The sequence below is a fragment of the Tessaracoccus caeni genome, from assembly GCF_029211185.1.
Classification (GTDB): domain Bacteria; phylum Actinomycetota; class Actinomycetes; order Propionibacteriales; family Propionibacteriaceae; genus Arachnia; species Arachnia caeni.
This window is the reverse complement of sequence record NZ_JARGDO010000004.1, coordinates 1-56,801: the sequence shown is the minus strand read 5'-3', so window position 1 is coordinate 56,801 and position 56,801 is coordinate 1. Positions and strand designations below refer to the sequence as shown.

Here is a 56,801-nt window from a genome sequence, read left to right as displayed (position 1 = left end):
GATCTGGGCGAACCAGGAGATCAGGATGGTCGCCATGAACATGACGGCGCCGAGCGCCGCGCACACGCCCACGACGAGCATCGATCCCGCGCCGCGTTCCGATGCCCGGCTCATGGCACTTCTCCGGGCTCATAGGCGGCGAAGGCCTCGGCGGACACCGGTACCCGGCCGAAGCCGAGTACCCGGACCTCGGCCGACACCAGCACCCGCACGCCGTCCTTCTTCCGCGTCGTCTTCACCGAACCGCCCGGGGGCAGGCGATTCTCCGCGGCCTCGACGGCGGCTTGGTCACCCCGGGCCTCCTGCCGGGCGAGCTGTGCGCTCGACTCCGCACACGCGGCCTGGGTGACGCCGATCTGGCCCAGCGAGATCAGCACCGCAAGCAGCAGGGTGGCCGTCACGAAGCCGATGGCCAGTTCCACCGTCACCATGCCGCGCTGGCGGAGTCGAGCGCGGCCGTTCACAGCGTCGCCGCGACCTTGGTGAACGCATCCACCACCCACTCGAACAGCTCATTGAAGAACCGGTTGTCGTTGAACACCCGCAGCAGCACCAGGGCGGCCGCCGCGGCGGCGAGCAGGCCGATGGCGTACTCGACGGTGGTCAGCCCGCGCTCGGCGAGGCGGCGGACGGAGGAACGAGGCCGAACCTCGAGGGAATCAGACATGATGACGGTGACCTTTCTCCTGCCCGAACGCCTTTCGTCCGGGTCATCACCGTTATTGCGATCGGGGCCCCGTTTTTCCCACTCTCTTTCCTCGCTGTGGAAACCGGATCTCGTCGCGAACTCGCCCTGTGGAAAGTGAGAGATCACCCATCGAGCAGCAGGGTGAGCAGCATGGTCGCATCCGCCTTGTTCAGCACCTGGTTGGCATTGCCGCACTTGGGCGAGACCACGCACGCCGGGCAGCCCTCCTCGCAGCGGCATCGTTGCAGCACCTCGAGCGTCGCGAGCAGCCACTGTTCGACCACGTCGAAGCCGCGGCGAGCGAATCCCGCACCGCCGGCGAGTGCGTCGTGCACGAAGACGGTCGGCAGCCCGGTATCCGGATGGATCGGCGTCGACACTCCTCCGATGTCCCACCGGTCGCACGGGGCGAACACCGGCAGCAGGCCGATCGCCGCGTGCTCCATCGCATGCAGGGCGGCGCCGACGCGCAGGTCGGGCCAGCCGATTCGCGCGCTCACCTCCCAGGGCACGCTCCACCAGACCGCTTCGGTCGCCAGCCGCCGCTGAGGCATCTCGAGCGGCGTCGAGTCCCAGACCTCGTTGGTCACCTCGTCGCGCCGCAGGTAGCCCACCACCTGGGAGGTGAGCGTCACGTCGCCGCGGTGCACCATCGTCGCGCCGAAAGCGCGGCTGTCTCGCTCCCGGTCGACGGCGATCTCGAAGCTGCTCTGCGCCTGCGTGTAGTAACGGGGACGGCCGGGCACGACGAGCGCCTGATTCTCGGGATAAGAACACTCCTCCACCAGGTAGCTCTCCCCTTGATGCAGGTAGACCGCGCCCGGGTGCACGGTGCGGTCGGCGGCCTCGTGATCGATCACCCCGATCACCCGGCCGGTGTCGCGTTCGACGATGTCGAGGGGTTTCGGTCCCGGGGAGCGCAGCGAGATGTAATCGACGGCGCGATCGGGCCTGGTCCAGAAGTAGCGGCCCCCGCGGTCGCGCAGGACGCGTTGACGCGACAGCTCTGCCACCAGCGCCGGGAAGGTGGGGCCGAACCAGTACTCGTCGGCCGCCGACAGCGGCAGTTCCTGGGCGGCAGCGGCAAGGTGCGGGCCCAGTACGAAGTGATTGTCGGGGTGCACCACCGCATGCTCGACGGGCGCGTCGAAGATGAGTTCCGGATGCTCGAGGAGATACGCGTCCAACGGGTTCTCGCGGGCCAGCAGCACGGCCAGCGCCTCCTGCCCTCCTCGTCCGGCGCGCCCGAACTGCTGCCAGAGCGACGACAGCTTGCCCGGATAGCCGGCCACCAGCACGGCGTCGACGCCCGAGATGTCGACACCCAGTTCCAGCGCATTCGTGGTGGCCACCCCCAGCAGCCGTCGATCCTGCAGCTGGGCTTCGAGCGAGCGCCGGTCCAGAGCCAAGTAGCCAGCCCGATAGGAGGCGATCCGGGTGGGCTCGGCCGCACGGTCCTGGGCATGCGAAGAGACCAGCTCCGCGCCGATCCGGGAAGCGACGAAGGCGAGCGTCTGGGCGTCGTCGTCGGTGAGGCCGGCAAGGAGCACCGCAGCATCGGAGTTCAGCGAGTCGGTGGGCTGCCACAGCGCAACCGTGCGAGCCGGCGATGGCGCTGTGTTCTGCCCGACCACCTCGACGCTCGACTCGCCGATCAAGCGCCCCCCGAACTCCGAGGCGTTGGGCGCGGTGGCCGACGACAGCACGAAGGCGGGGTGGGCACCGTATTGGGCGGCGATGCGGCGCAGCCGCCGGATCACCTGAGCGACGTGGGCGCCGAAGATGCCTTGGTACCGGTGAGCCTCGTCGACGATCACGTAGCGCAGGCCGCCGAGGAACGACGCCCAGCGGCGGTGGTTGGGCAGCATCGAGTAGTGCAGCAGGTCTGGGTTGGTGAAGATCAGCGAGGCGTGGTCGCGGGCGAAGCGACGCTCCGCCGTATCGGAGTCGCCGTCCAGCGCCGTGATCCACCAGTTCCGAGGGCCCAGCGGACGCGCAGCCCGCACCTGGTCGTGTGCCAGGGCCTTGGTGGGCGACAGGTACAGCGCGGTGTGCCGCGAACCGACGGACCGGCGCTCGGCCGGATCCGCCTTTCCTCCCAGCCGCCCGTCGACGGTGGCCGCGAGCACCGGCATGAGATAAGCCAGCGACTTTCCCGACCCCGTCGGGGTGCAGATCGCCGCATGCCGACCGGCGTAGGCGTGCTCGGCGAGCTCCACCTGATGCCGCCACGGGGCGGGCACGCCGTCGGCTTGGATCCGCGCAACGGTCTCCTCCCCCAGCCACTCCGGCCACTCTGCACGCTGCCCCGGCGACGCCTCGACCCTGCGGGTCGCCACCACCTCGTCGCGCTCCAGCAGCCACTGCCAACGAGGGCTGGAGAAAGAGGACGACATGACCGAAATGGTATGGCCTCCCACCGACAGCTCCCTGGAGCCACGATCATCGAACGACGAAGAGAACCCGAACGGGCCATGACGGAGACTGTTCTTCGACCACTCGTCGACGCCAAGCGGTACTGCTCGGACAGGTTGAGCGGCTGTCACACTTTTGTCGCGCCGTCCGACGTCTCTGATGAAGGCCCGCCATATTCGAGCGGGCCGGAGGAGGACAGGATGACGCGAATCAACATCGGCAAGACCAACAAGCTCGGTTACGCCGCCGTGATAGGGATGGAGGGCTACGCCCGCACGTCCGTCGACAAAGAGCTCCTGGAGCTGCTCAAACTGCGGGCCTCCATCGTGAACGGCTGCGGCTTCTGCATCGACATGCACGCCACGGAGGGGGCCCGGTGCGGCATCTCGCAGCGGAAGCTGCACGCCGTCGCCGGATGGCAGCACGCCGGTGAACTGTTCGACGAGCGGGAACGAGCGGTGCTGGCGCTGACAGACGCCGTGACGCTGATCGGCCCAGACTCGGTGAACGACGAGGTCTGGGACGCCGCCGCCCAGCACTTCGACGACAGCGCCCTCGGCGCTCTGGTGCTGGCGATCGCGACCATCAACGTGTGGAACCGCATCGCGATCGCCACGGGTATGACTCCGCCCATCGATGAGAGGCACCCGGTTGCCTGATCGAGATCGACACCGGCCATGATCACCCGATCGGGGGACTACCGTGGGCAAGGTGACAGGATCAACTCCCGCAACCTCGGCCTGGCGTGCAGAACGCGACCGCCTCCTGGGCATCGCGTACCGAATGCTCGGCGACTTCGGTCATGCCGAGGATGTCGTCTCCGAAGTCGCGATCGAGGCCCTGCGCACGGAACGCGACGCCACCACCGACGTGCGTTCGTGGCCCGCCTGGCTGACGACGGTGTGCGTGCGCCGCTCGATCGACAGCGTGCGACAGCAGGCTGCCATACGGGAGGAGTATCCCGGCCCGTGGCTCCCCGAGCCGATCGCCACAGAGCAGCTCCCTGAGGACACCATCGCCAACCGCGAACTCCTGTCGCTAGCCTTTCTGCACATGGCCGAGCAGCTCGCGCCAGAAGCCCGCGCCGCGCTTGTCCTGTATCGCGCCTTCGGGATGTCGTCGGTGGAGATCGGCGAGGTTCTCGACAAATCGCCGGCGGCCGTCAGGCAGATGATCTCTCGCGCCCGCCGGCGCCTGCGACTGGCCCCGGACACCATGGCGGCACCGCGCACCGATCGTGGCGCACTCGAGAAACTCGTCGCTGCGATCGAGTCAGGCGACATCGACGCGGTTGTCGCGATGCTTCATCCCGACGCGATCCTCTGGTCCGATGGCGGAGGAAAGATGCGCAGCGCGCGCAACCCCCTCTTCGGCGCCGATACCATCGTCCGCTTCCTGGTGGGCATTCTCTCCGGAGCAGCGCGCAACTTCCCCGACCTGCCGCCGCGTCTCGAGATCATCAATATCAACGGCGGCTCCGCCGTCGCGTTCCACCTTCCCGGCCGCCTCGACGTCGTCTCCCTCGAGCTGGACTCCCAGGGCCTGGTCTGCGGCATCCGCCAAGTGGCCAACCCGGACAAGATCACCCGAGTGGACCGCTGACCGGGGCCCGACGGTTCGGCTCATCCGATGAGATCCTGCAGCAGTCCGACGATGATCGGGACGACGCCGATCAGCACGAAGGCCGGCAAGAAGCACACCATCAGCGGCAGCACCGACTTGACCCCGACGGTGCGGGCCGCCTTGATCGCATGGTCGCGCTCCGCCTGACGGGCGCGCTCCGCGTGCATTCGCAACGCCTCGACCAGCGCGGTACCCGACCGCGCGGAGCGCGCGACATCGCGAGCCACCCGACCCCACACCGAGTGCTCTGCCAGCGACGCCCACGACCCGCCCTCGTCTAGCCCGAGACTTGACGACGACGCCGTTTGCGTCAGCAGGGTCCGGGTGGGCTCCGGGCTGACTTCGGCAACGGTCCGCACCGCGACGCCGACCGGCGCGCCGGCCTCGAGCACGGCCGCCAGGAAGCCGAGTGCGTCCGGCAGCTGCGCCTTCAACCGATCGTCTTCCTTGGCCGCACGGCCCCACCACCCGCGCGTCACGCCTCGCAGCGGAACAGCTCGAACCGGCCGCAGCCGATCCAACTGCCGAGGCAGGAGGAACAGCCAGCAGGCCAGCCCGGCGAGCAGGGCCGCGAGCAGTGCGGTCATGTTCTCGTCCGTTCAGCTCCCGCGGCGAGGCGTTCGATCCACAGCACCCCGATGCTGGTGAGACTCACGGCGATCAGGATCGCCCAGGAGCCGCCGGGATCGTGCAGCAAGAAGCTCAGCGGATCGGCTCCGACGACCGCCCCCAGGCCCAGCCCGAGAAACGGCAGCGCCGCCATGATGTGGCCGCTGGCGCGCGCCGCCGCCAGCTCGGACTCGACCAGCGAGCCCAGGGCCTGACGGTGCCGAAGGTTCTCCGCGACGCCGGCCAATAGCTCGGCCGTCGGCGCACCGCTGCGACCACCCAACGTCCATGCGGCGGCCACGGCTGCCAGCTGAGACCGGCCAGGTTCGGTGGAGCTCTGGGCCAGAGCGTTGCCCACATCCCCTCCCAGCGCCGAGACCGCAGCCGCGAACTCCAACGCCTCGCAGTCGTGAGCAGCCTCCCGCAGCGCGATGGAGGGAACCTGGCCGGTCCTCAGCAGCGCCGCGAGCAGCGTCGCCCCCTCCGCCACATCCTCGACCGCACGGGCTGCCCGACGACGTCTCCGACGGGACCGGACGATCCATCCGATGGTGCCGCTCGCGACGAATACTGCCGCCAGTCCAGGCACCATCCAGGTGCCCACGACCGCTATGACGATCACAATCACAGTCAACGCCGACCGTCGCCCGCCGCCCCGTCGATGCGACGCGAGATCGGATGCGTCGAGCCGACGAAGCCGTTGCGGCCCGGACGGAGACAACCACAACAGCACGGCGAGCGCGGCCATCACCGCAGCGCCGATCATGCGCCCACCAGCCGTCGCAGCTCGTCGCCGGCCTCCCGGTAGCGCACGACCCCACCCGCGAGTTCGGCCGCCGGAACGATCTCGATCAGCGCGCTGGACCCCCTGCGGACCAGCCCGATCTCGTCGACGCGGCGGCGACCGGAGGCGTCCCTCGCCACGTGCACCACCAGCCTCAAGGCCGCTGCAATCTGGGCGTGACAGGCCTCCCGACCCAAGCCGCCGAGCGCGGCCAGCGCCTCCAGACGCGCGGGCACGTCTGCGACCGAGTTGGCATGAACCGTCGCGCATCCCCCCTCGTGCCCGGTGTTGAGGGCCGTGAGGAGGTCGATCAGTTCCGCCCCACGCACCTCACCCAGCACCACCCGGTCCGGCCGCATCCTCAGGGCCTGGCGCACCAGCGTCGTCAGGTCGATCCGTCCCACGCCCTCCGCGTTGGCGGGTCTGGCCTCCAGCCGGACGCAGTGGGGATGATCCGGGACCACCTCGCGTGCATCCTCGACCAGCACGATCCGTTCGCCACCCGGCACCAGCGCGAGCATCGCCGCGAGTAGCGTCGTCTTTCCGGCACCGGTGCCCCCGCTGATCAGGAAGGGCACCCGACGCTCCACCACCCGCGACAACAGCCTTGCCCCCTCGGTTGACAACGAGCCCACCGCGACGAGGTCGGCGAGGGAGAAGGATCGCCGCGCCGGCACCCGCAGCGACAGACAGGTGCCGGGTTCGGCCACTGGAGCGAGCACGGCGTGGAGCCGGGTGCCGTCGGCCAGCCGGCCGTCGACGAAAGGCTGGGCGTCGTCGAGACGCTTGCCCGTGGCCGTCGCCAAGCGAACCGCCAGTCGACGCACCTGCTCGTCGTCGATGAACCGGACATCGGACCGCACGAGGCCCGCTCCCTGGTCGACGAACACATCATGCGGCCCGTTCACCAGCACGTCGCTGACACCCGGACGCCGCAGCAGTTCCTCCAACGGCCCTGCCCCGACGCTGTGACGCCGCAGCCGCGCCAGCGCGTCGCGCACCCCTTCGTCGCTCACCACAAGGCCGAGGCTGCGCATGGACGCGGCTACGTCGGCCGGAGTGTAGGCGCGACCGAGGGAGGCGAGGAGGCGACGCAGCGCATCGAGTTGTTCATCGGTCATCGCGCAGCCCCTTCCACGCCGCCGCCACATCGCGTTTCAGTCGGCGGGCTCGACCGTTGCGGGGCGGCAGGCCCAGCTCGGCGAGCTTCGGCACGGCCGCGTCGTGACGCACCTCCGCCAGCAACGGGAGGCCGATCGCGTCGGCCACTGCGCCCGCCGGCACCCTCCGCCCCACGCCGCTGCGCACCATGACGACGGTGGGACTGACGCCCGACGTGGCCATGCGCATCCGGGCCGCCGACACGCCCCTCACATCCGCGCCGACGAGGAGGATCATCTCGTCGGCCTCGGCGCCGTGGTCGCGAGGCTCGCGCCCGCAGTCGAGGAAGACGTAGTCGTTGGTGCGGCGCAGAGATCCCAGCACGGCGGACACCGACGCCGGGGAAACCGCGACGTGGGTGCTGCGCTGCGCGGAGACCACGGCCACTCCGTCGACGCTGGGCAAGGACTCCCGCAGATCCTCAAGCTCTCCCGCGGCGTGCAGCAGATCCGGCCATCGGAAACCTCGCTGGGTCTCGGCCCCCAGCAGCAGATCGAGTCCGCCGCCGCATGGATCCAGTTCCACGAGGGCCACTCGCGAGCCCTGGTCCGCAGCAGTCAAGGACAGCGCGGCGGCCATGGTGCTCGTTCCAAGGCCTCCGGACGCGCCGACCAGGGCGACGACCTTCGCCTTCGACGTGCTCGTGCTGGTAGCGGATGCGATCACCTCGGCGAGCCGCGACCCGCCGTCGGGCAGCACCAGGACGGGCAGCTCGAGCACCGACGACGCACCCACCAGATCGGCGGCGACGCGCCCGACGAGATAGGCCGACCCAGGCAACGGCCCCAACCGGGACAGCCCCGTAGCCAACTCCGGCGAGATCAGTCTCACCGCGGAGTCCGACCAGCGAGCGGCGGCCTCCCCCGCCGACCCCGCCACCGTCAGTTCCACCCCCAGGGCGATCGCGGTGGTCTCGACCGCCTCGATCAGAGATTCGTCCCTGGCGCACAAGAGCACATGAGTCATGCCTTCTTGATAGAACGCACGGGCCCCCGCGTCCCATCGCATTTTCGGTTTGTGGAAAACTCATACCTGCGGAACCTCATGGCAACGGGGATAGGGTGTGGTTCTGAGAGCGAACACGGGAAAGGATGCGATGAGTCGAGCGACCATGCCCGATGAGGCACTGGACTGGCTGGCCGTATGGGGCAACGTCCGCGGCCTCGTCGTCGGCAACGACACGCATCTTCCCCGGCGGCTCGGCGAACGCGGCCACCGGGTCATCGCACTCACCGACGACGCCACGAAGGTGGAGCACCTGACCGGCCCCGGTCTGATGCCGCTGATCGGCAGCGCTTCCGCCCTCCCGTTCGACCCCTTCCAGTTCGAGGTGGTGTTCATCCACCAGGGCCTGCATCTGCTGGATCTCGAGGCCGCCCTGCCCCAGATCACCCGAGTGCTGATGGCCGGCGGCTGCCTGTCCGCGTCGTATGTGATCCGCGACGACTCCGTGCCCTGGGTGCGCCGGCTCCAGGCGCTGCTGCGCCGCTACGATCCGCTGGCGATGAGCGGCGACTACGGGCATTCCTCGCTCGAACAGCTCCGCGAGGCCAAGTACTTCGCGGAGATCGACCAGCGAGCCTTCCGCATCTGGCAAACGGTGAGCCGAGCGCAGATGGCCCAGCTCGTCCGAAATCAGTCCTTCGTGGCCAAGCTCAACTTCCAACAGCTGGACCGGCTCGTGGGCTCCGTGATGGACCTCTACGACTCCTCCGCGCGTCCCGGCGAGTCGCTCAAGCTGCCCTTCCAGCTGCTCTGCTGGCGCGCCTGGGTGGACCACACCGAGCTCACCGGCCCGGTCCACGTGCCCGACGGAGCCCTGCAGATCAATCTCTAGCCGAGGCGTAGAATCGGGCCCCATGACCGCAGCCGATGAGACCGACAGCAATAGCAATCGCCGCGACCCCTTCTCCGAGGAGTTCAAGGCGTTCATCGTCTCGGATTGGGCCCCGTACCCCGACGCTCTTCCCCCGGCGCTGCCCGCCACGAGCTACACCCCAGCTCGCCGCGAGCGCCTCGTCGCGCTGCATCCGGGCGCGACTCTCGTCATCCCGGCAGGCCCGTTCAAGGTGCGCTCCAACGACACCGACTACCGCTTCCGCCCCCATACCGCCTTCGCCTACCTGAGCGGCCTGGGCGAGGATCGCGAACCCGATTCGGTGCTCGTGGTCGCCCCTGACGCGTCGGCGACCCTGTACTTCAAGCCACGCGCGCCCCGCACCGACCGCGAGTTCTATGCCGACGCCCGCTACGGCGAGATGTGGGTGGGTACCCGCGACTCCGTCGAGGAGATGTCGGCCGCCACCCAGATCGCCTGCCGGCACTGGGACGAACTGCCGCAAGTCCTGGCCGACGCCGAGCACCTGCTGGTGATCCGCGACGCCGACCCCGCCGCCACCGCCAAGGTCGACGAGGCCCGCGGGCGCGTCGACGAGGACGGCGACGCGGAGTTGGCCCGCAACGTCTCCGAGCTGCGCTTCGTCAAGGACGAGTTCGAGATCGCCGAGTTGCAGCGCGCCTGCGACGCGACGGAGGTCGGCTTCAAGGCCGTCGCCCGCGAGCTGCCGGCAGCCGTGGGCAACGGGCGCGGCGAGCGCTGGGTCGAGGGCATCTTCAGCTTGCACGCGAGGCATCTGGGCAACGCCGTCGGCTACGACACCATCTCCGCCGGCGGCGACCACGCCAACACCCTGCACTGGATCCGCAACGACGGTGACCTGATCCCCGGCGACCTGCTCCTGCTGGATGCCGGCGTCGAAGTGAACACCCTCTACACCGCCGACGTCACGCGCACCCTGCCCGTGAACGGCACCTTCTCGCCCGCCCAGCGCCGCGTCTATGAGGCCGTGCTGGCCGCGCAGAACGCCGGCATCGAGGCCTGCCGTGCCGGCGGCAAGTTCGCCGACGTGCACGCGGCGGCCATCGCCGTGGTGGCGCGCTTCCTCGAGGAGATCGGCGTCCTGCCCTGCTCGGCCGAGGAGTCGCTGCAGCCCGACAAGCAGTACCACCGGCGCTGGATGGTGCACGGCACCTCGCACCACCTGGGCCTCGACGTGCACGACTGCGCGGCGGCGTCCATGGAGTCCTACCGCCTGGGCGATCTCAAGGCCGGCATGGTGATCACGGTGGAGCCGGGCATCTACTTCCGATCCACCGACCTGCTGGTGCCCGAGGAATATCGCGGCATCGGCATCCGGATCGAGGACGACGTCCTGATCACCGACGGCGACCCCGTCCTACTGTCCGGCGCTCTGCCCCGCCAGGCAGACGATGTCGAAGCCTGGCTGGCCCGCCTGCAGAGCTGAGTCTCACAAATAAAAGTGGCTGAGCGGGGGTGATCTGTACGCATTGCACAGATCACCCCCGCTCAGCCACTTTTATTCTGAGTAGTTGCCGAACGCCGCCCGTCAGTGGCCGGCCATGAGCTCCCGGAGGTGCCCGGCAACCGCAACAGGGGCGGCCAGCGGCACCTGATGGGCGACGCCGGGGACCACGACGAGCTGGGTGTCCGGTGCGCGATCGGCCACCAGGCGGACCTTCTCCAGCGGATTGGAGGCGTCCTCCTCGCCCGCGATGATCAGCAGCGGAACGGTCATCGACGGCAGGTCGTCGCGCACGTCGTGCACCGCGAGGGCACGGCAGAGCTGGGCGTAGGAATGGTCGTCGGTGTCGACGATGTCCTGGCGGATCCGCGCCACCACCGCCGGTTCCTTGGCCGCGAAGGCCGGAGTGAACCAGCGCTGGACAGTGGGCTCGGCCAGGGGTTCGGTTCCGCCCGCCTCCACCTGGGCGGCGCGTTCCAGCCAGGCGTCGGGCTCGCCGACCGTCGCAGCGGAGGCCACCACGGCGATGCCGGAGAAGACGTCGGCGTAGTCACGCGCCAGGTGCAGGCCCACCGCGCCAGAGACGGACAGGCCAGCGTAGGAGACGGGCAGGTCTCCCACCTGCGCGCGCACCTCAGCGGCGACGGCGACCATCCCCCCGGCCACCGCATCCAGCGTGGCCTCGTCGGCCTCATCCCAAGGCGCCACCGGCCCATGCCCGGGCAGGTAGACCAGCGCCACGAAGGCATCCGCGGCCAGCAGGCGCGCCACATCGCCCCATTGATGCTCCGCGTGCCCCGCGAGGCTGGGCGAGAGCAGGAGAATGCGATCGGCGTGCGCGTCGGGGTTGGTCAGTTGCCAGGTGAGTTTCATCGTGGTTCCTCCAGGATCGCGGGCGGTGAGGGGTGGGTTCGTGTCACTGGAAGTACTGGGCCCGGAAGCCGGGCATCTGATCCAGCAGTTCCTTGGCCTGGGCGGTCACCTTGTGTTCGCAGAGCACCTCGTAGCTGGTGGCGACGATCTGGCGCATCGACTCGAAGTCACGTTTGCCCTGGGTCATCGAGTACCCCAAGCCCGCCGAGATCACGCCCATCACCATGCCCAGCGCCAGGCCGGCGAGCAGCAGCAGTCCGGTCGGTGTGTTACCGCCGAGGAAGATCATCAGCATGAGCCCGACCAGCAGGCCGGTGGTGATCCCCGACGCCGCTCCCTTGCCGAGCACGGAACCCCAGGTGCGACGTCCCGTCACCCGCTCCAGCGACTTCAGCTGGGCCCCGACGATCATCAGGTTCTGCACGGGAAAGCCCTTGTCGGCCAGGTAGTCGACGGCCTTCTGGGCCTCCTCATAGGAACGAAACGACGCCAGCGACTGCGGAAAGCTGAGTTCGAAGCCCTTCTTGGGATTCATCATCGGGCTGGACATCCCGCCTCCTCACGCGTGGTTGCCCTCCACCCTACCCGCGGTTGCTTCCGGCGTTGGCTGCTTGATGCTTGAATGGGTGCCATGAGCGGCGATCGACAGGTGTTTATCTCACGCGTCATCGGCCTTCCCATCGTCGACGCCGCTGGCGATCAGGTGGGACGGGTCAAGGACGTGGTGTGCTTCCTGCGCGACGAGGGACGCGCCCCGCGGGTTAAGGGCCTGGTGGTGGAACTGTTCGCGCGCCAGCGGATCTTCGTCCCCATGGTGCGCGTGCACAACATCACCCCTTCTCAGGTGGCGATCCTCGGGCAGGTGGACACCCGTCGCTTCCAGCGCCGCAGCGGCGAGGTGCTGGTGGACGCCGACCTGTTCGACCGCCGCACCACCCACGACCAGCCCACCCGGATCCAGGACGTGGCCATGAAGCAGGTGCGCAACCGCGAATGGGAGCTCTTCTCCGTCGCGCTGCGCACCGTCTCGCCGCTCGGCCGCTTCGGTCTGGGCGGACGCACGACGCCGAACATCGTGCCGTGGAGCGACGTGCCGCTTCTGACGCTCACCCCGAAGAACACCACCGAGCAGATGGTGGCCGAGTTCAGCGAGATGAAGCCGGCCGATGTCGCGAAGGAGCTGCACGACCTGGAGCGCGACCAGCTCGTCGCCGTCGTCGAGGCCCTGGACGACGAGACCCTCGCCAACGCGATCGAGGAACTGCCCGAGGACGAGCAGGTGGAGCTGATCTCCGCGCTGGAGGTGGAGCGCGCCGCCGACGTGCTGGAGGAGATGGCCCCCGACGACGCCGCCGACCTGATCCGCGAGCTGCCCGTCGAGCTCGCCGAAGACCTGCTGCGCCGGATGGAGCCGGAGGAGGCCTCCGACGTGCGGCGCCTGATGGTCTACGAGGAGTTCACCGCGGGCGGCATGATGACGCCGGAGCCGATCATCCTCGACACCGACGCCACCGTCGCCCAGGCGCTGGCGCTCTGCCGGCAGGCGTCGCTGACCCCCGCGCTGGCGTCGATGGTGTTCGTCTGCCGGCCGCCCCTGGAGACCCCATCGGGCCGCTACATCGGCGCCGCCCACATCCAGCAGCTGCTGCGCGCCGCACCGACGCTGCTCGTCGCCACCATGCTCGACGAGAACCTCGAACCCCTGCATCCCGCCGACCCGCTGGCCAAGGTGAGCCGCTTCTTCGCCACCTACAACCTGGTGGTGGCCCCCGTCGTCGACGATCAGCGCCAGCTGGTGGGGGCGGTCACCGTCGACGATGTGCTCGACCACATGCTCCCCGACGATTGGCGCGGCGACCAGATGGACGGCGAACCGCCGGTGCGGGCAGCTCATGGCTGAGACACGAACGAACCCCGGGGTGCGCGTCCAGTGGTACGCAGTGGTGCAGTTCCTCGCCCACCTCGGCGTGCTCGCCATCGGCTGCTACTCGCTGTGGCAGATGGGCGGCGGTTGGTGGCTGGGCGCGCTGGCAGGTGCCGTGTTCGCCGTCGTCTACGGCTCAATCTGGGCGACGTGGCTGGTGGCCGGCAGCGCACGTCGCCAGTCGTACCGCGGTCGCCTGCTGACGGTGCTGCTGTCAGGAACGATGATCGTGGTGCTGGCGGGCTTCGCCGACGTATGGCTCCCCGCCGTGGTCGCGGTGAGCGTCATCGTGCTGTGCGACGCCCTCGGCGAGGGGCCGGGCGGTGGCGCTGCTGATGGCGTCGAGTAGCCGCTCCTCCATCGTGTCCAGGCGCTTGGTGACGAACTGACGCGACGACATCTCGCCCAGCTGGCGGCGCATGTCCATCAGCTCGCGCGCGACGAAGTCAGTGTCCGCACGACTCTGCTCCAGCTTGTGCCGGTCCTCGAGCGCCTGCGCCCGGTCGCGCTGCTCCTGGCTGTACTGAGCCAGCAGGATCAGCGGGGCGGCAAACGACGCCTGCACCGAGAGCACCAGCGTGAGGAACTGGAACGGGTACGGGTCGAAGCGAAGACCCACGGGCGCCATGGTGTTCCAGACGAACCAGGCGGCGACGAGCACGGCCATCCAGTAGATGAAGGCCGTGGTGCCCATGAAAGCGGCGATGGCTTCGGATATCGGGGTCTTGCCCTGCCGCGAGCCGCCTCTGCGGAAGAACGAACGCTCCCCCGGAACGGACAAATCGTTCTTGCTCATCTGTCGCCTCCTCACACACATCCGTGTCGTCTTGCCTCAGCGACAATACCCGCTGGCCGCAGCCCCGGCAGGTGACGGTGAGGCGAACTCTCCGTGGCCTGCCTTTGAACGAATTATTAGGTCACACTCACTTGCATATGAGTCCGGTTCGGCATAGGAAGGACAGGTGAGCGAGCATCCTCTTATGCCCCTAGTCCGCGCTGCCCTGCACGAGGTGGACGATCCCGAGATCCGCCGGCCGATCACCGACCTCGGCATGGTCGACGAGATCGCGATCGACGACGCCGGGCACGTGTACGTCAAGGTGCTGCTGACCGTGGCTGGATGCCCGATGAAGAGCGAGCTCACCACCCGCGTGACCAACGCCGTCGCCACGGTGAAGGGCGCCACCGGCGTGCGCGTGGAGCTGGGCGTGATGAACGACGAGCAGCGCTCCGCGATGCGGCAACTGCTGCGCGGCGGCCAGGTCGAGCGGGTGATCCCCTTCGCCCAGCCCGGCAACCTCACCAAGGTGATCGCCGTGGCCTCCGGCAAGGGCGGCGTCGGCAAGTCCTCGGTGACCGTCAACCTCGCCGTCGCCCTCGCCAAGATGGGGCGCAGCGTCGGCATCCTCGACGCCGACATCTATGGCCACTCCATTCCCGATCTGCTCGCCCTCGGGGACGCTCGCCCGACGCCGGTGGAGGACATGATCATGCCGGTGCCCGCCATCGAGAACCTGAAGGTGATCTCGGTGGGCATGCTCAAGCCCAGCCGCGACCAGGTGGTGGCCTGGCGCGGCCCCATCCTCGATCGCGCGCTCACCCAGCTGCTCGCCGACGTCTACTGGGGCGACATCGACTACCTGCTGGTCGACCTGCCTCCCGGCACCGGCGACGTGGCCATGTCGCTGGGCCAGAAGATCCCCTCCTCCGAGGTGATCGTCGTGACCACCCCGCAGTCCGCCGCCTCCGAGGTGGCCGAGCGCGCCGGAACCATGGCCCACATCATGGAGCAGCGCGTGATCGGTGTGGTCGAGAACATGTCCTGGCTGGAGACCACCTGCCCGCATTGCGACGAGCCGCACCGCCTCGAGCTCTGGGGTTCCGGCGGCGGCGCCCTGGTGGCCGAGGCGCTCACCGAGCGCGTCGTCTACGACGTGCCGCTGCTAGCCCAGATCCCCTTCGACGAGGCACTCCTGGCTGGCGGCGACCGAGGCCGACCCATCGTCGTGGATCATCCCGACCACCCGTCGGCCCAGGCCCTCACGTCCCTGGCCGAGACGATCGCTTCCCGCAAGCGCGGCCTCCTCGGCCAGCGCATCCCGCTGGGGGTCTAGGGAAGCACTGATCAATGGGGCACCTGCTGCGGCGCACCAGATCGGGCGACCTACGCCACCTATCTCTTGATACGTATTCCCGATACGCGTACAAGATCTAGGCGACGTAACTCATCCCGCCTGGCACGTCCTCGCTAGGCACCCCACTAATCAGCACTTCCCTAGAAAACTCAGGTGGCCTCGGGGTCGAACGGGGTGGGGGCCAGCGCCACGGCTGCGGCAACGGGAGACGGGGCAGCCTTGAGGGTGTTGGCGGCGGCGTCGGCCTCCTGGCCGGCCAGCTTGGTGGCGTCGCCCAAAGACTTGGTGGCCTCCATCACCTCGCGCTGCGCATCTTCCAGCGCGGCCACTTCATTGGCGAGGTGCTTGCGCACGAAGCTCTTGGGGTTGAGATCCTGCAGCTTCAGGTCGGCGAACTCGGGACCGAGTTCGGTGCGCAGCGTCGACTGCGCGTTGTTCGCGATGCCACGCAGGTAGATGAAGACTCGCGCTGCCTTGCGGGAGAACTCGGGAAGGCGTTCGGGACCGAACATGAGCACCGCGAGAACGATGATGATGAGGAGCTCGGTCCCCGAGATGCCAAACACGTCCCCGATCCTAGCTCACTACGCGGCGTCACCAGATACGGCTGAGGCCACGGCGCACCCAGTGCTGCCACGAATCCGGGTAGGGCGACTCTCCGGGCAGCTCGGAGGCGGCCTGTTCCAGCAGCTCCGAGCTTCCGTTGCTGGCGACGAGCACGACGGACTCCCCGGCCTGCCACGCCAGCACGCTGGCCTGCCCCTTCGCCAGCTGGAGACCCGACGGAGCGTCGTCGGCCAGGATGCCGTGCGACCAGGACACCGTCACCGTCTGGAATCCGTCCGAATACACCAGCAGCATCGAACTGGCGTCCTCCTCGTCGCCCGACGAGTAGGCGACCAGCGGCAGCCCTGCCAGGGTTCCGGCGCAGCTCGCCGCGCCTCGGCACCATCCCGTGACGCCGCTGGCTGAGGCCGGCATGAGGGCGATCAGCTGCTGGGCATCGTCGGGCAGCTGCGCGGACTCATATGAGATGGACTCGAAACCGACCATCAGGGCGGGGTCACCGTCGGAGTCGAAGCGCTCGGCACGCAGCAGGACGCCGGTCGGAACGTCCATCCACCAGCGCGCTGCGACATGATCCTCGACGCGCGCCTCCACCACCGTGGCTCCGCGCCCTGCGATCGTCGCGACCGTCGGGTACTGATAGAAGCTCCAGGAGCTCGGCGGGGCCATCCCCGTGTGGGAGAGCTCCGGATGGATCGTGGACACGAACCGATCGCCCGTGGCGTCCAGCACCACCATGCTGGTTCCCTCGCCCTCGACCTTGTCGAGCTGCACCTCGGCCGTCAGGAACTCGCCACCGCCGTGCGCGACCGCGACGCGCTGCCGGCCCGAATAGTTGAGACCCGGATCGAACGCGGCGGCGATCAGCTTGGCGGCATCGTCTGCCGAGATCCGCAGAGCCTGCTCCTGTACGACCTCGACCGCGCGCTCCGTCGAACTCTGGGCGAACTGCGCGCCGCGTTCATGCGCGAAGAGCACCGCTCCGATGCTCTCGGTGGATCCGATGGCCGCCAGCGCCAGATTGAATTGGTCGTGCGCCGTCTCCACCGGCTGGGAGACGACGGGGGGACTGGGGGCAATGGCCACCGCCAGCACCATCACCGCGACGACGATGGTCAGCACCGCCACGCCGGACTGCACGACCAGCCGCTGCCTCGCGCGACGAGGTGACGGCAGCGCCGCTCCCGCTGACGACGCGCCGGCGCTGAGGTACAACGGTTGTTCGGCGCTCTCCCCGGCGATGCTCTCCAGCCGTGAGGCCAGATCCGTGGGCGCGCCGGGGTCGGTCTTGCGGTGGCGCGACAGCACCGAGCACACCTCGGAAAGCTCGGTCATCTCGTCGCGGCATCTCTGGCATCCGGCGAGGTGGTAGCAGACCTGTTCCCAGCGCTTCCGCGGCAAAGTGCCGTCTATGAAGGCGGACAGGTCTGGGCGAATCTTCTGGCAGCGCCCATCGAGTGGGGCTGCTGCCACTATGAAACCCCTAGGTATCGAGAACGGTCGTTTTCAGGAGCCCGGTGCTTGAGGGCGTCACGCAGTTGGGCGCGCCCGCGGGCGATCCGGCTGCGCACGGTGCCGATCTTGACGTCCAGCACGGCGGCGATCTCCTCGTAGCTGAGGCCCTCCACGTCGCAGAGCACGACGGCGACCCGCTGCTCGGGGTTCAGCGCCGCGAGCGCCTCGGCGACATCGGGATCGAGCATCGCGTCGTCGTGCATCTGATCGGGGCCCGAGGCCTCGCCCCAGACATACTCGGGGGCGGTGCTGAGGGCATCCATCCGGATCCGCTGCTTGCGCCGCGCCTGATCGAGGAACAGGTTGGTGGTGATGCGGTGCAGCCAGCCGTCGAGGGTGCCGGGCTTGAACGTATGGATCGACTTGAACACCCGGACGAACACGTCCTGGGTGAGATCCTCGGCGTCGTGCGGGTTGCCCGTCAGCCGGTAGGCCAAGCGATAGACCTGGGCAGAATAGTCGCGCACCAGTTCTTGCCACGTCGGTGCCACCCACTCCTGGGCCTGCACCTCGGGCTTCGCCTTGCGGCTTAGGAACACGTTGCGCCTTTCCATAGTCATCAAGTGTGGCCCATCAACCTGTGAGGAAGCTATGAACCAACGGCCAGGCTTGCCCTGATCTGACCCTGAGATCCGGGAAATCCGGCGCGCCTCACCGCCTACAACGAACAAGTGCCCCGGATTGTTCCCGGCTCCGGCTCAGAGGTCGTCGTACTGCTCCAGCGTCGCGACATAGCGTGCCAGCGTCTCCTCGGCGACGGCTCCCATCGGCGGGCGGCAGGGGCCCACGTCGAGCCCGCGCGCGGCCAGCGCCGCCTTGACCATCATGCAGCCCTGGGTGGCGAACACGCCCGTCAGAGCTGGAAGCAGACGCTGATTGAGCCGGCACGCCTCCGCCACGTCGCCGGCGAGGAAGGCCTCGATCATCCGCTTCATCGGACGCGCCGTGAAGTGCGTGGACGTGCCGACGACGCCGACGCCGCCCACCGCGAGCAGCGGAAGGGTGAATGCATCGTCGCCGGAGTAGTAGTGCAGATCGGAGTTGGCGATCACCACCGACGACGACGAGATGTTGCCCTTCGCGTCCTTCACCGCCGTGATTCGCGGATGCTCCGAGAGCCGGATGAGCATGTCCTCGGGGATCGGCAGGCCGGCGCGATGAGGGATGTCGTAGAGCATCGCGGGCAGATCCGTCTCGTCGGCGACGGCACGGAAGTGCGCCTCCAACGCATCGGCCGGGGGCCGCGAGTAGTACGGGGTGACGATCAAGACGCCGTCGGAGCCCGCCTCGGCGGCCTCGCGGGCGAGCTTGCGGGAGTGCTCGGTGGAGAAGGTGCCGACCCCGGCCACCACGCTCGCACGGTCGCCCACGGTCTCGACGACGACGCGCAGCAGGTCGCGCTTCTCCTCATCCGACGTGGTGGGCGACTCGCCCGTGGTTCCGTTGATGATCAGCCCGTCGTGACCCAGATCGTCCACCAGGTGGCGCGCCAGCACGGCCGCCTTGTCCAGGTCGAGACGCAGATCCTGCGTGAACGGGGTGATCATGGCCGACGTGACGCGACCGAAGATCGGCCGCATGTCACCTGGTGTAGAACTCCGCATGCGGGCCATCCTAACGGTCTCGCCGCCGGAATGGGCGCGGTGCGTCACGTCCAAGACGGCACCGAGGCACGCGCTGACGGGGGAAGTCGGTAGGCTTGGCCCCGTGAACAGCACACCCCGTACTTCGAGCGCACCCACCCCGGCCACCTGGGCCTTCTGCGAGGAGCACGTGGCGCCGTCGCCCGCCGTCTCCGAGGCCATCGGTGAGGCGGCCGCCGCCGGCCACGCGCCGCTGAGCACCGGCACCCTCAGCCTGCTCGCCACCCTGACTCGCGCCATCAACGCCAAGGCCGTCGTGGAGATCGGAACCTACATGGGTTCCTCCGGCCTGGTCTTCCTGGGCTCGATGGCACCCGACGGCATCCTCACCAGCATCGACGCAGAGGCCGACAACCAGCACGCGGCCCGCGCCTTCTTCACCCGCGAGGGCTTCCCCAGCTCCCGATTCCGGCTGATCGCCGGCTCGCCGCTGGAGATCATGCCAAAGCTGCGTGACGCCGCCTACGACCTGGTGTTCATCAACGGCGACAAGACCTCCTATGTGGAGTATGTGATCAGCGCCGACCGGATGCTGCGCGCCGGCGGCATGCTGATCCTCGCTGACGCGCTATGGCACGGAGAGGTGGCCGACCAGAGCAACGAGTCCGACGAGGCCCTGATCATCCGCGAGGCCATCGACTCGATCGCGCAGAACGAGGCCTACACCTACTCGCTGCTGCCCGTCGGCAACGGCCTGCTGGTCGCCATCAAGAGCTGACCACAAGCCCTTCCGAACAAAAAAGACCACGCCCGCGATCCCGAAGGATCGCGGGCGTCGGTCTTTGCCCGGCTTGGTGATCAGTCGCGCCTGACCACCATGTCCTTGCCGACGACGGTGATGCCGCCGTCGGAGACGGTGAAGCCGCGAGCGCGGTCGTGCTCATGATCGACGCCCACCTGGGCGCCCGGCTCGACCACCACGTGCTTGTCGAGGATGGCCCGCTGCACGATGGCGTGCTGGCCCACGTCGACGCTGTCCATCAGCACCGAGTCCTTGACCGAGGCCCACTTCTCGACGCGCACGTCCGGGCTGAGCACGCTGCGCTCGATCTCGCCGCCGGAGATGATGCAGCCCTGGCTGACGATCGAGTCCTCCGCGCGGCCGCGCATGACGAACTTGGCACCCGGCAGCTGCGGCTGGTGGGTGTAGATCGGCCAGCTGTCGTTGTACAGGTTGAACTCGGGCTCCACCGACACCAGATCCATGTGGGCCTCGTGGTAGGCGTCGATCGAACCTACGTCGCGCCAGTAGTTGAGGTCGCGTTCGGTGGCGCCGGGCACCCGGTTGGCCGTGAAGTCGTAGACCTGCGACTGGCCCTGCTCAGTGAACCACGGGATGATGTCGCCGCCCATGTCGTGGCGACCCTCGGGGTTCTCGTTGTCGTAGCGAAGAGCCTCGACGAACGCCTTCCGGCTGAACACGTAGTTGCCCATGGACGCGAACGACTCGTCGGGCGAATCGGGCAGGCCGGGGGGATCGGCAGGCTTCTCGAGGAAGCTGCGGATCTTGCCGTCGGCGGCGGCGTCGATCACACCGAACTCGGACGCATCCTTGCGCGGAACCCGGATGCCGGCCACCGTGGCACCGAGCCCGGAGTCGATGTGCGACTCCACCATCTGCTTGATGTCCATCCGGTAGATGTTGTCGGCCCCGAACACCACGATGTAGTCGGGATCCTCGTCGCGGATCAGGTTGAGGGACTGGAAGATCGCATCCGCGCTGCCCTGGTACCACTGCTTGCCGAGCCGCTGCTGCGCGGGCACCGGGGAGACGTAGTTGCCGAGCAACGTGGAGAAGCGCCAGGTCATCGAGATGTGCCGGTCGAGCGAGTGCGACTTGTACTGAGTCAGCACGGCGATCTGCCGGAGCTCCGAGTTGGCGAGATTGGACAGCACGAAGTCGATGAGACGGTACGTGCCGCCGAAGCGGACCGCCGGCTTTGCGCGATCCTGGGTGAGAGGCATCAGCCTCTTCCCTTCGCCGCCGGCGAGGACGATAGACAGGATTTTAGGACGAGCCACCATGGCTTGACCCTATTGCCTTTTGAGAGGCCCCACAACCGATTTCACGGATTGCCCCGGACCTGGCGCTTCCATGTGGAAGCATCGGGTCATGACCATGAAACTGTCACTGCTGACCCGTGAATATCCGCCCCACATCTACGGTGGCGCCGGCGTCCATGTCGGCCAGCTCGTCCCCCAGCTCCGCAAGTTCATCGATGTCGAGGTGCACTGCATGGGCGAGCCCCGCGATGGCGCTCAGGCGCACGCCGAGGACTACCCCGCCGGCGCCAATGCCGCGCTCCGTGTGCTCGGCGCCGATCTCTCGATGGCGGCCGCGATCGCCGACGACGCCGACATCATCCATTCCCACACCTGGTACGCCAACTTCGGCGGCCTGGTGGGCGGCCTGATGCGCGACATCCCGCACGTCGTGACCTCTCATTCGCTCGAGCCGCACCGTCCGTGGAAGGCCGAGCAGCTCGGCGGCGGCTACGCCGTGTCGTCCTGGGCGGAGAAGACCTCCTTCGAGGCCGCCGACGCGGTGATCTCCGTCAGCGAAGGCATGCGCCGCGACGTGCTCGACTCCTACCCCGATCTCGATCCCGAGCGCGTCTACGTGGTGAAGAACGGCATCGACCCCGACGAGTTCAAGCCCGACCATGGCACCGACGTGGTGAGCGGCCTCGGCGTCGACCTCGACAAGCCGTCGGTGGTCTTCGTCGGCCGTATCACGCGCCAGAAGGGCCTGGTGCACCTGGTGCGGGCCGCCGCGCAGTTCGACGCGGACACGCAGGTGGTGCTGCTCGCCGGCGCCCCCGACACCCCGGAGATCAAGGCCGAGTTCGACGAGGCCTTCGCCGAGTTGCAGGCCCGACGCAACGCGCCGGTGATCTGGGTGCCAGAGATGCTGCCGCGCGCCTCGGTGCGCCAGGTGCTGACCCACGCCACCGTCTTCGCCTGCCCGTCGATCTACGAGCCGCTGGGCATCGTGAACCTGGAGGCGATGGCCTGCGAGACGCCCGTGGTGGCGTCGGCCGTGGGCGGCATCCCCGAGGTGGTCGTCGACGGCGAGACCGGCCTGCTGGTGAGCTACGACCCCGCGCAGGCCGGCGACCCCAGCTTCGTGGCCGGCTTCGAGGCCGACTTCGCCGACAAGGTCAACCGGATCACCCGCGACGAGGCGCTGGCGAAGGCCTACGGCACCGCGGGCCGTCAGCGCTGCATCGACGAGTTCTCCTGGGAGAAGATCGCGCTGGAAACCATCGAGGTGTACAAGAAGGCGATCGCGCACCACGGTTCGTGACGCTCGATCGAGCGTGCAAGAGCGAGGCCGCCCCGGACGATTCCGGGGCGGCCTCGCTCTTGATTGTTTTACTGGTTTCGGCCGGTCAGCCGACGACGTCCTTGAGGGCATCGAGCAGGGAGGTCGCTTCCTCCGCGTTCATCTCCACCACGAGGCGCCCTCCGCCGTCGACGGGGACACGCATCACGATGCCGCGACCCTCCTTCGTGACCTCCATCGGTCCATCACCAGTGCGGGGCTTCATCGCTGCCATGAGCATCCTCAATCTCTTCGGTTGTGCGGACTCCCCTATTATCGCGCACTTTCAAGTCTTCCGGCGAGAACAGGTCATCCACGGCGTCCTGAGCCTCCGCTCGGGCCGCCTCATCGGCCCGGGTGAGGCGGTCGATCAGCTCGTCGACGGCGTCCATCGCGTACCCGCCGCGCACCACGTCGAACCTCATCCGAACCAGCGTCGCCACCTCCGCGGCTCCCGTTGCGCAGGCCGCGAGGGCCTCGTCGACCTGGTCGCGGGCGTAGCCGTTCAGGAGGGTCGGCAGACGCAGCTCGGCGAGATACTGCTCATCGAAGGGACGCTCGGGGAAATGCGGCTTGGGCCGGTCGCTCACCGGGTGCGGCATCTCTCCTAGGCGTCCGGTGCCCGCGATGGCCGCCAGACCCATCACCACCATCGCCAGCACGACGATCACCCACACCACGATGTGTCTCCCCTAGCCGGCGGCGCGCGGCCGCCCCATGGCCGCGACCGCTTCCTCGATGTCGTCGGTGAGCGTGATCAGGTCGAGGTCGACGGGGTTGATGAAACCGCCGCCGGAGACGTCGCTCTGCAGCCAGTCGATGAGCTTGGCCCAGTACTCGGTGCCGAACAGCACCGTCGGGAAGTGGGTGACCTTTCCGGTCTGGCTGAGGGTGAGCGCTTCGAAGAGCTCGTCGAGGGTGCCGAACCCGCCGGGCATCACGACGAAGCCCTGCGAGTACTTGAGGAACATCGTCTTGCGGGCGAAGAAGTAGCGGAAGTCGATGCCGAGGGTGACGTAGTCGTTGAGCCCCTGCTCGTGCGGCAGCTCGATGCCCAGGCCGACGGAGACGCCGCCGGCCTCGTAGGCGCCCTTGTTGCCGGCCTCCATGATGCCCGGGCCACCGCCTGTGATCACGGCGAAGCCCTCCTCCACCAGCCGGCGCCCCACCACGTGGGCCGCCTCGTACATCGGCGTGCCCGGCTTGGTGCGGGCGGAGCCGAAGATGCTGATGGCGGGCGGCAGGTGCCGCAGCGCGTCGAAGCCCTCGACGAACTCCGACTGGATGCGCAGCACGCGCCACGGATCGTGGTTGCCCCAGTCGTCGGCGCCGACGTCGAGCAGCGCCTGGTCGGCCATCGGCGTGCCCTGCTGGCGCCCGGAGAACAGCACGGCTCCCTGTCGGCGAGATCGCTTCGTCATCGATCGTCCTCTCGTTCGGTGGTCGTGGTGAGCCACGCGATCAGGCCCGTGTGGCAGCGCTCCAGGTCGGCGGCTGGGCAGTACTCGTAGTCGGCATGGGCCACCAGCGGGTCGGCCGGGCCGTAGTTGACCGCAGGCACCCCGAGCGCGCTGAACCGCGACACGTCGGTCCAGCCGTATTTCGGGCGCGCCTCGCCTCCGACGGCCGCGACGAACTGCTGGGCCAGCGGCCGATCCAGCCCCGGACGCGCGCCGGGAGACATGTCGAGCAGCTCGAACTCGTAGCCGTCGAATACGCGGCGCAGCTCCGCCAGCGCGTCGTCGGGCGACTTGTCGGGCGCGAATCGGTAGTTGATCTCCACCGACGCCGACGGCGGGATCACGTTGCCCGCGATGCCGCCCTGGATCCGTACCGCGTTGAGGCCCTCGCGGTAGACCAGGCCGTCGACCTCCACCTGAGCCGGCTGATACTCCTCCAGGCGTCGCAGCACGTCGCCGAGGCCGTGGATCGCGTTGGTGCCCATCCAGGCTCGGGCGCTGTGAGCGGCCTTGCCCTCGGCGGCGATCGCGATCCGGCAGGTGCCTTGGCAGCCGCCCTCGATCTCGGCGCTGGTGGGCTCCATGAGCACGGCGAAGTCGGCCGCGAGCAGCTCGGGTCGGTTGACGGAAAGCCGGCGCAGGCCGTTGCGGAACGCGTCGACCTCCTCGTGGTCGTAGAAGATCCAGGTGAGGTCGCGGTTGGGGGCGGTCAGTTCGGTGGCGAGGGCGAGCATCACCGCGACGCCGCCCTTCATGTCGCAGGTGCCCCGGCCCACGACGCGCAGCCCCTCGGCATGCTCCTCCAGCGACGACGGCAGATTGTCCGCGACGGGCACGGTGTCCAGGTGCCCAGCGATCACCACGCGCTCGCCGCGACCCAACTGGGTACGGGCGACGACGCAGTCACCATCGCGCTCCACATCCAAGTGCGGATGGGATCGCAGGGTCAGCTCGACGGCGTCGGCCAGCTCCCGCTCATTGCCGGAGACGCTCTCGATGTCGACGATCTGCTGCAGCAGCGCGACCAGCCCGGCTTCCACGTCAAGACTCATGCCCCGACCCTACCGCTGCGCCCGGCCCCACCGTCGCCCCAGACACACCACCCACCCCATCACCCCACCCAATCCAGGAAAATCGGCCAATGGCCGATATTGCGGTGTCTGATGCCGAAAATCGGCCAGTGGCCGATTTTCCGGAGAAGCGGCGGTGGGGAAAGCGGGGCGTCAAGGTTGGCGGACTCACTAGAATGCTCCCCATGAGTGATGCCAACCGCACCGCCTGGGCCTGGGGCCTGGCCACCGTCCATCGCACCGGAGTCGTCCTCGACGTCTGGTACCCCGAGCCCCAATTGGGCGACGACATCACCGACGAAGCTCCGTCGATGCTGATCGAGGCGCAGTGCGGCGATGAGATCCGCGGCGTGGAGGCCAAGGTGGTGCGCGTCGAGATCGACCTCGACGCCGACCCGTCCAGCGTGGAGGACGCCTACCTTCGCTTGCACCTTCTGAGCGCGCGACTGGTGCAGCCGCACACCATCAACCTCACCGGCGTGTTCGGCATCCTGCCCAACAACGCGTGGACCACCCGCGGCCCCGTGCGGATCGCCGACGTGGCCCGCGTCCGCGCCCTGCTGCGCGCTCGCGGCGAGCAGCTCACCGTCTACGGCATCGACCGCTTCCCGCGCATGGTGGACTACATCGTGCCGAGCGGCGTGCGCATCGCCGACGCCGACCGCGTGCGCCTGGGCGCCCACCTGGCCGAGGGCACCACCGTGATGCACGAGGGCTTCGTCAACTTCAACGCCGGCACGCTCGGCACGTCGATGGTGGAGGGCCGGATCTCCGCCGGCGTCGTCGTCGGCCACGGCTCCGACGTGGGCGGCGGCGCCTCGATCATGGGCACCCTCTCGGGCGGCGGCCAGGAGATCATCCGGATCGGCGAACGCTGCCTGCTGGGCGCGCAGGCCGGCCTCGGCATCTCGCTCGGCGACGACTGCGTGATCGAGGCGGGCCTTTACGTCACCGCCGGCACCAAGGTGACGCTCCCCGACGGCACGGTCACCAAGGCGCGCGAGTTGTCCGGTCGCGACGACCTGCTCTTCCTGCGCGACTCCACCACCGGCAAGGTGATCGTCAAGAATCGCCGCGGCCAGCAGGTCAAGCTCAACGACGCCCTGCACGCGAACTGATCGCCTCCTGATGACGGCGAAGCGCTGGGTCGCGCTGGTGGTGACCCTGGTCATCCTGGCGGGACTCGGCGTGGGAGGCTACATGGCCTATCGGTATCTGTACCAGCGGATGACCCCGGAGCGTTGCACCGTGATCGTCGACGAACACGAGGTCATCCTCACCAGGGAACAGGCCCGCAACGCGTCGATCATCGTCGCGGTCTCCGTCGAGCGCGGCCTCCCCGAGCGTGCGGCCATCATCGCTCTGGCCACGGCCTACCAGGAGTCGGGGCTGCGCAACCTCGACTACGGCGACCGCGACTCGCTGGGGCTCTTCCAGCAGCGTCCCTCCTACGGCTGGGGCACCGAGGAAGAGATCATGGATCCCTGGTACACCTCCAACCGCTTCTACGAGGAGTTGGTGAAGTTCGACGACTGGGAGACCACCGACATCAACGACATGGCGCAGAAGGTACAGCGCAGCGGCTTCCCCGAGGCCTACCGCAAGCACGTCGAGAACGCCACGGCGGTCGCGAAGTCGCTGTTGGGCGCCCCGGAGTCGTTGAGCTGCGTCGACTTCTCGGTCGACGAGGCCGACGCCACGGCGCTCACCCCGGTGCTCGACGCGATCGGTGCCGACTACTCCGTCGAAGGCAACCAGGTCCATATCGCCAACACCGAGGACAAGACCAAGGCGTGGTCGGCGGTGAACATGGCCCTAGCCAACAGCTACGAGGCCGGCATCTCTCAGGCGACGTTCGACGATCTCATCTGGGAACCCGACGGCTCAGGCTGGAGCACGGCCAGCAGCCACACCGACATCGGAGCCGCCGTCCTCACCCTCGGCTCCTGAGGCAAAGCCTCAGGGGTTGAGTTCGGGTGGCCGCACCGTTACCGATTCTCCCTCGAAGCTCACCTTCGACAGCCACATCTGACGCCCCGCAGCGGGGTCGCCGACGCTGTCCGGTGGCCACGCGTGGTAGACCATCCACCACTGATCGCCGACCTGGAACAGCTGGCAATGCCCTGGGCCGGCGGCCAGTTCGTTGGTGGACAACACGGGGTCGGGATCCTTGGTGAACGGGCCGAGCGGGTTGTCCGAGACGGCGTGACCCACCGCGTAGTCGGCCGAACCGTAATCGTTGGCCGAGTAGAACATGTGGTACACGCCATCGACCTGAACCACGGCCGGCCCCTCGACGAGGTGCCCCTCCCACGGCAGATCCTGCCGGAACAACGTGGTCACCGGGCCGGCGAGACTCAGGCCGTCGTCGCTCAGCGGTGCCGCCTTGATCCAGGTGTCCACCCCGATCGCGTTGCCATCGTTCTTCCAGTAGAGGTAGGCCGTGCCGTCGGCGTCGACGAAGGGCGAGGCGTCGATGGAGCCGCCCTCGTCGATCTCGCAGATCAAGGGCTCGGCCGACTCATCGGCGAACGACTCGCCGAGGCTCTCCCCGACCGCCACCGAGATACACTGCCACGCTGGATCGGGGGCCTTGGTGGTGTAGTACATCCGGTAGCCGGCGCCCGGCCAGGCGACGACCTCCGGTGCCCACACCTTTCCCGACGACGACCACGGCGCCACCGAAGGCAACGCGTCGACGCCCTGCCGCCAGGTGGCGAGGTCGTCGCTGCGGATGGTCTGCACATTCATTCCGTTGCCGTTGGTGGCGATGGCGAGGTAGCCGTCCCCGTCGGCGATGATCTGGGGGTCGGGGAAATCGAAGGGATAGACGGGATTGGTGATCACGACGGGACTCTCCTCGACGACTGGGCTGGTGCTGGCGGTGGATGGCGACGCCGGATCGGGCGTCGCCGTGCATGCGGCCAACGCGGACACGGCAGCCAACACGGCCAGGCCTGCGGCAAGGTGGCCCCTCATTTGAGCCCCGAGGCTGCCACGCCGTCGATGACGTAGCGCTGCACGAAGACGTAGAGCAGCAACACCGGCACGGCGGCCACGGTCGCGCCGGCCATGATCACCGGGTAGTCGATGGTGTAGGCGCCCTGCAATCGACTGAGCCCGATCGGCAGCGTGAGCATGTCGGAGGAGAACATCACGTACAGCGGCCAGACGAAGTCGTTCCAGTTGGCGAGGAAGGAGATCACCAGCAGCGTCGTCATGGCGGCCTTCGCGTTGGGTAGGATGATCGAGAAGAAGATCCGCCACGGCCCGGCTCCGTCGACGCGGGCCTGCTCCTCCAACTCGAGGGGAAGGGCGAGGAAGAACTGGCGCATGAAGAACACCCCGAACGCACCCGCTGCGCCTGGGACGATCAGCGCCAGATAGGAGTCCAGCCAGGTGAGCATCGACATCATCTCGAAGTTGGGCATCAGGAAGATGAATCCGGGCACGAACAGCGTCGAGACGATGAGCCCGAACAGCACTCCCCTCCCGGGAAAGCGCAGCCGGGCCAGGGCATAGCCGGCCATCGAGCACACCAGCACCACGAGCAGGGCGTGCAGGGTCGCGGACACCATCGAGTTCAGGAACCATCTGAGCACCGGCGTCGCCGAGTCGGGCGCGATCAGCACATCGTAGGCGCGGATCGTCCACTCCTGCGGCAGGATCTTGGGCGGCACGCTCTGCGACTCGACGCGGGTCTTGAAGGACGTGAGGATCATCAGCACCACGGGGCCGATGAAGACGATGGCCAACAGCACCAGCGACAGCCAGAACAGCGGGTTTCGATTGCGTCGAGTGTTGATCATGACGTCCTCGCCTTCTTGGCCGCGCGTCGGAGCGTCCGGTTTTCGGCGGCCTGGTCCTTGTCGCGGAGCAGGACGAAGTTCAATATCGAGATGACGCCGAGCGCGATCGCCAGCAGGTAGCTCATCGCGGCGGCCTGGCCGGCCCGGTTCTGGCCGAAGCCGGTCTCGGTGATCACCATGATGGCAGTGCGGGTGGACTCCGTCGGTCCACCTTGGGTGATCATGTACGACTGACCGAACATGTTGGCGCTGGCCAGGATGGTGGTGACCAGGATGAAGATGAGCACCGGTCGCAGGCCGGGCAGCGTCACGTGCAGGAACCGCTGCCACGCACCGGCGCCGTCCAGTGCGGCGGCCTCGTACAGGTGCTGCGGGATGTCGCCCAGGCCCGCCAGGTAGATGATCGCGTTGAACCCCATCGTCCACCAGAGGGTCACCCCCACCAGGCCGATCCAGGCCCACGGCTGCTCCGTCGTCCACTGGATGTCGAGCCCGAGGATGGCGTTGATGAGCCCGAAGTTGCCGTCCAGCAGGTAGCGCCACATCAGGCCGATCACGGCGACGCCCAGCACGTACGGGGCGAAGTAGATCGCGCGGAAGAAGGTGCGTCCCGGGAACTTCAGGCTCAGCAGCATCGCCAGGCCGAGCGGCACCGCCACCAGGAACGGCACGCTCGCCACCGTGAAGATCAGCGTGTTGGTCATGCCGTTCCAGAACGGCTCGTATTGCACCGACAGTGGATCGAACAGATCGGTGTAATTGGTCAGGCCGACGAACGGCCTGTTAGGGAAGGTGAAGTCCCAGTCGTGCAGCGAGATCCAGACACCGTAGATGGCGGGCGCGACGATGAACATCCCGAACAACACCAGGTAGGGCGCCATGAAGAGGTACCCGGTGAGCGGTGACCCGCCGGGGCCGTGACGGCCCCGGCGGGTCTGGCGCGAAGACATCAGGCGTACTTCTTCGCGTTGGCCTCAAGGATCTTGTCGGCCCGCCCTGCCGCGTCGTTCAGGGTGGTGGCGACATCCTTCTGACCCAGCGTGATCTCGTTGATCGCCTTCTCGAGCTCGACGAGCGCGTCGCCGATACCGGGAACAGCCGGCGGGAACACCAGGTAGTCGATCTGCTCGGCGAGCTTGGCCTGGTCGGTGAGCGCCGCGAACTCGGCGGACTCGCGCACCGAGTTGCGGGCCGGCACCTGGCCGCCCTTGGCCCATTCGAGGGACTGCTGGGAGATCCAGTTGAGGAACACCCGCGAGGCGGTGGCCTTGTTCTCGTCGGGCGTCTTCTGCACCGGGAGCACGAACTGGTGCGATCCGGCCCAGGCGGCGTTCTGACCACCGATGTTGGGCAACACGGTGACGCCCCAGTTCAGATCCTTCTTCTCAGCGAGCGTGTTGATCGACCAGATGCCGTTCCAGTTGAAGGCCGTCTGGCCGTTCTGCAGTGCGATGAAGTCGGCGTCCTGGGCGACCTTCGGGTTCGAGTAGCCGTTCTTGATCAGATCCTGCCACCAGGTGAGGGCCTTGACGCCGCCCTCGTCACCCCATGCCGCCTTGGTGGCGTCGGCGCTGAAGAGGGAGCCGCCGAACTGGGCGATCAGGGACTGCACGGAGAGCCCGCCGGTGAACTGGAACGGCGAGGCCCAGTGTCCCTGGATGTCCTTGCCCTTGAGCGCATCCAGCGCGGCCATGTAGTCGTCGTGGGTGAGCGGCGGGTTGTCCGGATCGAGGCCGGCCGACGACATCACGTCCTTGTTGTAGAAGAAGCCCAGCGGATGCACGTCCAGCGGGATCGCGTAACGGACGTCCTTGTAGATGCCGGCCTTCCACGGCACCGGGGCGAAGTCGGCCTCGGAGAGCTGCAAGGCGGTGGCCACGTCGTCGAGAGGCTGGATGACGCTGCGGGCCGCGTTGGTGGCGACGGAGTCGACGTGCATCACCGCGATGTCGGGCCCGTTGCCGGACTGCACCGCCGTCGGCAGCTTGGTGTAGTAGTCGGCCCACTGCATCGTCTGCACCGCGACGGCGATGTTCGCGTGCTCCGAGTTGAACTGGTCGACGAGGGTCTTCATGAAGGCGCCGTCGCCGCCGGTGAAGCCGTTCCAGAACTGGAGATCGACGTTGGGTCCGTCATAGCCCGCGCCGCCGCCGTCGCCGGAGGGCGAGGCGCTGGGCGAGGAGGGCGGAGGCGTCTGAGCGCTGGTGCCGCATGCGCTCAGGGTTGCCGCTGCCGCCACTCCCAGGCTGGAGCCGATCAGCGATCGCCGGGTGAACGTGTTCATGATGGTGCTTCCTTTCAGGCTCGGTCGAGCCGGGTGGTCAGCCGCACGCAATGCCACGAGACGGCCGGAAGGGTGATGGTGAGGGTGTTGTGGTCGAGCCTGCTCTGGCCGGCCTTCGGCACGACGCGCTCCTGGCCGGCGCCGTTGGTGAGGGTGTGATCGTCCTCGTGCAGGAGAAGGTGCTCCACGAGACCCATCTCCGCGAAAGCGGTGAGGTCCACGGTGACGGCGACGTCGTCGTCAAGACCGCGGTTCACCAGGAACAGCGCTAGGTCGCCCTGTTCCTCGTCGTAGGTGGCGGTGCTCCACACCTGATCGACGGGCCCGAAGGCCGGGGTGTCGATCGTCGGCGACTGCACGCGCAGGTCGAGCACGTCGCCCTTGGCATATTTGGAGGTGAGTGCGAAGGGGTGGAAGATCGTCTGTCTCCACGCCGGGCCGTCGGGCTCGGTGCGAATGGGGGCGATGATGTTGACCAGCTGGGCCTGGCAGGCCATCGCCACCCGGTCGGTGTGACGCATCAGCGTGATCAGCAGCGACCCCACCACCACGGCGTCGGCGACGGTGTAGGTGTCTTCGATCAGCGGCGGGGCCTCCCGGACGGGAAGGTTGCCCTCCCCGTCGAAGCGCGACTGGTACCAGACGTTCCACTCGTCGAAGGAGACGCCGATCCGCTTGTCGATCTTGCGCGCCGCGGCGACCGCGTCGGCGGTGGCGGTGACCGAGTCGATGAAGCGGTCCATGTTCTCGGCGACGGCGAGGAAAGACACCAGGTCGCCGTCGATCGGCTCGTAGTAGACGTGGGCGGAGATGTGGTCGACGAGGTGCAGGCTGCGGCTCAGCACCTCGTGCTCCCAGGCGCCGAAGGTGGGCATCCCCGAATTCGACGACCCGCAGGCCACCAGCTCGAGGCTCTGATCGAAGCGCTTGAAGGCGTTGGCCACCTCCTCGGCCACCCGGCCGTACTCCCCCGCCGTCATGTGCCCCATCTGCCACGGACCGTCCATCTCGTTGCCCAGGCACCAGAGCGCAACGCCCCAAGGCTCCTCGCGCCCGTTGGCGGCGCGCTGCCCAGCAAGGGTGGTGTCCTCGCCGTTGACGTAGTCCAGGTAGTCGACGGCCTCCTGCAGCCCGCGAGTGCCGAGGTTCACGGCCAGCATGGGCTCGATACCCATGCGCTCGCACCAGCCGAGGAAGTCGTCGGTGCCCACCTGGTTGGTCTCGATGGACCGCCACGCCAGATCCAACCGACGAGGGCGCTCCTCCTTGGGGCCCACGCCGTCCTCCCAGCGATAGTTGGAGACGAAGTTGCCGCCCGGGTAGCGCACCAGCGTCGGCCCGAGTTCTTCGACGAGTTCCGCCACATCCTGGCGGAACCCGTGCTCGTCGGCGGAGGGATGGTCGGGCTGATAGATGCCGGTGTAGACGCACCGGCCCATGTGCTCGACGAAGGTGCCGAAGATCCGGCGGTTGAGCGCGCCGACGGTGAACGACGGGTGCGCGACGATGATGGAATCAGCCATTGAATCCTCATTTACAACGGGAGTAAATCTGCGTGCTGTAAGTCTGCGACACCGACGGGGGGCGTTGCAAGAGGATTCGGATAACAATTTTACAACGGGAGTAAGTCTGTCCTGGAAGCCTCTGGAGGCGGGGCCCCGCCCGCACTAGGCTGAGCGCCATGGCGGTCCGACTGAAAGACGTGGCAGAACTGGCCGGCGTGTCGGTCAAGACGGTGTCGAACGTCGTCAACGACTTCCCGCATATCTCAGAGGCCACCCGCGCCAAGGTGCTCACCGCCATCGACGAACTCGGATACCGACCCAACCTCTCCGCGAGGCACCTGAAGTACGGCCGCAGCGGCTTCATCGCGTTGGCCGTGCCGGACCTGGTGATCCCCTACTTCGCGGAGCTGGCGGAGAAGGTGAACCAGGCGGCGACCCGACACGGCTATATCGTGCTGCTCGACATCACCCGCGCAGACCCCCAGGCGGAACGCACGGTGCTGCAGGGCGTGCAGTCGCGGATGATCGACGGGGTGATCTTCTCGCCGCTCAGCCTCGGCGCGGGCGAGATCGAGGCCTCCCGCATGGATGTGCCCACCGTCTTCCTCGGTGAGCGGGCCATCCCCGAGGGCGTTGACCACGTCGCCGTCGACTCCGTGGCGGCGGCCAAAGCGATGACCCAGCACCTCATCGCGCTCGGTCGCCGTCGGATCGCCGTGATCGGCCGCAGCCGCGGCGTCTCCACCGGCTCGGTGCGCCTGGAGGGCTATCGCCAGGCGATGGACGAGGCCGGAATGCGCGTCGACCGGCGCATGATCATGGCCACCGAGACCTACTCCCGCGAGGCCGGCCGCGCGGCGATGCTGGAGTTGCTCGCCCTCCCCACTCCCCCCGACGCCGTGTTCTGCTTCAACGACCTGATGGCGATCGGCGCGCTTCGAGCCTGCTTCGAGCGGGGGGTGCGGGTGCCCGACGACGTGGCGGTGGCGGGCTTCGACGACATTCTCGAGAGCAGCTTCACCAGCCCGAGCCTCACCACCGTGGCCCCGGACATGGACTACCTGGTGGAACAGGTGCTGACGCGTCTGATCGAGCGCATCAACGGCAGCACGGCCCCCGGTGAGCGCTTCAACGTGCCCTGGAAGGTCACTCTGCGCGAAAGCACGCTGGGGCGCACTGGCTGAGGGCGGCCGACTATCGGAGGAACGGGAATGCCACCATCCGGAAGACCTTGCCCTTGCTGGCCTTCACCGTTCCCACGATGGTGACGATGGCATGGACGACGATCAGCACCGCCATCAGGACCGGCGCGATGCCCAACGGGAAGAAGCCCGATACCGGGCCGTCCTTGGTGAGGACGTACAGCAGGATCCCGTGGAACGAGAGCAGGACCGCCATGAGCAGCGCGGCGGTTGCACCCCAGTTGGCGGCATTCGTCCCGTTCTGGGCGGCTAGGCCTCCCCGCAGCCTCTTTCCCCGTCCGGAGAACAGCATGGCCAGGCCGGCGATGACCACCGAAAGGAACGGGATGGGCAGCCAGACCAAGAAGCCGAGCGCCCAGGGCGTGGTGCCGTAGTCGGGCTTCAGCTGGTAGGCGGCGGGGTACGGCTGCGGCGGATAAGGAGCCGGGTGCGGAGACATGGGCGGCGGGCCCGGGGGTGCCTGGGTCGTAGGCGGCTGGAAACTGGGGATGCCGCGCTCGGGCTCCACGGGGGCTTCGTCGACAGCAGACCCGATGGGTGAGAAATACAACGTGGACGACCAGTAGCCCCCTGCACCGGTCACCTCATCGGCGGAGGCGTCCCTGTGCCGTGCGACATAGGCGACCAGATCGTCGGGCGACTGCGCCTGGCGGAGGACTCCTTGGTACTCGGCGAGCGCCTCGTCGGGACTCTCTGCGAAGTCGAAGGTGATCTCGGCATGCTCGAGGAGGAAGTAGGGGCCCTTCCTGATGGCCTCAGCCAACGCGGTTCGCGCGGCCGCGATCTCCTGCTGGATCTTCGGCGTGGACGGCAACTGCGCGAAGGCGCGCTCGAGGTTCGCGATCCCCATCCGTGCGTCGCCGACGATCGCCTTCGGAGCGGGCCACTCGCGCCCCTGGTCGTCGCTCGAACCCTCGCCCCAGATGAGCGACGGACACTCCTGGGCGTTGCCGCTCACGAGCAGGATGTGGCAGATCGGAACCTCGCTCTTCCACTCCATGACACCCGACACCCGCGGCACCGGGTCTGAGTCGGTCGGAATCCGGTCGATGACATAGAGGTAGCTGCGGTTGGCCATATGACAGCCTGTCCTAGGAATCCGCGAGCCGGGCGGCAGCCTCGGCGATAGCGTCGTCCGTCGCGGTGAGCGCGATGCGGACGTGGTTGACGGCCTTGGTGCCGTAGAAGTCACCGGGGGCCGCGAGGATGCCGTGTTCGGCCAGCCAATCGACGGTGTCGCGGCCGGACTCGCCCCTTGTCACCCAGAGATACAGGGATCCCTCGGAGTGATCCACCTGGAAGCCTGCCTGTTCCAGCGCCGGACGAAGCACGGCGCGACGGGCCAGATAGCGCTGACGCTGCTCCTCGACGTGTTCCTGGTCGCCCAGCATGGCCACCATCGCCGCCTGGATGGGCGCCGGCAACATCATGCCGAGGTGCTTGCGCACCGCGAGCAGTTCCTGGACCACGGCGGGATCGCCCGCGATGAACCCGGCCCGGTAGCCGGCGGCATTCGACCGCTTGGACACCGAGTGCACCGCGAGCAGGCCCGTGAGGTCGCCGTCGTTGACACGCGGATCGAGAACCGAGATGGCCTCGGCGTCCCACGAGAACTCGCCGTAGCACTCATCGCTGGCCAGCACGGCACCGCGCTCGCGCGCCACCGCGACGAAGGCCCGCAGCTCGTCGAGGCCGAGCACCCGCCCGGTGGGGTTGCCCGGCGAGTTGATCCAGATGATCTTGGCGTCGGCGGGAACCGCGGAGGGATCGTCGCAGGGCACGGGGGTCGCACCCGAGACCAGCGCTCCCACCTCGTAGGTGGGGTACGCGCACTCGGGAAAGACCACCGAAGCACCAGCCCCCACGCCGAGTTGCAGAGGAAGGTAGGCCACCAGTTCCTTGGTGCCGACGACGGGCAACACGCCCTCGTGAGTCAAGGCCACCGAGTTCCAGCGTTGCTCCAGATAGTCGACGATCGCCTGCCGGGTTGCCGGAGTGCCCCACACCGTGGGATAGCCGTGCGCCTCGGCGGCGTCCGCCAGTGCACGCTTGGCGAGCTCCGGCGTGGCATCGACGGGCGTACCGACGGTGAGGTCGACGAGGCCGCGCGGATGCGTAGCGGCCTTGGCCTTGGCCGCCGCCAACGTATCCCACGGAAAATCAGGCAGCCGGGCGCCCAGCCCAGACGCCGACACCCCTACTCGCCCTGAGGCTCGAGGGCCTCGACCACCGGATGATCCTTGTCGATGACGCCCAGCTTGGCGGCGCCGCCGGGCGAGCCGATGTCATCGAAGAACTGCACGTTCACGTCGTAGAACTCGGCCTGATCCTCGGGCACGTCGTCCTCGTAGTAGATCGCCTCGACGGGGCACACCGGCTCGCAGGCGCCGCAGTCGACGCACTCCTCGGGGTGGATGTACAGCATGCGGTTGCCCTCGTAGATGCAGTCGACGGGACACTCCTCCACGCAGGCGCGGTCCTTCACGTCAACGCAGGGCAGACCGATGATGTAGGTCACGATGACACTCCTTGGTTTGAGATCGGATTTAGTCTAGTAGTCGGCCAAGAGACGGCGCCACAGCACTCGGGGCACGTTCACTCTCGGCCCAAAACGGGCGTCGACGACGTATCGGGCGACGTCAGTCTTCGTTCTTCGACTCTTCCTTCTTGGGTTCGGTCGTCTTCGGCTGAGGCTTCGGAGCGCAGATGATTCGATCACCGGCGCTGTACTTCCACGAGTAGTTCTGCTTCTTGACCACTTCGCCGTCCTTCCAGAACAGGCGGCTGTAGGTGGCAGTGAAGCCCTGAATGGCGCTCTGGGGCTCACACGTCTGCCCGTAGGGGATGGTCTTGGTGCCTCCGGAGTAGAAGCCCGACTTCTTGATCTCGCTGGAGGTCACCTTGTCCCAGGTGGGGATCGACCAGACCTTGAAGGTGATGCTTCCCTTGTTGTCCCAGCTCGACCGGTGGATGTAACCCTGAATGATCGCCGGGTACTCGGTGTCGTTGCGGAAGCGCATGTCGAACGCACCGGACATGATCGTCGACTCGCGACCCGCCGGATAGCGGTCGAAGTACAACGAGTGCGGCTTGTGCTCGACATCCTCATAGCCCGCGAAAAAGGCCGCGTTGTACATGGTGGTGGCCGACTGGGAGATGCCGCCGCCGGACGCCTTGACGAGTATTCCGCCGTCGATCACGTAGCCATCCATGTAGCCGTTGGACGGGGTGCGGGGGCCGAGCGTCTTGTCAAGGCTGAAGATCTCCCCCGGCATCACGACGGTGCCGTTGACCATCTCGGCCGCGCGTCCGAGATTCTTGTTGCGGTAGTCGGTGCTGGCATGCGGGTAGTAGGTGGTGAACTCGCCGATCACCTCGCGCGGCTTCACCTTGGTCGCCGCGTCGGTGTCGAACTCCGGCTCCTCGATGATCAGCGCGATCTCCGCAGTGCGCGCGGCCTTGTCCTTGCTGAGCGCGAGCGTGGGGAGCGCCTCGGCGAAGGCCTTCTCGTCGATCACCTCGCCGGTGACCGAGGGCACCACGACGGGCTTGCCGTCCTTGAACTTGTAGCTGGCGTCCTTGGGAGAGTTCAGCTTGAGCTTCTTCTGCTCCTTGGAGGTGCTCTTCAGCAGTGCCTTGGCGTCGAGGCTGCCGACGAGCGCGCCGTCCTTGACCTCGAAGGACGCCGCCTTGGCCAGCTTCTTCGCGGAGACCTTCATCTTGCCGTCATCGGAGGTGAACACCACCGAGCCGGACAGCAGCGGTTCCGCGAACTCCGCAACGGCCTTGTCCACCATCTCGGTGGTGATCTCGGGATCCGTGAGCGTGACCGCGGCGTCGGCCTGCGCCTCGCCCGCCTGGTACGCCGCAATGACGGCGGCCGCAGAGGCGTCCGCGTCGAGCGCCATGCCCTGCACCGATTCGGTGCGCTCGATCTCACCGGCGGCGATGTCGAGCGTGGCCGCGACGGGCTCCACCGCGAAGGACGGCGCCGCAGCTGCCAGCGCGGCGTCGAGCTGCTGCTCGTCGACCAGCGCGACGGGCGCCGCGTCGGGGTTGCCGCCGAAGAGGTTGTCGATGATGTCCGTCGGGTTCCAGCTGAACCCGCCGCCTGCCGCCTTGACACTTGCCTCGACGTCGAGCGACAGCCCGGCCTCCGCCGGCACGATCTGCGCAGAGGTGCCGTCGGGTCCGTTCAGCGTGATGGTCTGGGCGCGCGCGGGTGCGAGATCGCTCTCCAGCTTCTCCGCCGCCTGAGCGGGGCTGAGCCCTCCGAGCCGAACGCCGGCCACCGCCGCATCCTTGGGCAGCTGGTTGCCGGCCACGAAATAACCGACGACGTACAGCACGCCCACGACGACGACCACCCCAAGGACCGACCCCAGGAGCCACTTCGTCCCGGACCTCTTCGGCTTGGGCTCGGTTGTCTTACTCACGCACTTTCCCCCTGGGTTCGGCTACATGCGGTCCGGCGTCCATGGTACGAGCCAAATGGCTCGCGCCAAAACACCTCGGCCCAGGCCATGGAGCTCCCGGACCCGACGAAGGTCAGTTGATCCGCACGGAGAACGGCAGGCTGACAGGCCCGGATACGTGAACTCCCGCCCACGTCGCCACCTTTGTCAGAAGATCCTCGGACGACGCCGCCCCGCTGGACGCACCGCCGTTCGACTCGCTGGAGGCGGCCGGAAGCAGACGGTTCAGGAGCCCCGAATCACCGATGCGGGTTACCATCACCTTCTCCGGGTCGAGGCCCGCGAGCTCCGCCGCACGTCGCACCGCGAGACGCGGCCCGCCCAGGTGATCGATCAGGCCGTTGCGCTTCGCATCCGCGCCGGTCCACACCCGTCCCTTCGCCAGGGCCTCCAGCTGCTCGTAGGGCATGCCACGATCCTCGGCCGCCGCCGTGGTGAAGTCGTGGTAGACCCTGTCGAGCCACGCGTTGAGCCTCGCCCAGTCGTCCTGTGTGAACTCACCGGAATCGGACAGCATGCCCGCCGAGGCCCCGATGTGGATCGACTCGCGCACCACGGCCAGCTTCTCGTACAGGCGGGCCGTGACCATCTTTCCGCCCAGCACGCCGATCGAGCCGGTGAGCGTGGTGGGCTGGGCGACGATCTCGTCGGCAGCCATGGCCGAGTAGTAGCCGCCCGACGCGGCCACGGCACCCATCGCGGCGACCACCGGCTTTCCGGCCTCGCGCACGCGCTGCACCGAGCGTCGGATGAAGTCTGACGCCACGGCCGAGCCGCCAGGGCTGTCCACCTCGAACACCACGGCCTTGATCTCGTCATCGCGCAGGGCGGCGCGCAGGTGCTCGTCGACGACGTCGCTGCCCGCACTGCCGCCGTTCAGGCTGGGACCGCCGCGACCGGAGACGATGGGCCCACGCAGCGAAACCATCGCCACCTTGGGGAGCTGACGTCGGCGCATCGCCTTGGTCAGTGATGGCTTGGCCGAGTAGCGGTGCACGAAACGCAGCTCCTCCGGCGTCGCCGTCCACTCGGACAGCGCGGCGGCGTAGGCCTCGTCGCGGTATCCGACATGATCGATCAGGCCCAGTTCCAGCGCGCGGGTCGGCGTGACGGGCGACTCGTTGATGCCCTGCCATGCCGTCTCGAGGGAGACCCCGCGGCGGCGCGCGATGGTCTCTGCCGCATCGTCGACGATCGACTGGGCGATCCGCGTCATCATCTCGCGGTTCGCGGGGCTGACTTCGCTGCCTGAGTAGCTCTCCGCAGCCGACTTGTACTCGTGCCGCTGTCCGAACTGGGGGTCGACCCCGACCTTGTTCAGCAGACCCTTGAACAGCATGATCTGCACCTCGACGCCGCCGATGCAGAGCATGCCGGTGGGCTGCACCCAGACGGAGCGACATGCGGTGGCCAGCTTGTAGGTGGCCAACGCGTTGCTCAGCTCACCGAAGGACTCCACCCAGGCGAGCGTCGGCTTCGCGGTGCCGAACTCCTCGATCAACTGGCCGATCTCGTCGTACGCCGCGGTGGAAATGCCGGCGGGGGCGGTGTGAACGATCAGCCCCTTCACGCGATCGTCCTGGGCTGCCTCATGCAGGGCCTCACGCAGGCGCGCCAGGGACGTGGCGTTGACCACCTGGAGGGCCTCCAGCGGATTGCTCGGACGCGTCTCCAACACCCCCCGAGCCAGATCCAGTTCCAATACAACTCCGGCGTCAGCCGTGAGCCTGTCCGCCCATGCCTTCGCGCTCTTCGGCTTCGTCGTCATGCAAGCCAATGTACCTGGGCCCTCCGACAAGTCGCCGGGACGCGAAAGGGGGAGCGTCTTCCGACGCTCCCCCTCGCTGGTTCTGGCTGTTTCGGGCCGGCCGTTACAGCAGGCCCTTGGCGGTGGTCACCACGTTGTCGACGGTGAAGCCGAACTCCTCGAAGCACGTGCCGCCGGCCGCGGACGCACCGAAGTGCTCGATCGAGACCGACGCGCCGCCGCAGCCGAGGTACTTCGACCAGCCCATCGCGATACCCGCCTCAATCGATACGCGGGCGATCACGGAGGCCGGCAGCACCGACTCGCGGTACTCCGCGTCCTGCTCGTCGAACCATTCCTGGCACGGCATCGACACCACACGGGTGGGCACACCATCGGCCTCGAGCGCTTCCTGAGCGTCGACGGCGAGCGCCACCTCGGAACCGGTCGCGATCAGGATCAGCTGCGGATCCGCCGAAGCCTCGCTCAACACGTAACCGCCCCGGGCAACGCCCTCAGCGGAGGCGATCTTGTCACCCCGCGTGAAGATCGGCAGATCCTGACGCGACAGGATCAAACCGGCCGGCCCATCGGCGCGACGCAGGATCTCGCCCCAGGCCACCGAGGTCTCATTCGCGTCCGCCGGACGCACCACCGCCAGACCGGGGATCGCACGCAAGGACGCAAGGTGCTCGATGGGCTGATGCGTCGGGCCGTCCTCGCCGACACCGATCGAGTCGTGCGACCACACGAACGTGGTGGGCACACCCATCAGCGCCGCCAGCCGGACAGCCGGGCGCATGTAGTCGGCGAACACCAGGAAGGTGCCGCCGTAGGCCCGGGTCAGACCCGAGAGCACGATGCCGTTGAGGATGCCGCCCATGGCGTGCTCGCGGATGCCGAAGTGCAGGGTGCGACCGTAGGGCCCACCCTTCCAATCCTCCGACTGGCGCGACTCGGGAAGGAAGCTCGGCTGGCCCTTCATCGTCGTGTTGTTCGATCCGGCCAGGTCGGCAGAGCCGCCCCACAACTCGGGAAGCTGGTCGGCCAATGCGGACAGCACCTCGCCCGACGCGGCGCGGGTCGACTTCGTGCCCTCCTCGAACACCGGCAGACGCAGGCTCTGCGGCAGCTTCCGCGCCCGCACCCGCTCCAGCAGCTCGGCCCGCTCCGGGTTCGCCTTCGCCCAGGCCTCGAACTTGGCGTCCCACGCCTTGCGGGCGGCCTCGCCACGAGCAGCGGCATTGGCGCGCGCGTGATCCACCGCGGCCTGATCGACGGCGAACGGCGTCTGCTCGAAACCGAGCAGCTCCTTGACGGCCGCGATCTCGTCGCCACCGATCTTCGCGCCATGAATCCCATGGGTGCCCTGCTTGGTCGGCAACGGCCAACCGATCACCGTCGTCAGCTTGATGAAGCTGGGCTTGTCCGTGACCGTCTTCGCGGCCTCGATCGCGTCGTTCAGCGCCTCCAGATCCTCGCGGTACTCGGTACCGCCGTTGGTCCAGTCCACATGCTGCACGTGCCAGCCATACGCCTCGTAGCGGGCCGAGACATCCTCGGAGAATGAGATATTGGTGTCGCCCTCGATGCTGATCCGGTTGTCGTCATAGATCAGCACCAGATTGCCGAGGTTCTGCGTCGCGGCCAGCGAGGACGCCTCCGAGGAGACGCCCTCCTGCAAGCACCCGTCGCCAGCGATCACGTACACGAACCGGTCGAACAACGACTCACCAGCCGCGGCCTCCGGCTCGAACAGACCACGCTCACGACGAGCAGCCATCGCCATGCCCACCGCGTTCGACACGCCCGCGCCCAGCGGACCCGTGGTGCACTCGACGAACTTCGTGTGACCGTACTCCGGATGGCCCGGCGTCTTCGACCCCCAGGTCCGCAGGCCCTTCAGATCCTCCAGCTCCAGGCCCAGTCCCGCCAGGTACAGCTGCGTGTACTGCGTCAGCGACGCGTGACCCGCCGACAGCACGAACCGATCCCGTCCGATCCACTTCTCATCCGCCGGATCGGTGTTCATCACCTTCTGATACAGCAGGTACGCCACCGGCGCCAGCGACACCGGGGTACCCGGATGCCCATTGCCTACCTTCTCCACCGCGTCGACGGCCAGGATCCTGGCCACATCCACCGCACGAGAGTCCTGCTCGGTCCATTCCAAAGCCACGTGTCTATCTTCCTTACTGTGTCAGGACCACCGACAGTGGTCCGCAAACTCCATAGCGTCTTCGTCGTCAGAGCCTTCTCGGCCCCAACTAAATCAGTTCTCACCAGGAGAACGGGATGGTCTCACCTGTCGTCATGGGCAGATCGGCCGCGCTCACGGGGGCGGCATCGTCGTCGGCGGCTCCGGTTGCGGGAGCCTGCCCCGGCTCGATGGGCCGGACGTTCTCGCCCAGAGCGTCTCGCACGAGTTTCTGGATCCCCTCGCCCGATCCGAACTCGAAGGTGCGCACGTCGGCCATGGCTCAGCCTTCCTCGCGAGCGGTCACCGGAGGCTCCGCCGACCAAGGGAAGACGATCCAGCGATCGGTGCTGCGCCAGACGTAGTCGGCGTGGACGACGGTGGTGGGTTTCTCGTAGAGCACCGCGCTGCGCACCTCGGCGCCGAAGCCGCGCAGCAGCTTGATCACCAGATGCAGGGTGCGTCCGGAGTCGGCCACGTCGTCGACCACGAGAATCGACTGGTTGGCGATCGCGTCGGTGTCGAGCATCGGCGACAGCAGCACCGGATCTGGCAGCGTCTCGGCGACATCGGTGTAGAACTCGACGTTGATCGCGTCGACGAGCTTCACGCCCAGGGCATAGGTGAGAGCGCCGGCCGCAACCAGGCCGCCGCGCGCAACCGCGATCACCACCTCCGGCCGGAAGCCGGAGTCGACGACGTTCTGAGCCAGCTCTCTGGTTGCCTCGCCCAGCAGGTTCCAGGTGAGGACTTCTTTGCCTTCGAGATCGCTCGCGTCGCTGTGATAAGCCATGGGCGACATGCTATCGGACGGGCTCACCCGACGGATCGGATTGGGGGCCCTCGAAGATGTAGGTCATGAAGACGCAGTCGAGCCAGCGGCCGAACTTGTGGCCGATCTGGTTCAGCCGACCGGCCTCGACGAAGCCAAGACTCTCGTGGAAACGCAACGACTGCTCGTTGTCTCCGTCGACCACACCCACCATCACGTGAATGCCCTGGCCGCGGGCGACGTCCATCAGGGCTCGCATCAGCGACCGCCCGGCGCCTGCCGCCCGGTACTGCTCGGACAGGTAGATGGAGTGCTCCACCGTGAACCGGTACCCCTCGAGCGACCGGAAGGTGCCATACGAGGCGAAGCCCGCCACCTCACCGTCGACTTCGATGACGAGCACGGGGAAGTTGTCGGCCTGCTGCCGCTGGAACCACTCTCGGCGGTCGGCGACGGTGACCGGCTGCAGCCGCCACGACGCGGTGGTGTTCACTCCGGCCTCGTTGTAGATCCGGGTGATCGCGGGGAGGTCGTCTTCACACGCACGGCGGATCCTGAGGCTCATGCGGACACCCTAGTGGCCGGGTGTCACAGGCACATGACGACGCGCACGACACCGGATCCTTCCCTAGAGTGTGCGGCGTGGATGAGATCTTTGTCAGCGGAAGTTGGGGTTCGGGCGCGGTCAGCGCCTTCGGTGCGACGGTGACGTCATGGCGTCCGGGCGGCGACGAATGGCTGTTCGTCGCCGGTGATGCCCAGCCCGGGCCCGGCGCTTCCGAGCACGCCGGCATCCCGCTCTGCGCGCCGTGGTTCGGCGTGGGGCAAGGCGATTGGATGCCTCCGCACAAGCACGGGCTGGTCAGGCTGGTGCAGTGGGACGTCGTCGACGTGGTGGAACTCGACGACGAGGCCCGCGTGCGGCTCGCCGTCGACGCCGCGCGTTTCGCCGGGCTGCCCGGGGCCGACCGCTACCCCGCCGACCTCGCTTTCTCCTTGGAGATCAGGTTCGGTCGCCGCCTGGAGTACGCCCTCACCGTGCTCAGCCCCAGCCAGGGCTTCGCCATGGACCATGGCCTGCATCCCTACTTCGCGGTCTCAGATCTCTCGACGGTCAGCCTCGACGGGCTGGAGGGCGTCGCGTTCCGGGACTATGCCCAAGACGGAGCGACCGGGGTCAGCGACGCTCCGGTCCGATTCGGTCACCACATCGACCGGGTCTATGACGACGCCCCGGCGCTGATCCTGCGCGATGGGGACCGGGCGCTGCGGCTGAACGCGGAGGGCGCGGGCAGCTCGATCGTCTGGAGCCCTGGCGTCGAGTCGGGCCCGGCCACCGGCGGCTTGGCCGGCGACGAATGGCGCCGGTTCGTCTGCGTCGAGTACGGCAACGTCCAGGGCCAGGCCACCTTGCTGAAGCCAGGCGTGCCGCACACCCTGCGAATGACCGCCACTGTGGACTGATGCCACGAACAACGCTGGGTATTCGGCGCGGCGTGTGAAATAGGTACACGCCGCGCCGAATACCCAGCGTTATGTTCGGGCCTACGGGCGAACGAGCTCCCTCAACTGCTGAGTGGCCTCCTGGTCCTGGGCGATCTCGACGCCGTCGATGCTCGCCACCGGGACGATGCCCCGGCCCGAGCTGGCAAGCCACACGCCGTCGGCCGTCAGCATGTCCTGGACGGTGAACAGCTCGTAGGCCGCCTCTCCGCCCTGCTCCTGCCATCCGGCAAGTGCCTTGCGCACGGTGATCGAGTCGAGGATCGCCGCCTCCTTCGGCGGGGTGGAGATCAGGCGCCCAGCGCGCAGCACCAGCACGCCGGCGCGGGGGCCTTCCAGGACGTAGCCGTCGGTGGAGACCAGGATCGCGTCGCCGGCGCCCCGTCGCGCCGCCTCTCTGGCGTAAGACATGTTGACCGCGTAGGACAACGTCTTCGCGCCGCCCAGCAGCCAGGGCGCGTCGTTCAGGGCGTCGACGGTGCGGCCGGCCGACATCGTCGCCGCGACAGCCGCCGCGCGTGAGGCGTGGAAGTCGGTGATGGTGAGCAGTCCGAGCGGCGGTCCGGGAACGGACTCGTTGCCGCGGGTGTAGACCAGCTTGAGCACGGCCTCGCCGCCCCCGCGCTCCGCCCAGGCCACGAGGGCATCGTCGATCAGCGCGCGCCAGGCGTCGAGATCGGGGGCGGGCATCTCGAGGATGCGTGCGGAAGCGGTCAGCCGCTCCAGGTGCAGTTCGACGAAGTCCGCCGTCACGCGACCGCCGTCGACGCGCACCAGAGTCGCGTCGAAGCACCCGTCGCCCCGGTTGAGTCCCAGGTCGTCAGCGCTCACAAAACCGTCGTCGCGAATCCCTACGCCCAGCTGGGCCACCAGTTGCCTCATCCGTCTCACCCTACCGGGAGGCCGCCGCGGGGCTTCTGTTCGGGTTATCCTCAAGCATCGGTCCTTGAAGGAGGTTGTGATGGCCAGGGCATTGATCGTCGTCGACGTGCAGGTCGACTTCTGCGAGGGCGGAGCGCTCGGCGTGGAGGGCGGCAACGCGGTAGCGGAGGCGATCGCTGACCTCCTCGGCACCGATCACGAGTACGACTACGTGGTGGCCACCCGCGACCATCACATCGATCCCGGCGACCACTTCTCCGACGAGCCCGACTACGTCGACTCCTGGCCGCCCCACTGCGTGGTGGGCACCGCCGGTCAGGAACTGCACCCGGCGTTGGCCGACACCGCGTTCGACGCCATCTTCGACAAGGGCTCGTTCGAGGCCGCCTATTCCGGCTTCGAAGGCACCGTCGGCGGATCCGACGACGGCGTCAGCCTGTCCGACTGGCTCGCCGACCGCGAGGTGGAAGAGGTGGACGTCTGCGGCATCGCCACCGACTACTGCGTGCGCGCCACCGCGCTGGATGCCCAGGCCGACGAGTACGACACCGTCGTGCTGGCCGAACTCACCGCTGCCGTCCACCCCGACAACCTCGACGCGGTGCGCGACGACCTCCTCGACGCGGGCGTCGCCTGGCAGGTCTGAGTCCTAGCTACTCGGGCGCCCTGAGGAGTTCTTCTCTGGATTCCAGCCGACTGCTCAGTTCGACGGCGAGGTAAGAGATGCCGAGGGTCATGAGCGCGAGCGTCGTCATCTCCGTCGCGGGAAGGTAGGCGATGCCGCCGTCCCTTTCGAAGAGCGTGATATAGGACCAGGCGAGGACGAGGCTGAACGTCGTCGCGCTGACCACGCCGACGAGCACCGGGGTCATGGCTTGCAGCAGCAAGGATCGTCGCCAGGTGCTCGGACCTGCCCCGGAGATGCTGAGGAGGCGGCGTTCGGGCCGCGTCGCCTTGAGCCTGTCGTGGGCGGTCAGGAAGGTGGACAGCCCGGCCACCGCGAGCATCAGTCCCAGCGAGAATCGCAGCAGGTCGAGGAACTGCCTGGTGCTGTAGGTGCTGATCCGGTACATCTCGTCGGGCGTCAGGGCCCTGGCATCGAGGTCGATCTCCATCCTGGTTCGCACCGGTTCGATGGAGGTGTGATCGGTCTTGACCAGGTACAGCATTCCGGTTGCCGGCAGATCCGGCACCGAGGTCTCCGAAACGATGAGCCCCCGCCCCCTCGCGTACTCGCCCACGAGATCAGCTGCCGCCTGGTCGACGACGGCGGTGTCGGGCACCACGAGCACAGGGCTGTCGTCGGTGAGCTGGAACTCCTCCCCCGGCCCGTAGAAGGAGGCGACCTCGGCGCTTTCCAGTAGCCCGCCCTCGCAGCGGGGTTCGGGGATGCCGGTGAACTCTGCGAGGTCCGTGCAGTTCACCACGAAGGTGTTCAGCATCTCGCTGTGTTCCCCACCTGATTGATGCCATCGGATAGCGAGGGACGGCCGGTCAGTGGGTCGGATCGACGCCCAGGCCCCGCGATGAGCCTTTGTATCCTCGCCGCTGCCGACGAGGGTGTCCGGCCCGATCAGCTCGCTCATGGCCTTCTGCGCGACGGCGTTGGTGGCCGACATCAGGGGAAAGAAGACGAGCATCACGCCGGCGGCCACCAGCAGCATCACGATTCCCATGCTGGTTCGAGAGACCGCCGCTGCCTCCTTCTCCACGACGCGCCCCGCCCAGGTACCCGCCACTCCCACGTGCGAGATCACGCCGGATGCGGCCCTCACGATGCCGGGCAGCCCCCACACCAGGCCGAGCATGCCGAGCGGCATCGACGCGAGAAGCAGGTAGCTTGCGATATTGGTCGGCACCCGGCCGACGTGGGACAGGGCAAGCAGGATCACCGCTGCGGCGAGCATGAGCCACCCGAGCCGGGAGTAATCGACGGCACGTCGCCGGCGTCGCCGCACGATCCCGACCCTGCTGAGACGCACCCACGTCAACGTCGCCGAGAGAACAAGCGCCAGCACACACAACACGATCGTTCCCGGCACATGCACGGCGATGTCGCTCGACCACACCCCGCTGCCAAACGGTAGGTGGGGCGCCAGCGGCGGCACGACCGCCCAGAACAGCGCCACACCGCCGACGGTGGCCGCCGTCATGAGGATGAGATCCTCGATCGCCCCGGACAGCGCGATGTCCTTCCGCGAGAGCCCCACCAACGTCAGTGCCAACGCACGCTCCTCACGGCGGCGAAAGCCCAGCGAGGCGACGATGCTGGACAGCGCGAGTAGCGGAACGACGAAGCCGATGATGACGACCACATAACCCACCTGGATCACGTCGGGCACGCTGCTGCGGAGGTCGTCGTGTCCCCACTCCTCCGCCAGCCACAGGCTGTCCGGCGGCAGCTCCGACTCGGCCACCCCGACCCAGATCATCAAGGAACGAGGTCCGGGCACGAACTCGAGCGGGATCCCGCCGACGATCTCCCCCGGATAGCGCTCGGCGAAGACCTCCGACTCCCCCAACAGAGCAGCCGCCGCCGGCGAGACCAACATCTCGCCCTCCCCGGGCACCTCGACTCCCCCATAGCTGGCGGCCCCGTCGATCCCCACCCGGGCCACCCGGAGAACATGGACGTCGCGCTCCTCCATGTAGCCGCGCCGCACGTCGTATCGGATCCCCCGGTCCTGCGACTCGTCCGGCACCCACATCGGATAGGCGTTCGCCTCCCGTTCCGCGACGTTCAACGAACTCGGCGCGAGAGCGCTCGCCCCCAGCAGCAGCATCACGGTGAACACCCCGACCATGCCCCGCACGATCATCTCGCCACGCGCCGAACGGAACCGCCGCCAGGCCAACCAGCCCACCATCCCCCACGCGATGCGCGTCGCATCGGGGCGCTTGGACCACCCCCTCATGAGCCGACGGCCCTGCCTCCGGCGATGCGCCCGTCCAGAAGGTGAACCACCCGATCCGCCCGGCGCGCAACGTCCTCGTCGTGGGTCACCATCAACACCGTCGTACCCAGGCTTCGCACCTGTTCCATCAAAAAGCCCAGCACGTTCGCGCTGTTCACCGAATCCAGCGCGCCGGTCGGCTCATCGGCGAAGATGATCTTCGGCCTGTGTACCAAAGCCCTCGCCACCGCGACGCGCTGCTGCTGCCCGCCCGACAACGTCCCCGAACTCTGCGACGCCAGTTCCGCCACGCCCACTCGCTTCATCGTCGCCAACGCCGCCCGCTCTGCCTCGGCCCGCCGCGTCCCGAGAAGACGCAACGGCAACCCCACGTTCTCCACCGCCGTCAGCTCAGGAACCAACCGCCCGAACTGCAGCACGTAGCCGAAGTCCCGACGACGAATGGCCGCGAGCTCCCTCTCACTGAGCCCAGCGATCGGGCGGCCCGCCAGCTCTATCCGCCCGCTCCAGCCGCCCAAGAGCCCCGCGACGCAGTTCAGCAGCGTGCTCTTCCCGGATCCCGACGGCCCCATCAAAGCGACCACCTCGCCTGCCTCGACGTGCACGTCGACGCCTTGCAGAACGGCTTCCGCACCGTAGTCGAATCGCAGTTCCTCGACGCGGATCATCGGCCACAGCCGTCTGTGTGCGCCGGTGCCATAACTCGTCGTCCCATGCCGGCGAACATATCCACGGGCCATCCTGGCGGGCATCCGCCCTGGGGCTACACGATGCCTTGACCGGCCAACCAGAATGGGCGCATGCGTATCACCTTCTCCGGCCATGCCGAGGCTCTCGTCGCTCCGGAACGCGGCACCGTCCATCTGACCATCTCCGCCGAGAACCTCGACCAGGAGACCGCTCTTCGCGCCGCCGAGTCCGCCGCCAACTGGCTGCTGGACGACCTGAAGCCGCTGCGTTCCGGCCCCGTCACCTGGTACTCCATGGATGCCATCTCGACGTCGAATTGGCAGCCGCGCGATCAGCACGGTCGCGCGCAGGCCCGGCAATACCAGGCGGTGTGCCGGGCGCGAGTGAAGTTCAAGGACTTCTTCGCGTTGTCGACGGCGGTGTCACGTTGGGGCGAGCAGCCCTCGATCAGCATCGGGCACGTCGAGTGGGAGCTCACCGACGATACCCGCGAGCGTGTGAAGGCCGACGTCTTGGTCGCCGCCCTCGCCGACGCCCACCAGCGCGCGTCCGTCGCTGCCGGCTATCTGGGCCAGCCGACGCTGCGCGTCGTCGAGGTGGCTGATCCCGGTCTGCTCGGACACGGCGAGGAGTCCTCGTACCAGGGGCCGTCCGCGATGTTCGCCCGCGGCGCGGCCTTCGCCGAGTCCTCGCAGGCGGTCGAGCTCGCGCCCCAGGAGATCGCCATCTCGTCCACCCTGCACGTCCAGTTCGAGACCGCGTGAGCCGCTCCCCACTTGTGGGGAACGAACAAAGTCTTTCCCGAGAGATTGGTTTCATCTGGACTGGATGAGAAGAAGTCTGAGAAAAACCGTCGCGTCTCCTCGCGTAATCCCCTGAACAATGGAAGATTCTCCTCAACGTCCCGCCCTGTTTTTCCAGGGCGACCCGTTGGACGAGGGCCAGGAGGGAACCGTAGTGCTCAAGCGCATTGCCATCATCAACCGGGGCGAGGCCGCGACGCGGCTCATTCACGCCGTCCGCGACCTCAACGCCGAGCGGGTCGATGCCGAGCCGCTGGTGACGATCGCGCTCTACACCGACGCCGAGCGCTCCGCCATGTTCGCGCGCGAGGCCGACGAGGCGTATCCGCTCGGCCCGGCGTCCGAGCGCCCCTACCTCAATCACGAACTCCTCGCGCGCGTGCTGCGCGAGGCGAAGGCCGACGCCGTGTGGGTGGGCTGGGGCTTCGTCGCCGAGGATGCGGCCTTCGCCGATCTGATGGAGTCGATGGGCATCACCTTCATCGGCCCCACGGGCGACGCGATGCGCAAGCTGGGCGACAAGATCGGCTCCAAGCTGATCGCCGAGGAGGTGGGCGTGCCCGTCGCTCCGTGGTCGGGCGGCGGCGTCGACACCCTCGACGAGGCCCTGGCGGCCGCGGACCGCGTCGGCTACCCCTTGATGCTGAAGGCCACGGCCGGCGGCGGCGGGCGCGGCATCCGGCGCGTGGACTCCGCCGACGACCTGGCCGACGCCTACCAGCGCACCCGCGACGAGGCCGAGCGCGCCTTCGGCTCGGGCATCGTCTTCCTCGAGAAGCTGGTCACCGGCGCCCGTCACGTCGAGGTGCAGCTCATCTCCGATGGGCAGGGCACCGCCTGGGCGATCGGCGTGCGCGACTGCACCGTCCAGCGCCGCAACCAGAAGATCATCGAGGAGTCCGCTTCTCCCCTGCTCGCCGACGAGCAGAACGCCGAGATCAAGTCCGCGGCCGAGCGCCTGGCCCTGGCCGTGGGTTACCGGGGTGCGGGCACCGTCGAGTTCCTCTACCACCCCGAGACCAAGGCCTTCGCCTTCCTCGAGGTGAACACCCGCCTCCAGGTGGAGCACCCGATCACCGAGGTGACCAACGACTTCGACCTGGTCAAGGCCCAGCTGCACATCGCGGCCGGCGGGCGCCTGACGGAGCGTCCCACCGAGTCCGGCCACGCTATCGAGGCCCGACTCAACGCCGAGGATCCCGACCGCGACTTCGCTCCCTCCCCCGGCCACATCGTCCGGCTCGATCTGCCGGCAGGCCCGGGCATCCGCGTCGACACGGGCGTCGCCGAGGGCGACACCATCCCCGCCGACTTCGACTCGATGATCGCCAAGATCATCGCTCACGGCCGCACCAGGGCGGAGGCGCTGGGCCGGCTACGTCGCGCGCTCACCGAGACCACCGTCGTCATCGAGGGCGGTGCCACCAACAAGAGCTTCATCCTCGAGCTGCTGCGCCAGCCCGAGGTGATCGGCGCGCCCGATGTGGCGTGGGCCGACACCGGCTGGATCGACCGCGAGCGCGCGGCCGGCGGCCTCATCGCCGACGAGCACGCGGGCGTCGCGCTGGTGGCGGCGGCCATCGAGGCGTACGAGGAGGTCACCGCGCTGGAGGCCGAACGCCTGCTCGAGACCTCCCGCGGCGGACGTCCGCAGACCCAGCACCAGGCCGGCGTGAAGGTCGACCTCAAGCTGCGCGGCGTGACCCATTCGCTCACCACCTACGCCACCGGACCCGGCGACTACCGGGTGCTCGTCGGCGACCAGTCCTGCGAGGTGAGCGTCCAGCGCCTCGACGACGTGCACGGCCGGATCACCGTCAACGGCAACCGCTACCGCCTGGTGAGCGCCACCCACGGCCCCGTGCACCTGATCGAGGTGAACTCGGTCATGCATCGCGTCACGCGCGACGAGGGCGGCGTGCTGCGCTCCCCCGCACCGGCCCTGGTGATCGCCACTCCGGTCGCGGTGGGCGACGAGGTGGCCGCCGGTGCACCCGTGGTGGTGCTGGAGTCGATGAAGATGGAGACGGTCATCCCCGCTCCCTTCGCCGGCCGCGTGAAGGAACTGCTGGTGATGACCGGCACCCAGGTCGAGACCATGGCGCCGCTGGTGCGTCTGGAGCCCGTCGGCGACGACGACGAGGTGGCCGAGGCCGCGCAGGGATCGGCGGTGGAGCTGCCGTCCGCCGTCGCCGAGGACAGCCCCGCCGACCAGATCGAGCGGCTGCGCGCGGCCTTGTCCGCCACGCTGCTCGGCTACGACGAAGACCCCGAGGCCAAGACCCTGGCCCGCTACCTCACCGCGCGCGACGCACTGCGCGAGGCGGGCGGCGACGCGCTCTCGGGCGAGATCGCGCTGATCGGCCTGTTCGCCGACATGGCAGAGCTGAGCCGCAACCGGCCGTTCGGCGAGCAGGTGAACACGGAGCTGCGCATCCATTCCGATCGCGAGCACTTCCACCGCTACCTGACCACGCTCGACGTGGACCGGGCCGGTCTGCCCGAACAGTTCGTCGAGCGGCTGAGCCGCGCGCTGGTCCACTACGGCGTCACCGAACTGGACCGCACGCCCGAGTTGGAGTCCGCCGTCTTCCGCCTCTTCCTTGCGAGCAAGCGCGTCTCGTCGGATGCCCGAATCGTGCTGGCCATCCTGAACCGCTGGAGCACCGAGCCCGCCCCCGACGAGGAGCGCGCCGCCTCCGCCCGCGCCCAGCTGGAGCGGCTCGGGCGCGCCACCCAGCTGCGCTTCCCGGTCGTGCGCGACGTGGCCCGCTCGGTGCGCTTCCGCTGGTTCGACCAGCCGCAGGTGGACGCCGCCCGAGCCGAGGTGCTGGCCGGCGTCGAGGGCGAGCTGGAGGCGCTGGCGGCGACGCCCGATGCCCCCGACTACGCCGAACGCGTCGCCCGCCTGGCCGACATCCCCGAGTGGACGGCCGACTACCTCGCCCAGCGGCTGCGGGGAGGCATCTCCGCGCACGAGCCCATGCTCGAGGTGCTGCTGCGCAAGTACTACCAGCACCACGACCTGAGCGACGTGAACGCGTTCGCCGTCGACGGCCGCGCCGTGGTCACCGCGCGCTACCAGCTCAAGGGCGACGACACCCACTATGTCACCACCGTCGGCACCGCCGACGAGCTCGCCCCCGACGGCGCCCTGGCCCGGACGGTCACCGAGCAGCTGACACAGCATCCCGACGGGGTGGCCGCCGTGCTCGAGCTGTACATCTACCAGCCGGAGGCCGGCGACCTGGACGAGCTGTCCGAGACGCTCCGCACGACGCTGTCGGCGTGGCCCTTCGACGATTCCACCCGCCGGATGGGCGTCGGCGTCTGCACCGCCGAGGGCACCGTCGAGTACTTCACCTTCCGGCCGGAGGGCGACGAGCTGGTCGAGGATCCCCGGATCCGCGGCATGCACCCGATGGCGGGACGTCGCCTGGATCTGTGGCGCCTCGACGGGTTCGACGTCACCCCGCTGCCTGCGCCGGAGGACGTGCTGCTGTTCGAGTGCGTCGCCAAGTCCAACCCGGGCGACCGGCGCCTCATCGCGATGGCCCAGGTGCGCCAGCTCGCCGCCGTCTACGACGAGGACGGCCGCCTGATCGGACTGCCGCACGCCGAGCGCGCGGTGGAGAACTGCCTGGAGGCGATCCGTCGCACCCGAGCCGCTCGCGGACCCGCGGGCAGCAAGCTGGACATGAACCACGTGTGGGTGCACGTCTGGCCGGTGATCGATCTGGATCTGGAGTCGATCACCGCTCTGCAGCACAAGATCACGCCGTTGTCCGACTCGGCAGGCATCGAGGAGGTGCTCTGCCAGGGCCGCTTCGCCCGCGGCGGCGGTGAGCCGACGCCCCTGTCGATCCGCTTCCATTCCGTGCCCGGCGCCGGCGTGACGGCCTCCGTCGACGCGCCGCCGACCGAGCCGCTGAAGCCGGTCGACGACTACACCGGCAAGGTGCTGCGCGCCCGTCGTCGTGGCCTGGTCTACCCCTACGAGCTGACCGGAACCCTGGCCGGCAAGGGCGGCAGCATCGCCGAACTCGACCTGGACGAGACCGGAAAACTGGTGCCCGTCGATCGCGGGCCGGGCCTGAACAAGGCCGGCATCATCGTCGCCAAGGTCACCACGCCCACCGCCCTCCACCCCGACGGCATCACCCGCATCGTGCTCTGCGGCGACCCAACCAAGGGCCTGGGCGCCGTGGCCGAACCGGAGTGCTCGCGGATCATGGCCGCCATCGACCTCGCCGAGGAGCTGGGCGTCCCCGTCGAGTGGTTCACGCTCAGCTCGGGCGCGCGGATCTCGATGGACTCTGGCGTCGAGAACATGGACTGGGTGGGCGCGGCGCTTCGTCGCATCGTCGAGTTCACGCAGGCCGGCGGCGAGATCAACGTCGTGGTGGCCGGCATCAACGTCGGCGCCCAGCCGTACTGGAACGCCGAAGCCACCATGCTCATGCACACCCGCGGCATCCTGGTGATGACCCCGGATTCCGCGATGGTGCTCACCGGCAAGCAGTCGCTCGACTTCTCCGGCGGCGTCTCCGCGGAGGACAACTTCGGCATCGGCGGCTACGACCGCGTGATGGGCCCCAACGGCCAGGCCCAGTACTGGGCACCCAACCTGGTCTCGGCGCTCGGCATCCTGATGGCACACTACGACTCGACCTACGTGGCGCCGGGCGAGACCGTCCCCCGTCGGGCCGCGACGTCGGATCCCACGGATCGCGACGTGTCGGACTTCCCGCACGAGCTGGCCGGCAGCGACTTCGCGACCGTGGGCCAGATCTTCTCGGCCGAGCACAACCCCGACCGGAAGAAGGCCTTCGACATCCGCACCGTGATCGCGTCGGTCTGCGATCAGGACCACCCGCGCGCCGAGCGCTGGGCCGGCATGGCCGAGGCCGAGACCGCCGTCGTGGTGGACGCCCGCATCGGCGGCCACTCGGTGAGCGTGCTGGGCATCGAGTCGCAGCCGGTGTCGCGAGCAGGCTTCCCGCCGGCCGACGGCCCCGACACCTTCACCGCCGGCACGCTGTTCCCGCGTTCCTCGAAGAAGGCCGCCCGCGCGATCAACGCCGCCTCGGGTAACCGCCCGATGGTGGTGCTGGCGAACCTGTCGGGCTTCGACGGCTCGCCGGAGTCGATGCGCAATCTGCAGCTGGAGTACGGCGCCGAGATCGGGCGGGCGATCGTCAACTTCGACGGACCGATCATCTTCGTAGTGATCTCGCGCTACCACGGCGGAGCGTTCGTGGTGTTCTCCAAGCGCCTGAACGAGTCCATGACGGTGTTGGCGCTGGAGGGCTCCTACGCCTCGGTGATCGGCGGCGCCCCCGCCGCCGCCGTGGTGTTCGCCGGCGACGTGGCCAAGCGCACGGCCGCCGATCCCCGCGTCACGGAGCTGGAGGCGCGCGTCGCCGCGGCTGACCCGTCGGAGAAGGCGTCCTTGCAGCTCGAGCTGGACGACGTCCGCGCGGCCGTGCGGGCGGAGAAGATCTCCGAGATCGCCTCCGAGTTCGACGGCATCCACAGCATCCACCGCGCGGTTCGGGTCGGCTCCGTCGACCGGGTGATCTCCACGGCCGAACTCCGCCCCGCGATCGTCCAGACCATCGAGGCCTACTACAACCGCTGACACCCACGCTCGTCGAGGTGCGACGACATCACGCTCTTCGAGGTGCGAGCAGTTGTCTACGGTCTTTGAGGTGCGAGCGCCAGCGAGCCTCGAAAAGACCCAGCCGACAGCCGAATGACAGACCCTGTCAAAGGTTGCGCTGGCTCTTTTCGAGGCTCGTTCCTCGCACCTCAAAGAGCGTTATCAGTCCTGGAGTTCGTAGCCGTCGGAGTCCTGGTGCCAGGGGCTGCCGGGGCGCGAGACGAGGATCAGGATGCCCTCGACGAGGCCCCAGATCGAGGCGATGCCGACGGAGAGCAGCGTCAGAACCAGCTGCACGATGCCGCGGGTGGTCTTGCCGATGTAGAAGTTGTGGATGCCGAGGCCACCGAGCAGGATGCCGAGGACACCGGCGACGATCTTCGACTTCGACGACACGGGCGCCGGCCGATAGCCGCCGTAATACGCCTGAGGCGGGTACGGCTGGCCGGGCTGCTGATACGGGTCGTAAGGGGGCTGCTGGGACACGGGTCTTCCTTTCTTCGCCCCATGCAGGGCTTGAGTCAACGGTAGCGCGGGCGGACACCTACGAGGCGCACGGGCGGGCAGACCTACGACGCGCAGGGCTGGCACTTACGATGCAGGCAGGGCGAGCGGGAGCACGCGCGCGTTGGGGAGCGTCGCGAGGTCGGCGCCGTCCAGCAGCAGCTTCGAGCCTCGCACCCCGCCGCCGATCACCACGAGACCCGCCGCGACGACGGCCTCATCCACCAGGATCGGCCAATCCTCGGGCAGCCCGACGGGAGTGATGCCACCCTGGGTCATGCCGGTGAGCGCCTCGGTGGTGGCCTGGTCACCGAAGGACATCTTGCGCATACCGAGTTCCTTGCGGATGGTCTTGTTCACGTCGGCTTTGTCGGTGGCCAGCACCATGACGGCGGCGTGCACACTCTCCTCGCCGCGTCGCCCGAACACGACGACGCAGTTGGCCGAGGCCTCCTCGGCCACGTCGTAGGCCTCGCAGAACGCGGCGGTGTCGGCCAGGGTCGCGTCGATCTCGGCGACACGCGCTCCGGGCACAAGGGCTGCGGCGGCGGCAACGGGAGGCGCGACCAGGTCAAGCCCCTCGGCGAGCGGGACCCAGGTGAGATTTCCTTCAGCAGACGGCATGCGCCCAGGTTAGCGCCGCGCGGGAAGCCTTCTTCAGCACGTTCCACCGGCACTCACCAAAATAAAAGTGGCTGAGCGGGGGTGATCTGTGCAATACGCACAGATCACCCCC

Annotated in this window: 54 protein-coding genes and 1 pseudogene (1 of these 55 running past the window's edge); 15 read left to right on the top strand and 40 right to left on the bottom strand. The window is 68.1% G+C overall.

Annotated features, from left to right (window positions below; translation table 11 throughout):
* The 4 genes from P0D62_RS04865 to P0D62_RS04850 all read right to left on the bottom strand — a co-directional run.
* Positions 1-114, bottom strand: the start of a protein-coding gene (locus P0D62_RS04865; protein ID WP_275701505.1) for an Rv3654c family TadE-like protein. The gene continues 249 nt to the left of window position 1, outside the view; only the first 114 of its 363 coding nucleotides appear in the window; it begins with the start codon at positions 112-114; its stop codon lies beyond the left edge, outside the window.
* Positions 111-464 (bottom strand): TadE family type IV pilus minor pilin, encoded by a 354-nt coding sequence (locus tag P0D62_RS04860; RefSeq protein WP_275701504.1) that lies wholly within the window; start codon positions 462-464, stop codon positions 111-113. The genes P0D62_RS04865 and P0D62_RS04860 overlap by 4 nt, the downstream gene beginning before the upstream one ends.
* On the bottom strand, positions 461-667 hold the full coding sequence (locus tag P0D62_RS04855; protein ID WP_275701503.1) for a DUF4244 domain-containing protein: 207 nt from the start codon (positions 665-667) through the stop codon (positions 461-463). Before P0D62_RS04855 ends, P0D62_RS04860 begins: the two co-directional genes overlap by 4 nt.
* 143 nt (positions 668-810) lie before the next feature.
* Positions 811-3,084, bottom strand: coding sequence for a DEAD/DEAH box helicase (locus tag P0D62_RS04850; protein ID WP_275701502.1), 2,274 nt, complete (start codon positions 3,082-3,084; stop codon positions 811-813).
* A gap of 219 nt (positions 3,085-3,303) precedes the next feature.
* Between P0D62_RS04850 and P0D62_RS04845 the strand changes: the two genes are divergently transcribed.
* Complete coding sequence (locus P0D62_RS04845; RefSeq protein WP_275701501.1) at positions 3,304-3,762, top strand: carboxymuconolactone decarboxylase family protein; 459 nt, start codon at positions 3,304-3,306, stop codon at positions 3,760-3,762.
* A gap of 52 nt (positions 3,763-3,814) precedes the next feature.
* A complete protein-coding gene (locus P0D62_RS04840; protein WP_275701500.1) occupies positions 3,815-4,705 on the top strand; it encodes a sigma-70 family RNA polymerase sigma factor in 891 nt (296 codons plus the stop codon).
* Positions 4,706-4,725: 20 nt separating this feature from the next.
* On the opposite strand, the gene P0D62_RS04835 is transcribed toward P0D62_RS04840, so the two are convergent.
* From P0D62_RS04835 to ssd, 4 genes are read right to left on the bottom strand one after another with little or no spacing between them, the layout of a single operon-like run.
* Entirely contained in the window at positions 4,726-5,313 is a 588-nt protein-coding gene (locus P0D62_RS04835) for a type II secretion system F family protein (protein WP_275701499.1), read from the bottom strand.
* Positions 5,310-6,101: a type II secretion system F family protein gene (locus P0D62_RS04830; protein WP_275701498.1), complete on the bottom strand. Its 792-nt coding sequence runs from the start codon at positions 6,099-6,101 to the stop codon at positions 5,310-5,312. Before P0D62_RS04830 ends, P0D62_RS04835 begins: the two co-directional genes overlap by 4 nt.
* On the bottom strand, positions 6,098-7,240 hold the full coding sequence (locus P0D62_RS04825; RefSeq protein ID WP_275701497.1) for a TadA family conjugal transfer-associated ATPase: 1,143 nt from the start codon (positions 7,238-7,240) through the stop codon (positions 6,098-6,100). The genes P0D62_RS04830 and P0D62_RS04825 overlap by 4 nt, the downstream gene beginning before the upstream one ends.
* Complete coding sequence (gene ssd / locus P0D62_RS04820; protein ID WP_275701496.1) at positions 7,230-8,246, bottom strand: septum site-determining protein Ssd; 1,017 nt, start codon at positions 8,244-8,246, stop codon at positions 7,230-7,232. Before ssd ends, P0D62_RS04825 begins: the two co-directional genes overlap by 11 nt.
* 130 nt (positions 8,247-8,376) lie before the next feature.
* Between ssd and P0D62_RS04815 the strand changes: the two genes are divergently transcribed.
* Together P0D62_RS04815 and P0D62_RS04810 are read left to right on the top strand one after the other, a co-directional pair.
* Positions 8,377-9,117, top strand: coding sequence for a class I SAM-dependent methyltransferase (locus tag P0D62_RS04815; RefSeq protein ID WP_275701495.1), 741 nt, complete (start codon positions 8,377-8,379; stop codon positions 9,115-9,117).
* 22 nt (positions 9,118-9,139) lie between these two features.
* A complete protein-coding gene (locus P0D62_RS04810; RefSeq protein ID WP_275701494.1) occupies positions 9,140-10,585 on the top strand; it encodes an aminopeptidase P family protein in 1,446 nt (481 codons plus the stop codon).
* Between the two features lie 102 nt (positions 10,586-10,687).
* On the opposite strand, the gene P0D62_RS04805 is transcribed toward P0D62_RS04810, so the two are convergent.
* Positions 10,688-11,476: a serine aminopeptidase domain-containing protein gene (locus tag P0D62_RS04805; protein ID WP_275701493.1), complete on the bottom strand. Its 789-nt coding sequence runs from the start codon at positions 11,474-11,476 to the stop codon at positions 10,688-10,690.
* A gap of 43 nt (positions 11,477-11,519) precedes the next feature.
* On the bottom strand, positions 11,520-12,026 hold the full coding sequence (locus P0D62_RS04800) for a general stress protein (protein ID WP_275701492.1): 507 nt from the start codon (positions 12,024-12,026) through the stop codon (positions 11,520-11,522).
* An 81-nt stretch (positions 12,027-12,107) separates the two neighbouring features.
* On the opposite strand from P0D62_RS04800, the gene P0D62_RS04795 reads away from it, so the two are divergent.
* Positions 12,108-13,376 (top strand): magnesium transporter MgtE N-terminal domain-containing protein, encoded by a 1,269-nt coding sequence (locus P0D62_RS04795; protein WP_275701491.1) that lies wholly within the window; start codon positions 12,108-12,110, stop codon positions 13,374-13,376.
* 238 nt (positions 13,377-13,614) lie between these two features.
* On the opposite strand, the gene P0D62_RS04790 is transcribed toward P0D62_RS04795, so the two are convergent.
* Positions 13,615-14,196 carry a DUF1003 domain-containing protein gene (locus P0D62_RS04790; RefSeq protein WP_275701490.1) on the bottom strand — a complete coding sequence of 194 codons (582 nt, stop codon included), beginning with the start codon at positions 14,194-14,196 and terminating at the stop codon, positions 13,615-13,617.
* A 184-nt stretch (positions 14,197-14,380) separates the two neighbouring features.
* Here P0D62_RS04790 and P0D62_RS04785 point away from each other — a divergent pair, with 184 nt between their 5' ends.
* Positions 14,381-15,514 (top strand): Mrp/NBP35 family ATP-binding protein, encoded by a 1,134-nt coding sequence (locus P0D62_RS04785; RefSeq protein ID WP_275701489.1) that lies wholly within the window; start codon positions 14,381-14,383, stop codon positions 15,512-15,514.
* 170 nt (positions 15,515-15,684) lie between these two features.
* On the opposite strand, the gene P0D62_RS04780 is transcribed toward P0D62_RS04785, so the two are convergent.
* From P0D62_RS04780 to dapA, 5 genes and pseudogenes are all read right to left on the bottom strand, one after another.
* Positions 15,685-16,101, bottom strand: coding sequence for a sec-independent translocase (locus tag P0D62_RS04780; protein ID WP_275701488.1), 417 nt, complete (start codon positions 16,099-16,101; stop codon positions 15,685-15,687).
* 28 nt (positions 16,102-16,129) lie between these two features.
* Entirely contained in the window at positions 16,130-17,437 is a 1,308-nt protein-coding gene (locus P0D62_RS04775; RefSeq protein WP_275701487.1) for a hypothetical protein, read from the bottom strand.
* 18 nt (positions 17,438-17,455) lie between these two features.
* A pseudogene (locus P0D62_RS19155) lies at positions 17,456-17,575 on the bottom strand (zf-HC2 domain-containing protein); the annotation flags it as partial.
* Positions 17,575-18,171, bottom strand: coding sequence for an RNA polymerase sigma factor SigE (gene sigE / locus P0D62_RS04770; RefSeq protein WP_275701486.1), 597 nt, complete (start codon positions 18,169-18,171; stop codon positions 17,575-17,577). The pseudogene P0D62_RS19155 and the gene sigE, both read right to left, overlap by 1 nt.
* A 144-nt stretch (positions 18,172-18,315) precedes the next feature.
* A complete protein-coding gene (gene dapA / locus P0D62_RS04765) occupies positions 18,316-19,197 on the bottom strand; it encodes a 4-hydroxy-tetrahydrodipicolinate synthase (RefSeq protein WP_275701485.1) in 882 nt (293 codons plus the stop codon).
* Between the two features lie 127 nt (positions 19,198-19,324).
* Here dapA and P0D62_RS04760 point away from each other — a divergent pair, with 127 nt between their 5' ends.
* A complete protein-coding gene (locus P0D62_RS04760) occupies positions 19,325-19,978 on the top strand; it encodes an O-methyltransferase (protein WP_275701484.1) in 654 nt (217 codons plus the stop codon).
* A gap of 80 nt (positions 19,979-20,058) precedes the next feature.
* On the opposite strand, the gene glgC is transcribed toward P0D62_RS04760, so the two are convergent.
* Positions 20,059-21,285: a glucose-1-phosphate adenylyltransferase gene (glgC, locus tag P0D62_RS04755; RefSeq protein WP_275701483.1), complete on the bottom strand. Its 1,227-nt coding sequence runs from the start codon at positions 21,283-21,285 to the stop codon at positions 20,059-20,061.
* 94 nt (positions 21,286-21,379) lie between these two features.
* Between glgC and glgA the strand changes: the two genes are divergently transcribed.
* A complete protein-coding gene (glgA, locus tag P0D62_RS04750; protein ID WP_275701665.1) occupies positions 21,380-22,567 on the top strand; it encodes a glycogen synthase in 1,188 nt (395 codons plus the stop codon).
* An 85-nt stretch (positions 22,568-22,652) separates the two neighbouring features.
* Here the strand turns inward: glgA and P0D62_RS04745 are convergent, their stop codons facing one another.
* The 4 genes from P0D62_RS04745 to dapE are packed head-to-tail and all read right to left on the bottom strand — an operon-like array spanning position 22,653 to position 25,097.
* On the bottom strand, positions 22,653-22,820 hold the full coding sequence (locus P0D62_RS04745; protein WP_275701482.1) for a DUF3117 domain-containing protein: 168 nt from the start codon (positions 22,818-22,820) through the stop codon (positions 22,653-22,655).
* Positions 22,792-23,265, bottom strand: a complete 474-nt coding sequence (locus P0D62_RS04740; protein WP_275701481.1) for a hypothetical protein — start codon at positions 23,263-23,265, stop codon at positions 22,792-22,794. Before P0D62_RS04740 ends, P0D62_RS04745 begins: the two co-directional genes overlap by 29 nt.
* A gap of 12 nt (positions 23,266-23,277) precedes the next feature.
* Positions 23,278-24,006, bottom strand: coding sequence for an LOG family protein (locus tag P0D62_RS04735; RefSeq protein ID WP_275701480.1), 729 nt, complete (start codon positions 24,004-24,006; stop codon positions 23,278-23,280).
* Complete coding sequence (gene dapE / locus P0D62_RS04730) at positions 24,003-25,097, bottom strand: succinyl-diaminopimelate desuccinylase (RefSeq protein ID WP_275701479.1); 1,095 nt, start codon at positions 25,095-25,097, stop codon at positions 24,003-24,005. The genes P0D62_RS04735 and dapE overlap by 4 nt, the downstream gene beginning before the upstream one ends.
* A gap of 203 nt (positions 25,098-25,300) precedes the next feature.
* On the opposite strand from dapE, the gene dapD reads away from it, so the two are divergent.
* Both dapD and P0D62_RS04720 read left to right on the top strand, forming a co-directional pair.
* A complete protein-coding gene (gene dapD, locus P0D62_RS04725) occupies positions 25,301-26,233 on the top strand; it encodes a 2,3,4,5-tetrahydropyridine-2,6-dicarboxylate N-succinyltransferase (protein WP_406708219.1) in 933 nt (310 codons plus the stop codon).
* A 10-nt stretch (positions 26,234-26,243) separates the two neighbouring features.
* Positions 26,244-27,065: a hypothetical protein gene (locus P0D62_RS04720; protein WP_275701477.1), complete on the top strand. Its 822-nt coding sequence runs from the start codon at positions 26,244-26,246 to the stop codon at positions 27,063-27,065.
* Positions 27,066-27,074: 9 nt separating this feature from the next.
* Here the strand turns inward: P0D62_RS04720 and P0D62_RS04715 are convergent, their stop codons facing one another.
* The 5 genes from P0D62_RS04715 to arfA are packed head-to-tail and all read right to left on the bottom strand — an operon-like array spanning position 27,075 to position 32,731.
* Positions 27,075-28,094 carry a glycoside hydrolase family 43 protein gene (locus P0D62_RS04715; RefSeq protein ID WP_275701476.1) on the bottom strand — a complete coding sequence of 340 codons (1,020 nt, stop codon included), beginning with the start codon at positions 28,092-28,094 and terminating at the stop codon, positions 27,075-27,077.
* Positions 28,091-28,924 (bottom strand): carbohydrate ABC transporter permease, encoded by an 834-nt coding sequence (locus P0D62_RS04710; RefSeq protein ID WP_275701475.1) that lies wholly within the window; start codon positions 28,922-28,924, stop codon positions 28,091-28,093. Before P0D62_RS04710 ends, P0D62_RS04715 begins: the two co-directional genes overlap by 4 nt.
* Positions 28,921-29,874, bottom strand: coding sequence for a carbohydrate ABC transporter permease (locus P0D62_RS04705; RefSeq protein WP_275701474.1), 954 nt, complete (start codon positions 29,872-29,874; stop codon positions 28,921-28,923). Before P0D62_RS04705 ends, P0D62_RS04710 begins: the two co-directional genes overlap by 4 nt.
* The gene (locus tag P0D62_RS04700) at positions 29,874-31,208 is read right to left on the bottom strand and encodes an ABC transporter substrate-binding protein (protein WP_275701473.1); all 1,335 of its coding nucleotides are present in this window, start codon (positions 31,206-31,208) and stop codon (positions 29,874-29,876) included. The genes P0D62_RS04705 and P0D62_RS04700 overlap by 1 nt, the downstream gene beginning before the upstream one ends.
* Positions 31,209-31,222: 14 nt before the next feature.
* Positions 31,223-32,731 (bottom strand): arabinosylfuranosidase ArfA, encoded by a 1,509-nt coding sequence (gene arfA, locus P0D62_RS04695; RefSeq protein WP_275701472.1) that lies wholly within the window; start codon positions 32,729-32,731, stop codon positions 31,223-31,225.
* Between the two features lie 158 nt (positions 32,732-32,889).
* On the opposite strand from arfA, the gene P0D62_RS04690 reads away from it, so the two are divergent.
* Positions 32,890-33,897 (top strand): LacI family DNA-binding transcriptional regulator, encoded by a 1,008-nt coding sequence (locus P0D62_RS04690; RefSeq protein WP_275701471.1) that lies wholly within the window; start codon positions 32,890-32,892, stop codon positions 33,895-33,897.
* A 10-nt stretch (positions 33,898-33,907) separates the two neighbouring features.
* On the opposite strand, the gene P0D62_RS04685 is transcribed toward P0D62_RS04690, so the two are convergent.
* The 9 genes from P0D62_RS04685 to P0D62_RS04645 form a co-directional block, all read right to left on the bottom strand.
* Positions 33,908-34,993, bottom strand: a complete 1,086-nt coding sequence (locus P0D62_RS04685; RefSeq protein WP_275701470.1) for a DUF7822 domain-containing protein — start codon at positions 34,991-34,993, stop codon at positions 33,908-33,910.
* Positions 34,994-35,006: 13 nt separating this feature from the next.
* Positions 35,007-36,110, bottom strand: coding sequence for a succinyldiaminopimelate transaminase (gene dapC, locus P0D62_RS04680; RefSeq protein WP_275701469.1), 1,104 nt, complete (start codon positions 36,108-36,110; stop codon positions 35,007-35,009).
* 2 nt (positions 36,111-36,112) lie between these two features.
* On the bottom strand, positions 36,113-36,433 hold the full coding sequence (gene fdxA / locus P0D62_RS04675) for a ferredoxin (protein ID WP_275701468.1): 321 nt from the start codon (positions 36,431-36,433) through the stop codon (positions 36,113-36,115).
* A 121-nt stretch (positions 36,434-36,554) separates the two neighbouring features.
* Positions 36,555-38,351: a VanW family protein gene (locus P0D62_RS04670; protein ID WP_275701467.1), complete on the bottom strand. Its 1,797-nt coding sequence runs from the start codon at positions 38,349-38,351 to the stop codon at positions 36,555-36,557.
* A gap of 112 nt (positions 38,352-38,463) precedes the next feature.
* Complete coding sequence (gene sppA / locus P0D62_RS04665; RefSeq protein ID WP_275701466.1) at positions 38,464-40,158, bottom strand: signal peptide peptidase SppA; 1,695 nt, start codon at positions 40,156-40,158, stop codon at positions 38,464-38,466.
* A 103-nt stretch (positions 40,159-40,261) separates the two neighbouring features.
* Positions 40,262-42,316: a transketolase gene (tkt, locus tag P0D62_RS04660; protein ID WP_275701465.1), complete on the bottom strand. Its 2,055-nt coding sequence runs from the start codon at positions 42,314-42,316 to the stop codon at positions 40,262-40,264.
* A 100-nt stretch (positions 42,317-42,416) separates the two neighbouring features.
* Positions 42,417-42,614, bottom strand: coding sequence for a hypothetical protein (locus P0D62_RS04655; protein WP_275701464.1), 198 nt, complete (start codon positions 42,612-42,614; stop codon positions 42,417-42,419).
* Positions 42,615-42,617: 3 nt separating this feature from the next.
* A complete protein-coding gene (locus P0D62_RS04650; protein WP_275701463.1) occupies positions 42,618-43,127 on the bottom strand; it encodes a phosphoribosyltransferase in 510 nt (169 codons plus the stop codon).
* A gap of 10 nt (positions 43,128-43,137) precedes the next feature.
* Entirely contained in the window at positions 43,138-43,671 is a 534-nt protein-coding gene (locus P0D62_RS04645) for a GNAT family N-acetyltransferase (RefSeq protein ID WP_275701462.1), read from the bottom strand.
* Between the two features lie 77 nt (positions 43,672-43,748).
* On the opposite strand from P0D62_RS04645, the gene P0D62_RS04640 reads away from it, so the two are divergent.
* Positions 43,749-44,570, top strand: a complete 822-nt coding sequence (locus tag P0D62_RS04640) for an aldose epimerase family protein (RefSeq protein ID WP_275701461.1) — start codon at positions 43,749-43,751, stop codon at positions 44,568-44,570.
* 81 nt (positions 44,571-44,651) lie between these two features.
* On the opposite strand, the gene P0D62_RS04635 is transcribed toward P0D62_RS04640, so the two are convergent.
* On the bottom strand, positions 44,652-45,491 hold the full coding sequence (locus tag P0D62_RS04635) for an aminotransferase class IV (protein WP_275701460.1): 840 nt from the start codon (positions 45,489-45,491) through the stop codon (positions 44,652-44,654).
* 79 nt (positions 45,492-45,570) lie between these two features.
* Here P0D62_RS04635 and P0D62_RS04630 point away from each other — a divergent pair, with 79 nt between their 5' ends.
* On the top strand, positions 45,571-46,137 hold the full coding sequence (locus P0D62_RS04630) for an isochorismatase family protein (RefSeq protein ID WP_275701459.1): 567 nt from the start codon (positions 45,571-45,573) through the stop codon (positions 46,135-46,137).
* Between the two features lie 7 nt (positions 46,138-46,144).
* Here the strand turns inward: P0D62_RS04630 and P0D62_RS04625 are convergent, their stop codons facing one another.
* The gene (locus tag P0D62_RS04625; RefSeq protein ID WP_275701458.1) at positions 46,145-48,406 is read right to left on the bottom strand and encodes a hypothetical protein; all 2,262 of its coding nucleotides are present in this window, start codon (positions 48,404-48,406) and stop codon (positions 46,145-46,147) included.
* Positions 48,403-49,074 (bottom strand): ABC transporter ATP-binding protein, encoded by a 672-nt coding sequence (locus tag P0D62_RS04620; RefSeq protein ID WP_275701457.1) that lies wholly within the window; start codon positions 49,072-49,074, stop codon positions 48,403-48,405. Before P0D62_RS04620 ends, P0D62_RS04625 begins: the two co-directional genes overlap by 4 nt.
* Before the next feature lie 132 nt (positions 49,075-49,206).
* Here P0D62_RS04620 and P0D62_RS04615 point away from each other — a divergent pair, with 132 nt between their 5' ends.
* Positions 49,207-49,860, top strand: coding sequence for an SIMPL domain-containing protein (locus P0D62_RS04615; protein WP_275701456.1), 654 nt, complete (start codon positions 49,207-49,209; stop codon positions 49,858-49,860).
* Positions 49,861-50,053: 193 nt separating this feature from the next.
* Complete coding sequence (locus P0D62_RS04610) at positions 50,054-55,540, top strand: ATP-binding protein (protein ID WP_275701455.1); 5,487 nt, start codon at positions 50,054-50,056, stop codon at positions 55,538-55,540.
* 183 nt (positions 55,541-55,723) lie between these two features.
* On the opposite strand, the gene P0D62_RS04605 is transcribed toward P0D62_RS04610, so the two are convergent.
* A complete protein-coding gene (locus P0D62_RS04605) occupies positions 55,724-56,047 on the bottom strand; it encodes a TM2 domain-containing protein (RefSeq protein WP_275701454.1) in 324 nt (107 codons plus the stop codon).
* A gap of 105 nt (positions 56,048-56,152) precedes the next feature.
* On the bottom strand, positions 56,153-56,689 hold the full coding sequence (locus tag P0D62_RS04600) for a YbaK/EbsC family protein (RefSeq protein WP_275701453.1): 537 nt from the start codon (positions 56,687-56,689) through the stop codon (positions 56,153-56,155).
* Between the last annotated feature and the right edge of the window lie 112 nt (positions 56,690-56,801).

Coding starts and splice junctions, on each gene's coding strand:
- P0D62_RS04855 (WP_275701503.1), bottom strand. CDS start 667: ATGTCTGATTCCCTCGAGGTTCGGCCTCGTTCCTCCGTCCGCCGCCTC.
- P0D62_RS04850 (WP_275701502.1), bottom strand. CDS start 3,084: ATGTCGTCCTCTTTCTCCAGCCCTCGTTGGCAGTGGCTGCTGGAGCGC.
- P0D62_RS04845 (WP_275701501.1), top strand. CDS start 3,304: ATGACGCGAATCAACATCGGCAAGACCAACAAGCTCGGTTACGCCGCC.
- P0D62_RS04835 (WP_275701499.1), bottom strand. CDS start 5,313: ATGACCGCACTGCTCGCGGCCCTGCTCGCCGGGCTGGCCTGCTGGCTG.
- P0D62_RS04830 (WP_275701498.1), bottom strand. CDS start 6,101: ATGATCGGCGCTGCGGTGATGGCCGCGCTCGCCGTGCTGTTGTGGTTG.
- P0D62_RS04825 (WP_275701497.1), bottom strand. CDS start 7,240: ATGACCGATGAACAACTCGATGCGCTGCGTCGCCTCCTCGCCTCCCTC.
- ssd (WP_275701496.1), bottom strand. CDS start 8,246: ATGACTCATGTGCTCTTGTGCGCCAGGGACGAATCTCTGATCGAGGCG.
- P0D62_RS04815 (WP_275701495.1), top strand. CDS start 8,377: ATGAGTCGAGCGACCATGCCCGATGAGGCACTGGACTGGCTGGCCGTA.
- P0D62_RS04810 (WP_275701494.1), top strand. CDS start 9,140: ATGACCGCAGCCGATGAGACCGACAGCAATAGCAATCGCCGCGACCCC.
- P0D62_RS04805 (WP_275701493.1), bottom strand. CDS start 11,476: ATGAAACTCACCTGGCAACTGACCAACCCCGACGCGCACGCCGATCGC.
- P0D62_RS04800 (WP_275701492.1), bottom strand. CDS start 12,026: ATGTCCAGCCCGATGATGAATCCCAAGAAGGGCTTCGAACTCAGCTTT.
- P0D62_RS04795 (WP_275701491.1), top strand. CDS start 12,108: ATGAGCGGCGATCGACAGGTGTTTATCTCACGCGTCATCGGCCTTCCC.
- P0D62_RS04790 (WP_275701490.1), bottom strand. CDS start 14,196: ATGAGCAAGAACGATTTGTCCGTTCCGGGGGAGCGTTCGTTCTTCCGC.
- P0D62_RS04785 (WP_275701489.1), top strand. CDS start 14,381: ATGCCCCTAGTCCGCGCTGCCCTGCACGAGGTGGACGATCCCGAGATC.
- P0D62_RS04775 (WP_275701487.1), bottom strand. CDS start 17,437: ATGACCGAGCTTTCCGAGGTGTGCTCGGTGCTGTCGCGCCACCGCAAG.
- sigE (WP_275701486.1), bottom strand. CDS start 18,171: ATGGAAAGGCGCAACGTGTTCCTAAGCCGCAAGGCGAAGCCCGAGGTG.
- dapA (WP_275701485.1), bottom strand. CDS start 19,197: ATGCGGCCGATCTTCGGTCGCGTCACGTCGGCCATGATCACCCCGTTC.
- glgC (WP_275701483.1), bottom strand. CDS start 21,285: ATGGTGGCTCGTCCTAAAATCCTGTCTATCGTCCTCGCCGGCGGCGAA.
- glgA (WP_275701665.1), top strand. CDS start 21,380: ATGAAACTGTCACTGCTGACCCGTGAATATCCGCCCCACATCTACGGT.
- P0D62_RS04745 (WP_275701482.1), bottom strand. CDS start 22,820: ATGGCAGCGATGAAGCCCCGCACTGGTGATGGACCGATGGAGGTCACG.
- P0D62_RS04735 (WP_275701480.1), bottom strand. CDS start 24,006: ATGACGAAGCGATCTCGCCGACAGGGAGCCGTGCTGTTCTCCGGGCGC.
- dapE (WP_275701479.1), bottom strand. CDS start 25,097: ATGAGTCTTGACGTGGAAGCCGGGCTGGTCGCGCTGCTGCAGCAGATC.
- dapD (WP_406708219.1), top strand. CDS start 25,301: ATGAGTGATGCCAACCGCACCGCCTGGGCCTGGGGCCTGGCCACCGTC.
- P0D62_RS04720 (WP_275701477.1), top strand. CDS start 26,244: ATGACGGCGAAGCGCTGGGTCGCGCTGGTGGTGACCCTGGTCATCCTG.
- P0D62_RS04715 (WP_275701476.1), bottom strand. CDS start 28,094: ATGAGGGGCCACCTTGCCGCAGGCCTGGCCGTGTTGGCTGCCGTGTCC.
- P0D62_RS04710 (WP_275701475.1), bottom strand. CDS start 28,924: ATGATCAACACTCGACGCAATCGAAACCCGCTGTTCTGGCTGTCGCTG.
- P0D62_RS04705 (WP_275701474.1), bottom strand. CDS start 29,874: ATGTCTTCGCGCCAGACCCGCCGGGGCCGTCACGGCCCCGGCGGGTCA.
- P0D62_RS04700 (WP_275701473.1), bottom strand. CDS start 31,208: ATGAACACGTTCACCCGGCGATCGCTGATCGGCTCCAGCCTGGGAGTG.
- arfA (WP_275701472.1), bottom strand. CDS start 32,731: ATGGCTGATTCCATCATCGTCGCGCACCCGTCGTTCACCGTCGGCGCG.
- P0D62_RS04690 (WP_275701471.1), top strand. CDS start 32,890: ATGGCGGTCCGACTGAAAGACGTGGCAGAACTGGCCGGCGTGTCGGTC.
- P0D62_RS04685 (WP_275701470.1), bottom strand. CDS start 34,993: ATGGCCAACCGCAGCTACCTCTATGTCATCGACCGGATTCCGACCGAC.
- sppA (WP_275701466.1), bottom strand. CDS start 40,158: ATGACGACGAAGCCGAAGAGCGCGAAGGCATGGGCGGACAGGCTCACG.
- P0D62_RS04655 (WP_275701464.1), bottom strand. CDS start 42,614: ATGGCCGACGTGCGCACCTTCGAGTTCGGATCGGGCGAGGGGATCCAG.
- P0D62_RS04650 (WP_275701463.1), bottom strand. CDS start 43,127: ATGGCTTATCACAGCGACGCGAGCGATCTCGAAGGCAAAGAAGTCCTC.
- P0D62_RS04645 (WP_275701462.1), bottom strand. CDS start 43,671: ATGAGCCTCAGGATCCGCCGTGCGTGTGAAGACGACCTCCCCGCGATC.
- P0D62_RS04635 (WP_275701460.1), bottom strand. CDS start 45,491: ATGAGGCAACTGGTGGCCCAGCTGGGCGTAGGGATTCGCGACGACGGT.
- P0D62_RS04630 (WP_275701459.1), top strand. CDS start 45,571: ATGGCCAGGGCATTGATCGTCGTCGACGTGCAGGTCGACTTCTGCGAG.
- P0D62_RS04625 (WP_275701458.1), bottom strand. CDS start 48,406: ATGAGGGGGTGGTCCAAGCGCCCCGATGCGACGCGCATCGCGTGGGGG.
- P0D62_RS04620 (WP_275701457.1), bottom strand. CDS start 49,074: ATGATCCGCGTCGAGGAACTGCGATTCGACTACGGTGCGGAAGCCGTT.
- P0D62_RS04615 (WP_275701456.1), top strand. CDS start 49,207: ATGCGTATCACCTTCTCCGGCCATGCCGAGGCTCTCGTCGCTCCGGAA.
- P0D62_RS04600 (WP_275701453.1), bottom strand. CDS start 56,689: ATGCCGTCTGCTGAAGGAAATCTCACCTGGGTCCCGCTCGCCGAGGGG.